This window comes from Bacteroides sp. 11BF (genome assembly GCF_019633765.1).
GTDB classification, from domain to species: domain Bacteria; phylum Bacteroidota; class Bacteroidia; order Bacteroidales; family Bacteroidaceae; genus Bacteroides; species Bacteroides hominis.
Window position 1 is genome coordinate 1 of the sequence record NZ_JAFKPJ010000023.1, and the last position, 57,671, is coordinate 57,671.

Sequence of the window (57,671 nt, forward strand, 5' to 3'; positions counted from 1 at the left end):
ATCGCCAAAGTTCTTCTGGAACTTTTTTCGCGCCATATAAAGTAGGTCACTGAAATGCTGATGGTGATGTAACTGAGCCATGCCCACCAAGTAAGATACCAGGGAGTGCTGATATGTATCTGTAATAAGATTTCTTGTGCTTTGCGCATTTTCAGCGAGTTGCCTTTTTGACGTACGTGTAGCACGTAGTCTCCAGGATCCAGATTAGTGTATTTCAGGCTTGTTTGTGAGGTGAGTGACCATTGCTTGTCAAAACCTTCTAACTGATACTCATACCAAGTATTATTCAGTATATCCACATAGTTGGAAGAAGCAAACTCAATAGTCAGGTTATTTTGAGCGGCATTTAGATTTACTTCCCGGACAAAAGGGAGCCCTTCTGTCAGTATACGACTTTTGTCATCCGGACTTATCCGTGCGTTGTTGACGGATAAACTTGAAAAATAGAGTTTAGGTTTGGGATATTCTTTGTTCAGGTCTTTCTCCAGAAAAGAACTAAGCCCTCCTGTACCTCCGATAAATATTGTATGGTCACTACACATCCATACACCACAACCATTAATGATGGATGAGAGGGACAGTCCGTTATCCAGTTCAATGGAACGGAATGATTCGGTGGTTGGATTAAATAGTGTGATACCCCGATCACTTGTGATAAGTATGTTATCTGTCGAAGTCTGTAGAAGATTATAGCAATAATTGCTAAGTAGTTGGTTCTGTTCGGGAGTATAGTTGATGCAGGTCTGAGTTTGTTCGTTATAGCAAAAAAGTCCTGAACCTAAAGTGGCGATATAAAGATATTGATTGTTACCTTTCAAAATCTTGCTGATGCCGAACTGTCCAATGGATGCAGGCAGGCTGAATGATTTAACTTCTTCGGGGTGTTTCAGGTTTATATTATATAAGTTAGTACCTGCCGACAACCAGAGAAAGCCTTTGGGGTCAATGGTGAAAGTTTGATAGTAATATCCGTCATAAAGCAAGCGGAATTCATTCGTATCGGGATTCATGGAGAAAACTCCGTTGCGTGCGGAAACGATTAGCTGGTCGTTATAGAAAGATACTTGGAAAATAACATCATTGGGCTCTTTTTTGCTTTTCGCGGAGTAATTGAGGTAGTTGTAAAAACGTCCTGTTTTGCGGTCGAGCCGGGAAAGCCCTCCCATATGCGTACCTATATATAAGCAGTCTCTTTTAGGGTCGTAACAAATACTCTTCAGATTGTTGTGGGGCAGAGAGTTGGGTCCTCCGGCAGTGTAAGTCCTGAAATGCCCCGCTTGGCGGTCTAGACATGCCAATCCACCACCATCGGTGCATATCCATAGGTGATGATCTTTGTCCTCGGTCATGGCCCCGGCAAACGGGTAGTTGAGACAGTCACTGCGATCGGGATTATAAGTGTAGTAATTGAATGTGTTGTTATCTGGGTTGAAGTAGTTGACTCCTCCATAATAACTACCTATCCAGATAGTGCCTTGTACATCTTGATAGAGCGAAAATATAGAAGAATGGCTGAGTCCTCCTGGGCGTTGTTCTTGCTTGATGAGGCTGTAGGTTTGGGTGTGTGGATCATATTTTTGTAAACCGTCGAAGGTTCCGAACCAGATGTTCCCTTGCTGATCTTCAACAAATTCACGTATTTGTTCACTGGAAATGCCTTTGGGGGATGAGGGGTCATAAGGAATACGGTTAATTTGTCCGTTTCGGTTGATATGGTATAGCCCTTGTGTACGGCAACCTACCCAAACTTCCTGACTGGAATCTTGGAAAATACGGTAAACATCTACTTTGGGGATCAGGCATTGAACCGCTCCTTTATTTTCTGTCGTATATAGGCCTTCTTTGGCACCGATATAAAATCTGTTGCCATCTGTCATCAGATAGTTGATGGATGGTATACCTGTTTTTTGTTGAAAATCTAATTGATTGTTTTGGGGATTGTATCGGAAAATAGAGTCGTGCCCGGCACACCATATCTCACCGGCATGAGATGTTAGAGCATAGACAGAGCCTTGACGCAGACGTTCGAAAGTCTCTTTACGAATATCGTATTTCAATAAAGCACGATCAACAATTAAAAACACATCTCCGTTTTGACTTCCAGTAATGGCGCTAACCTCATTCCCTATCAGAATTTTCTGATCCGGTTGATTCCCGTTCTGGATCCATGCTTTATAAACCGTCATCCTATCACTATTGTAGATGTTGACCCCTTCACGTGTACCAAACCACATTCTACCCAGTTTATCTTGATAGATAGCCATAACAGACGATTGCGAAAGACCTTCTTCTCTACCTATGTGTTTAAAATATCCGGCGTATGATAATTGAACGATGAAAATGCCGATAAAAGAAAAGGCTAATTTGTGTTTATTCATAGTTATTCCGTATTTATAAACGCAAATATATAAATAACAGATAGATTTAGTATATCAACTCTATGAAAAAAGTATATAAACAGAAATAAACCTCCCTACCATTCAACAGATAGGGAGGCTTGTGGGGGAAATCGTAGGTTTATCGGATGCTTTCCTGTATTTTCGGTTTCAGGATAGCGGTCCAGAGATCGTAGCCATTCTGATTCATGTGCAGGCCGTCCGGTTTAAAGATATCTTTTCGCAGTTCTCCGTTTGCACCGTACAAGCAAGAGGCTACGTCGATATAAGTGAGTCCGTCCGTCTTCGAAGCATACTCTTTAAGCAAAGTATTAATGATTTCATGCTTCGGAATCATCTCCTTGCGTGCGAGCGAAGGCTTATAGGAGAGAATGAATATCGGAATATCCGGATAGTCCCGTTGCAGCCGGTTGGTCAGTAAACGAAAAAAGTCGAATGTTTCTCCGACAGTCAGATCCTCGGGGGTACCTGCAAGATCATTTTCTACATAAACCACGATGCTGCGCGGGTGATATCCCCGGGCAATCACGTCGTAATTATAAAGCATGTCTCGTAAGGCGGCACCACCGTATGAACGGCGGAGAATCTTCAGTGGGGCCATGTCCCGGTAAATGTTATCCCACAAGTTGATGGAAGAACTGCCTAAAAAGAGAACGTCGCAAGAAGTATCTTTCAATGTCCGGTTTTCTGTTTGGTACCGGTCTATTTCTCCTTGGTATCGGGTTACCCATGTAACCGGATCCGTGTGGCGGACAGGAAGATATTCGCTGAAGCGCACAGAATCCTGTGGCGTTTGTACCTCTGCTGCAAGAGTGTTGCAGCAGAGGAGGACAGTACAAAAGGTGATAAATATTGATTTTATCATTTATTTCTTTACGTTAAATCCAAGTTTTTTCAATCCGTTCTGCACGTCGGGATGACTCATGAAAAGTTTCCATAGAAGTCCGGTCCGGTAGTTTTCTATCATTACGGCTATCGGCCCTTGGTCGATGGCCAGATATCGCTTCGGATACCAGTCCGCGGTTTCGCTGAAGGCATCATAGAATCCGTAAGGACCGAATACCTTATCTCCCATCTGATACAGATGACGCATCACTTGCAGTGACTGGTCCGGTGTATAGACGATGGAAGAGAGGGCGGCGGTGGGAGAGATCACTCCCCGGTCATCACGTTCCAACGGGCCGTGGGCAGCATATCCATCCACGGAATAACTGGCGGTCAGCCCCCAGCAGTCAGCCCCGTAACCTTTATAGTGTTTGGGGTTGCGGATGCAATATTCACGGTTTACCAGTGTAAGATTTCGCATTTCGTTGAAGTAGCTCGGGCAATATTCATCTTTCAAACCCACCGGATCGAGTCCGAGGAAGGAATACTGCGCCCAGAACAACGGACCGACCTCTCCACCCTGATAGCGGAGATGCAGTTCGATACCCTCTACCCGGTGTGGAGAAACAATCGCGCCATTCTGTGCCCATCCTTCATGATATACAGCAGCCGGCACTCCATGAGTAGGAGAAGCGGCGGCAAGGATATACATAATCAGGCATTCATTGTAGCCGTGTATCGGAAAGTTCATTTCCCAACCATATTCCGGACTCCAGTGCCAGTAAAGCACATTTTGCCCGTCACGGCGATACCAATTCCAGTCTACCTCCCGCCATAGTTTATCGATACGTGCCGCAAGAGCTTTCTCTTCGGTTGAACCTCCTGCATAGTATTGATGTACGGCCAGCAAACCTTGCATCAGGAAAGCTGTTTCTACCAGATCGCCTCCATTGTCTTTTTGTCCGAAAGGTTGCACACGTCCCGTTTCACCGTTCCACCAGTGTGGGTAAGCGCCTTTAAAGCGGTCCGCCTTTTCCAGGAAACGGACTATTTTCTCCATGCGGCGCAGCCCTTCTTCCCGGCTGACGTATCCACGATCGATACCCGCCAGTATGGCCATGATGCCGAAGCCGCTTCCTCCTGAAGTAACAATCTCCGGACCTCCGGCCGGATATTCGCCATCCATATGATAGCGTTCGCGTGCCAGTCCGCTATTGGGTTCGGCTGCTTCCCAGAAATAATTGAAGGTTCGTCGCTGGACGGTATCCATCAGGGCATCGTCTGTCAGGGTAGCGGCAGAAGAAGGTTTATCCTTTGGCTTGCAAGCTACAAGAAGAAAAAGAGCGAAGAGGAAGAAGAGGAGCTTGCTGTTGTGAGTGACAAGTTGGGTATTCATAATGATTTCTTGTTTGTAATGGTTTTAGTTTCACCACAGATTACACGGATTTTCACAGATTAATCATTTATCCCGTTGATATTTAAGATTAAAATTCTGTGTTAATCTGTGTAATCTGTGGTGAATCTTATTCTTTTCTATTCCCTTGTGTAGCCGATTCAACGCAACGTGAACCGTGCCGTTTTCACGTTCTGGCTGTCAGGTCCTATCATCACATCGAAATCGCCCGGTTCGGCTACGAATTGCAGGTCGGCATTGTAAAACTTCAACATTTCCGGAGCAATCGTAAAACGGACAGTACGCGACTCATTGGGCTGCAGGTAGATCTTTTCAAATCCCTTAAGCTCTTTTACCGGGCGGGTGACACTGCCTACGAGATCACGGATGTAGAGTTGCACTACTTCACTGCCGGCACGGTCTCCGGTATTCGTTACGGTGACGGAGGCTACCAACTGATTGTCCATCCCGATGGAGGGTTGACTTAAAGTGACATCACTGAAGCGGAATGTGGTATACGACAATCCATATCCGAACGGATAAAGTGCATCATTGTCTACGTCCAGATAGTTGCTGCGGAATTTCTCAAACCATTTGCCTTCTTTGAGCGGGCGACCTGTATTTTTGTGTGCATAGTAAAGCGGAATCTGGCCTACATTCTTCGGGAAAGTCATGGTGAGTTTGCCGCTTGGGTTCACTGCTCCGAACAGTACATCGCCGATAGCCAAGCCTGCCTCCGAACCTCCGAACCATACGTTTAAGATGGCGGGTACATTCTCCTGCTCCCAGTTCAGCACCAACGGACGGCCAGTGAAGAGTACGAGAACCACCGGCTTGCCTGTTTTCAGTAGAGCTTCCAGGAGTGTGTGTTGTACGTCCGGCAGGTCGAGGTTGGTACGACTGCTGCTTTCGCCACTCATTTCCGATGATTCGCCCAGCGCGGCAATGATTACGTCCGACTGTGAAGCTATTTTCAACGCTTCGTCCAGCAGTTGCTTGTCAGTACGGTTGTCGCGGTTCAGCGAACGGCCAAACAGGGTGGCTCTTTCCTCATAGGCAGCATCGCTTATCAGGTTACTGCCTTTGGCATAAAGAATCTTTGCCTGATTGCCTACCCACTCGGTCAATCCCTCTACCAGAGATGGGCTCTTGTCCAGAACTGCCGCCACACTCCACGTACCTGGCATATTCGAGCGGGTATTGGCCAAGGGACCTATCACTGCGATGGTACCGGTGGGTGAGAGAGGGAGAAGGGGAGAGGAACCGGGAGAGAGCTGTCCGTTTTTCAGTAGTACGAAACTTTCTCCGGCAATTCTCCGGGCTACGGCACGATGCTCTTTGGTAAAGATGTCACGTGCCGGACGTTTCAGATCACAATATTTATAAGGATTGTCAAATAATCCCAGTTTATATTTGGCTTCCAGAATGCGGCGGCAAGCGGTATTAACGGTTTCTACCGATACTTTGCCTTCTTCGATCGATTTTTTCAATGTGCCGGCGAAGCCTTCACTGACCATGTCCATATCTACTCCCGCATTGATGGCACGTGCCGATACGGTTTGCAGGTCGCCAATCCCGTGTTCTATCATTTCAGAGATTCCGGTGAAATCTGTCACTACAAATCCGTTAAATCCCCATGCTCCACGCAGCACATCGGTCATCAGCCATCGGTTGGCAGTTGCCGGCACACCCTCCACTTCGTTGAATGAAGCCATTACACTGCCTGCTCCGGCTTCAACACCAGCCTGATAGGGGAGCATGTAATCGTTAAACATCCGTTGGCGGCTCATGTCTACGGTATTGTAGTCCCGTCCGGCTTCGGCTGCCCCATACAAGGCAAAATGCTTGATACAAGCCATGATCTCATCGTTACGGCGCATATCCTTTCCCTGATATCCGCGTACCATGGCTTGGGCAATCTGAGCTCCGAGGAAGGGATCTTCGCCCGAACCTTCGGATACCCGTCCCCAGCGTGGATCGCGACTGATATCTACCATCGGACTGAAAGTCCACGAGATGCCGTCAGCGCTTGCTTCGATGGCTGCGATACGTGCAGATTCTTCAATGGCCGGAATATCCCAGGTACACGAAAGCCCCAATGGGATAGGAAAGATGGTTTCGTAGCCGTGAATCACGTCCATACCGAAGAGCAGAGGGATACCCAGACGGGAATTTTCTACAGCCAGACGTTGTACATCGCGAATTTTATCCACCCCTTTCAGGTTGAAGAGTCCACCTACTTCACCTCGCTTTATCTTTGTGGCTATGTCACTGCTTTTAGCTTGTCCGGTGGTAATTTCACCCGTTACCGGCAGGTTAAGCTGCCCTATTTTCTCTTCCAGGGTCATCCGTTTCAGCAGATCGTCGAGGAAACGGTCCATGTCCTGAGGAGCTTTTTGCGCTTGCAGCCCCAACGGGAGTAAAAGTGCAAGCAGAATGAGTAAAGAATATTTCTTGTTCATAACTGTATATGGTTAAGAGTTCACCACAGATTACACGGATTATCACAGAGAGGAGATCCATTGGATTGATAATCTGCACTTAATATATCTGTGATAATCTGTGTAATCTGTGGTGAAACTCTGAGATTAATAATCCGGGTTCTGTACCAATACGCCTTTCGACTTGTCTATCTCGTCCTGTGGAAGTGGCAGCAAGGCATTCTTGGGTTGATAACCCGTTTTGCCAGCAGCATGTAGCACTTGCGAAGCGATACCCCAGCGTACCAGGTCGTAGAAACGTCCCGATTCCAATCCGAGTTCTACCCGTCGTTCATGCCGGATGGCATCACGCAACACGGTTTGATCCAATGAAGTCACTTTGGGCAGAATGTCCGGGTTGTTGCCACGGGCGCGGGCACGTACCATTTCCAGATAACCCGATGCTTCGCCTGTTTTACCTAACTCATTAGCCGATTCTGCTGCCATCAGCACTACGTCGCCATAGCGGATGATACGGATGTTCACCCAGAAACCATGACGGGTAAACTCCTCACGAAGTGCCGGGTTGGTATAAGCTTTCTTGTTAAAGTAAGCCCCGTCAGCCTGTGATACCGGAGACTCTCCATAAGGCTTGTTGGTGTTTTCAGGAGTAATCGGGTCGTCATCCGAACGGCGGAAGTAGAGCAGGGTAGCGTCTTTGCGCGGGTCGCCCGGTTCGAATGCTTCACCCATCAGCTCGGTTCCCATATGCCATCCCCAGCCAAGGTCCCATTGGCCGGAGCCGCGTACACCTTGTACCTCGCAGAACTGACTGCCTATTTTATCACTTGCAGGCAGGGCGGCAGTCGATGCACATTGCAGCTCAAATACCGACTCACTGCTGTTTTCGCCATCATCGGTAAAGATAACGTCATAAGGAGTGTCCAGATTATACTGTCCGGAATTCATTACATCGGTTGAGGCAGTATACATGTTCTGCCAGTCGTTACGCATCATATACGTGCGGGCATGCAGTGCACGGGCACTTCCCCAGGTTAGACGTCCCAGGTAAGCAGACTGCCATTGACGGGGTAAAAGCCCTTCAGCCTGTGTCAGGTCTGAGTCGATCTGTTTATAGATCTCTTCGGCGGTGGTCTTCGGTACATTGGCTTCCGAGGCGTCGTTCACTTTGAAAGTGACCAACGGCACTTCGCCGAATGCACGGACCAGGTTGAAGTAACAGTAAGCACGGAAGAAAAGAGCTTCTCCCTTATTCCGGAGATCATTTTCTTCTGTCAGGTTACCTTTCTCGATGGTTTCTATCACGTCGTTGCATTGATAGATGATAGCGTAATTCTGACTCCAGTAGGCTTTGATCAGTCCGTTATTGGTATTGTACTGGAAATCATCGTACATGGCAGCCTGATCGGCACCGTCGCTCGCCGTACTTCCTTTTTCCGAATCTTCCGAGCGGAAATATTCGATGGCGAATGCCGGGATACCTGCGGTAATGTTATAGTTACGCATCATGGTGTAGATATTGAAGACTTTTCCTTCGGCAAGTGCTCCGGGATTATCATCTTCGGTGAACTGCCCTTGAGGGTGACGGTCCAGAAAATCGTTGCAACTGCTGAAGCTCAGAGCCGATACGGCTAATGCAATGGGTAGGATGTATTTATTTAGTTTCATACTCTGCTTCGTTAAAATGTTAAGTTAATACCAAATGTATAGACTGCCGGTACCGGATATGTTCCGTTATCCACTCCGAAGGCAATGGCCGATCCACCGATTTCCGGTGTATAGCCCGTGTTATGCTTCCACGTCTTCAGGTTTTGTATGTTGACATAAACCTTCAGAGCCTGCATGCGTATTTTCGCCAGCAAGGTTTTGTCGAAGTTATAAGCCAGTTGGAGGTTACGGATACGGAAGAAGCTGCCGTCTTCGATGAAGTACTCGGAGTTCTCGCTGTTGATGGCATGTTTTGTATTCAGCAGGGGTTGCGTGTTCGATGTGCCTTCTCCGTGCCAGCGGTCGAGACGTTGCTCCATATAATTGAACTGTGCCCAGTTATAATTGTCCCAGGTACGGTAAATCTGATTGCCGCCTTGTCCCATCATTTCCATGCTGACTTCCCAGTTCTTATATGAAAGGCCGAGGCTGATGCCGTATGTTACGTCCGGTGTCGGATCACCGATCATCGTGCGGTCGTCCGGTGTGATTTTTCCATCTCCGTTTACGTCGGCAAACTTAAGGTCGCCGGGTGTGACAGTTGCCAGTGTATTCGCCGGTGAAGCGTCGATCTCGGCCTGGTTTTGGTAAACGCCCGCTACTTTGTAGCCGTAGAAATAACCGATCGGATAGCCTGCCATTGTGTAGCTCTGGCTTTTGTCGCCTGCGATGATGGAGTATCCTTCCTGTACCAGACTCTTCACTTTGTTACTGATAGTGGTCAGGTTCGCGCTGACAGAATATCCCCAGTCGCCGATCTGATCTCTCCAGGAGGCCATCAATTCGATACCTTTGTTCTCAATTTCTCCAAGGTTTCCGATACCCGGTACGGTTCCCGACAATCCCGGTACGGTAGCCAGCAGGTCTTTGGTATTCTTCTTGTAATATACTCCTTCCAGATGGAAGCGGTTGCGGAACATATTGGTCTCGAATCCGGTTTCCCATGCTTCTACTTTTTCCCAGCGGAGGCGCGGGTTGGGCAGGTAAGCCAGTTGGTAACCCGGATAGATGATAGCCGGTTTGCCGAATACGGCGGCGAAAGCATTTTCCAACAACGGTTCTGCCGGATAAGCCCTATCCATATTCTGGTTACCTAATGTGCCCCACGAACCTTTCAGTTTCAACATGTCCAGCCATGTGATGTCTTTCATGAACTCCTCTTCAGTCATCAGCCATCCGGCACCTACAGAGTAGAAGTTCTGCCATTGGTTGCCCGTGTATGCGAAGGCCGATGAGCCGTCACGACGGAACGAGCCGTTGAACAAGTATTTCCCTTTATAATTATAGATGACACGGGCCAGCATGGACACGGTGGTGCGTTCCCACTGTGTACTTCCGTTGGTAGCGGTAGCCAGATCGCCAATGCTGACGAACCATTTATCGGGATTATTCGGAATCACCAGCCCGATACCCTGTCCGCGTGAAGCATCCAGTCCGCTGAGTGAATTGTAGTAGGTTGTGAAACCGGCAGTAGCGGTCAGGTTGTGTGTACCATCGGCAAAACTGTTTTGGTATGTCAGCAGATAGTCGCTCTGCACTTTGGTTTCGTTTTGTTTGTTCTGGCTCACTTCCGTCTTTCCCGTTCCAAGTGTAGCCACATTGCCGGCTACGGTTGCGTCATATACTTTAATGATTGGTTTGTAAGTCCGGCTGTCATTGGTGGCATAATCCATGGAGAACATTGCTTTGAATGTGAAATGCTTCAGGAAATCCACTTCACCGTAAATGCTGCCCGATGCACGGTAATTGATGGCGCGGGTGGTGTTGGCACGCAGATCTACGTCAACCAACGGATTGGTCATCTGTGCTTTCTGGAATTCCGGCAATGAAGTATACAGACCGTATTCTTCGTTGTAAACCGGAGCTACAGGAGTAGTGCGAATTGCGTTCAGAACCGTTTTGCTATCGGCCGGGAGCATTCGTGCTCCGTTGAACTGAAATCCCACTTTGATATCTTTGGTGATCTTATAATCATTACTTGCATTGATCGTCACTTTGCTATACTTCTCATGCTTAATGTTTCCCTGTTCGTGCNATACTTCTCATGCTTAATGTTTCCCTGTTCGTGCGAGTAGCCCACACCGAGATAGAAACTATGTTTTTCCGAAGCACCTGTGATACTGATATTATTGTTCGTGATGAATCCGGTCTGGAATATTTCGTCTTGCCAGTCCGTATTTGCGTTCCAGTTGCTGAAGTCGAATGGGGTGTTTCCCTGATTCGCCATCTGCTCGTTATAGAGTTCCTTGAACTGTGGCGCATTCACCATTTTGATTTTGTCTACTACGGTTTTCCATCCGAAAGAGGTGTTGATATTGACCAGCGTCTGTCCCTCTTTGGCGCGTTTGGTAGTTACGATGATCACGCCGTTGGCACCACGTACACCGAAGATAGCCAATGAAGAGGGGTCTTTCAATACTTCCATCGATTCGATGTCTTCCGGGTTCAGGAAGTTGATATTGTCATTGAAGAGTCCGTCTACAATATACAGCGGTTTGTAACCATTGATGGAGTTTGTGCCGCGGATACGGATTTCGGGATCGGCACCTGCCTGTCCGGAATTGACAATCTGCACACCGGCAATCTTTCCTTGTAGGGATGATAGTGGGTTAGTGGCCGGTTTGTTGGCTATTTCCGAACCCTTGATGTTGGTGATAGAACCGGTCAGGTCACGTTTCTTGGCGCTACCGTAACCGATAATTACTGTTTCGGCAAGCATTTGGGAGTCGTCTTTAAGCGTGACATTAATCACAGTCTGCTGCCCCACTTTAATCTCCTGCTTTTCATATCCTACATACGAGAATACAAGCACATCTTCAGGGGTAACAGAAATGGAGTATTTGCCATTCATATCGGTGATGGCTCCGGTAGAAGTCCCTTTTACCAGAATAGATGCGCCGATCAGGGGCTCATGGGTTGAATCTGTAACAGTACCCGTTACTGTTTTGGTTTGCGCCATGGCTACCGATGCGCTCAGCAGTAGGCACGTCAGGACAAATACACTTTTTAGCCATAAGGCTCTCTTCTGCCGAAGAGGTCGTAAAGGTTTAGTCTTCATTGCATTAAATTTTACCATTGTATAACTATTTTGATTTAACACACCTTCTGCCAGTTCTCTTTCAGATACTCGATAGCTATATCGACGGCAAAAGTACCCAATGAAACAAATAAATGTCGAAAAAGATGTGAACGGATTCAAACTCCCTGCACTTTTAACATATATCGGACTTGTAATCCGACTAATGTATTTTTATATATGGCTCCCTGAATGGATCGGTCAAAAACAATTCGCCCAGATGATAGAAACATCACCTGGGCGAAACCATTTATACTGTGAGGACTATCCTTCGGTGCGACTTGGCCATTTGCTTCAAAACCGCTCTTGGCTCAATCTCTTGTTGCAGTGGTAACGTGGGAATTTGATATAGTTCTTTTTGTGTGTTTATAAAGATGAGACGCATAAATATATAAAAAAAAGATACGTTTTGATTTTTCATAATAAATTCTCTTTTATAATTGGCCTTGAATCTAAATTCTGCTCACTTAACCAGTTAGCTCGCCGAACCGCTGTCACTCTATCCCCCCGGAGGACAGCGGTTCTCTTTTTGCTTTGCAATTATCAGACTAAGTAATGCTATTGGGTTTAACCTTAAGATAGATTATCGGTCAGGTTAGTGAGTTTTCAAATCAATATCAAGTAAGAATCGGGAAGAAACAAGGTAGTTGGTATCTTAAAACATAAACTCTTTAATGGATTGTATCTAAATGCTTTATGATGAATCTGTGCTTCTTTATCTCAGCCCTGCTACCCGGGCCCATGGGCCCGGGTAGCAGGGCTCATCAGCTCGGGCATTGGGGCTCATAGGCCCAGGTATGCGGGCTGAGATAAATAGTATACCATTTTCGGTTAAACATTAAAGGAAAACAAAATGCTCTAAACGATATTTTTACTTGAAAAGTGAACTTCTTTCTGTTGTAAATCAGTGGATTATATTCTGATGTATCCCTAAACCGACGGGTGGAAGATGGAAGATGGTGGTGGAAGATAAATGGGCTGAAAACGCTATCTTCCACCACTATATCATATTGCGTATTAAATAGATAGGCGTTGAAAGGTGGAAGATGGAAGATCGAAATGTTTTTTTGTATGAGAGGGGAAAGAAAACAAATTATGGCACCGAATTAGTCACCGATTTTATGTTTGTATTTTTCGGATCAGCGTAAAAACCGTAGCCAGCCTTTTAGGACATAGCGGATTGAAACATACAGAGAAATACACCTGTGCGGTGGATAAATTAAAAGAGGAAGCAATAAACAGTTTGCCCGAACTAAAATTTTAACCATAAAAAACTTATCTTTGTAACGATGAATTTTGAAGCATTAGTAGAACATATCAGTAAGATACAGAACACGTTGCAGGCACAAGCTGCACATGCTGTAAACCTTGCCCTTACTTCTCGTAACTGGCTTATGGGTTATTATATCGTGGAGTTTGAACAGAACGGAGAAGACCGTGCCGCATACGGTGAACAACTGCTGAAGAAGCTGGAGTAACGTTTGAAAATTAAAGGGCTGAATGAACGTAGATTTCGTGAATTTAGGCGGTTATACCTTATTTACCCACAATTAAAAGAACCTGTTACACAATACATTGCAACACAAATTCAAATTCGGCAGTCATTGACCGCCGAATTCACCGAACCAATTCGGCGGTTGACGACCGCCGAATCTGATAATGGCGTTTGGAAACTACCAATAGAACACCCACAAATCGAAACATGGATGATTCCTGCTGATAGATTATTCAACAGATTATCTTCCACCCATTTAAATACCATGTCGGGAATTGAGAACCCGGTAAAACGTGCTTTCTATGAAATGGAAACTATTCGTGGTTGTTGGTCTGTAAAGGAGTTGGAGCGACAAATAGCATCCTTATATTATGAGCGTAGCGGACTATCCAAAAACAAAGAAGCCCTCTCTTCCTTAGTCCAGCAACCTTATTACAGCCCAAAGATGTTATCAACACTCCTGTTACTTTGGAATTTTTAGGACTAAATGACCGTGCATTGGTGACGGAAAACGATTTGGAACAATCCATTCTTGATAACCTGCAACACTTCCTGTTAGAAATGGGACATGGCTTTTGCTTTGAAGCCCGGCAAAGACGTATTTTGATTGATGAAGATTATTTCTTTGCCGACCTTGTGTTCTATCATCGCATTTTGAAATGTCATGTTATTGTGGAATTGAAGATAGACAAGTTCCACTATGAGTATGCTTCACAACTGAATATGTATCTGAACTATTTCAAAGCAGAAGTGATGCAGCCAGATGATAATCCACCTATCGGCATTTTGCTTTGCACAGAAAAGGGAGATACATTGGTAAAGTATGCCACTGCCGGATTAGACCCCAATATATTTGTTCAGAAGTACATGATAGAGCTTCCAACCGAGGAAGAAATAAAGAAATTCATATCTTGTCAGAACTATTAAAAAAATATTTGCATATGATACGAGTTCGTTTTTTTTAATATAAGAGACATAGCTCTTAATGAAATACATAACTCTAAAAGAACTATATCAATAGCTGTTGCATGGTTTACTCAACGAGATTCATTTAATGCTATAATTGGAGCTATAGAAAGAGGCGTAAATATTTCGCTTATGCTTATCAACGATATTATCAATCGCAATGAATATGGTCTTGATTTTTCATTATATCTTCAAAAGAGGGGTAAATTATGTTTTGTTGATAGTATTTTCGGATAGCTTATTGTTACAAATAAAAAACCTGCTAAAACAATTGTTTTAGCAGGCTTTTTATACAACATTGAAAGTTTGTGCGGATGATAGGACTCGAACCTACACGTCGCGAGACACCAGATCCTAAGTCTGGCGCGGCTACCAATTACGCCACATCCGCTCACTAAATGCTCACTCGTTTGGAGTTTTGCGCTGCAAAGATAGATACTTTTTCTGATTTTACAAATTTATAAGCAATAAAGTTATTTACCGGGGAATCTGCGGGCGATCTCTATCAATGTAGCTTTTCCTCTCAGGGGCTCTTGTTAAGCGGGTTGTAGAATAGTTCCACATCTTTGTGGAGCAGTTCTACAGCCCTTCTTTTCATTTTTAGCTTTTCTTGAATATTTAATACTCTTATTTACTGATGTTTAGACTTTATTGATTTCATCAATACTTTTGAGGTACAATTATTGGAGTACAAGTGCAAATAGGTATTTGTAGATTTAAAATGATTAGCCAATGAGAAGTTTGAAAACAGTGTTGATTATATTGTTGTGTATCTGTGATATACATGTGCAAGCACAACAGTTGGAAATAAAAGGTTTAGTGACGTCATCGGAGGATAAACAGCCGCTTATCGGAGCTACGGTTGCCGTAAAAGGGGTACCGGGAAGGGGAGTGGTAACGGACATGGACGGTCGTTACACTCTGAAAATAGAACCATCAGATAAAATCCTTGTCATATCCTATATAGGAATGAAATCGTCTGAGGTCAAAGTGCCGAAGAATGGAGTCTTGAATGTGGTGTTGCAGCCCGAATCACTTAATCTGGATGAAGTTGTGGTGACCGGATACGGAAATTTTTCAAAGTCATCCTTTACCGGATCAGCTAACACCTTACGGGCCGACATGCTGAAAAACGTACCGGTACTTTCTGTAGAACAGAAGTTGCAAGGTATGACCACGGGGGTAAATATTACTTCCGGTTCCGGCCAGCCGGGAGCTAACCAGAGTATCCGTATCCGTGGTATGGGTTCATTCAATGCATCCAATGAACCTCTTTTTGTGATTGACGGTATACCGGTCACTTCCGGCAGTATGGGAGCCGGTACGGGGGCCGATGCCGCCTATATGAATAATGCCAAAACAAATGTAATGAGTACCCTTAATCCTGCCGATATCGAGAATATTACAGTGATAAAGGATGCCGCCGCCGCTTCTCTTTACGGTTCGCGTGCTGCGAATGGGGTGATTCTGATCACTACCAAAAAAGGGGCCGTAGGGCGGACTAAAGTTACTTTGAGCGCGAGCGGAGGCTTTTCTAATGCAGCTGTCAACTTCCGTCCCACATTGAACGGTGAACAACGCCGTGAAATGATTTATGAAGGTCTTTACAACTCTGCAGTAGACAAGGGACTCCAATCTCCCGAAGCATATGCAAACGCAAATATTGATACATATGCAGGGATACCGGAACTGGGATATACTGACTGGAGGAAAGAACTGATCCGAACCGCTCATAATCAAAACTACGAGGTGACTGCTTCCGGAGGTAACGAGCGCACTACTTTTTATGCTTCTCTCGGCTTTAACCGTCAGGAAGGTCTGGTCGAGAATTCTAATCTGGACCGTTACTCTGCCCGCCTGAACATGACACATAAAATAGGTAGCCGTGTCGAGGTAGGAGGTAACATGATGTTTACCCAGATAAGTCAGGAGATGAACGAGGAGCGCGGTTCCAATATCAATCCCTTCCTTTGTGTTGCTGTGTCTGCCACACCTTCCATGCCTGTGCGTGACGCTTCGGGCAACTATGTGGGGTCTTATTTAGGCACCAATGTGAATCCGCTTCGTGACATCCGTACTGACTATAACCGCAGTCGTATGACACGTATGTTCTCCACCGGTTATGCTTCGGTAGATATTATCAAAGGATTGAAACTGAAAGAGACCCTGAGCTATGACTATACTGTACAGAAAGATTCCCGCTATTTGAATCCGCTTAGCGGGGCAGGTCCCAAGAGCGGAAGTGATGCTCAGACCTCAAAGGGATTTACCGAATATGGTAAGCTATTGTCGTCTACTTCACTCAACTATACCCATACATTTGCCGCTAAACATCACCTTGACATTTTGGCTGCCTATGAATTGGAAAGCTATCAGAGTGATAAAGCTATGGGAGAGAAGGCTAAACTCCCCTCGGATGTGTTGCTTGAGCCGGATAATGCCGCTGTGCTGAAGAGCTTTGTTTCTTCTACACAGGCATACAGAATGATTTCTTACCTGTCCCGTTTGAACTATGATTACGATAATCGTTATTACATTGCAGGTAGTTATCGCCGCGATGGCAGTTCACGTCTTGCTCCGGAAAGCCGGTGGGGAGACTTCTGGTCTGTTTCCGGTATGTGGCATCTGAGCAGTGAACCTTTTATGGAGGCTGTGAAGCCGGTATTGAATGATGTAAAAATCCGTGCTTCTTATGGTGTCAATGGTAATCAGCCGGGAGCTTTTTATGGATATATGGGGCTATACAGTTATGGGCAGAACTATATGGGGGCAGCAGGTTCATACGAGTCTGCCCAAGCCAATCCCAAACTGAAATGGGAAAAGAACTATAATCTGAATATTGGGCTTAGCCTGACTTTTATTGACCGTATCTTTGTGAATCTCGAATACTACAACCGCGATACAAAGGACTTGCTTTATAATCGCCCTATCAGTTCCACTACCGGTTTTCTGAATTATCTTGCAAACATCGGTCAGCTTAACAACAAAGGGGTGGAGTTCGAACTGCGCACGATTAACTTTGCCGGTCCTGACTTCAACTGGACATCGGTGTTGAATTTAACACATAACCGTAATAAAATCGTGGCACTGGACGGAGATATAAAGCAATCTGTCGAGGGCTCCTGGTTTATTCATAAAATAGGTCTTCCTTACAATAGTTTCTACGTGAAAGAGTTTGCCGGAGTAGACCCGTCGACCGGGAAAGCTCTTTATTATCTCAATACACAAGATGAACAGGGGAATTATAATAGAGAGATGACTGACGATGCTTCTAAAGCGCAAGCTATTCCGTATAAATCTGCTGATCCTAAGATATCGGGAGGGTTCACTAACATCATTTCTTATAAGTGGTTTGATCTGGGACTTACCTTTACCTATTCGTTGGGAGGATATTCTTTTGACAAGGCAGGTACTCTGATAGAAACCGACGGCAGCAAAGAAAAGTCATACAACCTGCCTGTATATGCTTTGGACCGTTGGCAGAAGCCGGGAGATAGAACTGATGTGCCCCGTTTTGTATTGGAACAGGGAGCCGGTCCACAAAATTCATCCCGCTATATTCACAGTACCGATCACATCCGCCTCAAGAACCTGACACTCGGTTTCACTCTTCCTGGCAGATGGGTACAAAAGGCACTGATAGAGAATGCACGTGTCTACTTCTCAGGAAGTAATCTGCTGACATGGGCCAAATGGAAACAGTATGATCCTGAAGTACCGGTTAATGGTGAGGTGTTCTGTGAGGCTCCTCCCATGCGTACCTTCAATTTTGGGGTTGAGATAACTTTCTAAATCATTCATCATTATTAATATTCAGATATATGAAACGTACACTTATATACATGTTTGCCGCTATGTCGCTTGTGGGTTCTTCTTGTTCCGGCGACTGGCTGAATTTAAATCCATCTACCTCTGTGACTACTCCGCAAGCCATCCGTACACTTGAGGAAGCACAAATAGCTTTGAACGGCATTTATCGCATTGCCGCTTCACATAGTTATTATGGTGATAATTATCTCTATTATGCCGATTGCCGTGGTGAAGATGTTCAAGCACGTGTCAGCAAGGGAGCCGGAAAACGTGTATCACCTTATTATGAGTTCAATGTCACGGCAGATGATGCCTTGAATATTACCCGTGTATGGAATCAGCCTTATAGTGTCATTCATCAGGCAAATAGTCTGCTGGAAAGAATAGAATCCGGTGCGGTGGTTACCGATGATGCTGTGGCTCTCAACTGTATCAAAGCTGAAGCGCTTGCTTTGCGTGGATTGGCTTTGTTTGATCTCACCCGTCTGTTTGCTATGCCCTATACCTTGAACAATGGTACTTCTTTGGGAGTACCTATTGAGATTAAAACAACTTTGCCTACTCACCAGCCTGCCCGCAATACGGTGGCCGAATGCTATCAGCAGGTGATAGACGATATGACAGGTGCACTGAAACTCTCGGCACTTTCCGCTGATAAGAAAAACGGTTATCTTAATGTGTGGAGTGTCAAAGCATTACTTTCACGGGTATATCTTTATATGAATGATAATGAAAAGGCTCTCGCATTGGCCAAGGAAGTGATGAATAACGGTGGATTGTATCAGTTGTTCACACACGATGAATATCCTACAGTATGGGGAAAAGACTTCAGTTCTGAGTCACTGTTTGAGTTTTACTACACTCTTTCCGAGCCTGATGGCGGAACGGGAGGTGAAGGCGCTCCGATGGTTTATGCCGATAATGTGAAGGATTGGAACAACCTTGTACTGACCAAAGCATTCCTCGATCTGTTGGGAGAAGATCCGGATGATGTGCGTCATTCATTGAATCGTTTGCCGGAGAAACCGGAAGAGGACCTATTGCCCGAAGGTTCCAAGGGTCATCCTAAATATCTGAATAAATATCCGGGTAAGACGGGGGATAATCCGCAGGATAATGACATTTGTATAATCCGCCTCTCCGAAGTTTACCTGAATGCTGCCGAAGCTGCCTTTAAGTTGGGGGGAGCAGAAAATCTGAAATTTTCTTTGGATTGTCTTAATGCCATCGTGAGCCGTGCTAATCCGGTGAAGTGCGTGAAAGAATCGGAGTTGAGCCTGGAGCGTATCTTGAAAGAGCGCCGTAAGGAATTGGTAGGAGAGGGACATGCGTTCTTTGATGCCATGCGAAATGGTTTGTCTGTAAATCGTACCGGTGGTTGGCATTTGCCTTCTGTAGCGGCTGCTGCGGTTATTGCCCCGTCTGATCCGCGGGTAGCATTACCTATTCCGCAGGCGGAGATAGATGCTAATCCGAATATGGTGCAGAATCCGCGTTAATGCTTTCTGGGAGGTGAGATATACCGGTTTCCCGGATGACAAGGCTCGAACCGGCATGTTATGAGACACCAGACAGTTATTTACTGAGGAATCTGCGGGCGATCTCTATGAGTGTATCTTTTCCTCTCATTTCGTCTTCTTGCAGCATATCTACCTGAATGTCCGGTTCAATACCGAACTCAATATGTTTCATCTGTGCATCGAAGTGGGGACTGGCGGAGAAACGTACGCTCCACCCGTTGGGCAATTCGGAGGTAAAGGGCATACCCGATCCTCCTCCGGTTTTATCTCCGATGATGGTGACATTGGGCAGGCAACGCATATGGTTGACAAAATCGTTGGTTGCGCTGAAAGAACGGCGATTGGTCAACACGACTGCTTTCTTTTGCCAGCGTACCCCATTGGCTGGTTCCAGATAGATGGCATAGGGTTTAGAGAAGTCGTTGTGTCCGGTTCCTGTCTTATGGCAGATGTATCCTGTCAGAACCTTTTCGTTAGTGAATCGGGAAGCGATGCGGGCGGAATTTGTTGCGTTTCCACCACCATTATCGCGCACATCGATAATTAGCCCATTGCATATGGCCAGATAGGAGAGCACTTCGTCCAAGTTGCCGTTGCCAATCGGGTCGGCAAAGCTTTCATACCGCATATAGCCGATGTTGTCTTTCAGTATCTTATATTTGAGGCCTGCTGCCGTACGATAGTCCGTACTGGCACGGCCCAGATAGGAATCTTCAACCAAGTCTGCACGGAAGTTACGGGGATAATCCTGATACCAGGCGTCGTAATAAGACACGTTGTGAGCCGAAGCCAGATTGACATGCCCGTCCTGCAATTCATAAAGCATTTCACTCAGAACTTCGAACAGCCCTTCGTTGCTCATATTCGGGGTAATACGTTTTTGATATTGGGTATAGATATCATCCCAGTCGATTTGTTTGTAATCGAGAAAGCAATATTGCCGGTCGATGATTTTCCATAACTGCTCAAAGTTTCCTTGTGGATCGTTGGCATACTCTTCTTCCCGGATACAGGAAGAGAGGAGAGCCAGAAAGAAAATCAGGCAGAAGCTTTGTTGCAGGATATTATGGATAGGAGGATTCTTCATGATTCACTTCTGTTTTAATAGGCTCTGACGGCAGGTGGCAGGGGAGTTCCGTTCTTATTTCGGATACGGAACAGATCGTGTACAAATCCCACCATGAAAACTTGTGAATAAGTATGTGTCTTGATTCCGTTCAGTTTGGATTGTTGGAGATCACACAAATAGCTAAGGCGCATTTTGGTATATCTGATTGGAAAGTCGACTGATATCATCTGTCGTAACGCCGGCTGATTATGCAGAGAAGTAAAACGGACTACGCCACTGGCGTGTCCGAGTGTGAATATTTCGTAGTAAGATTGCCCGTAATGGGGAGAGAACATGACCCCTATTACCGGAAGATTAACCTGGTAACGTAATGCCAACGGATAATTTTTTATTTTTGTATGCCAGATGGCCATGCCCGAAGCGTCCAGGTTGATGTAAGCACGTGCTGAGGCCGGATTGTTGGTATTGCGCAGATTGTAGACAAAGCCGCCGTTGAAATCTCCCATTCCTCCGGCAAGCAGCTTAAAGTTGTCTGTTATGCGGAACTGATAGTGCAGTCCATAGTTCCAATTCACTAATCCGGCAAATGTATTGTTGTTATCTACCCGGTTGTGAGTATATGCCAGGTTTGCCTGAAAAAAGTTCTGTACCGAGACATTGCCATCGCCCCAGGCGGTCATACGCATTGTTTCGCGTGAGATACGAAATTCGATACCTTTATATTCCTGCGGAGAAAGATAGGTGTCGAATACATTGGTGTATCCCACACCGTACATGGTGGCACGTGTCACATAGCGGGTAGCTTGAAGTGAGTCTGTGCCATTACCATTTCCGTTCCCTCCAAAAGAAGGGAGAGCGATTGCTATCATTAATAATAGCAATATACTTGTATTTACTTTCATACGCAGTTTTATCTTGGACTTGTGCTAAAACAGCTTCATCTGTCCGGTCATTTCATCGAGTATGTCGTTTTCTGTTTTACCATTGTCCGGGTCCAGATTTTCCGGTTCTTCATCTGTGTTTTCATCATCCGTGGTTTGTGGCGGATCCGGGAAACGGGTTGGTTCCAGTTCGTTGATGGTCTCTACTGTATAAGTAGTGAGACGTTTCCCTTTGGCCTTAAAACCTTTGACGGCAATGAACTCTTCGGCATCAATGACAACTGGTTCGCGGAAACTGTCGTGACCTCCGAAGATGATCTCCAATCTTGGGTAATACTCATCCGTCAGTAAAATCAGGCGGTTATGTTTGTTCTCACCCAGATAGTTCTGCTTGCGGGCAGTGGCTTCGAAGCAGAAACGTTTCAGGTACGGATAGTTCTGTTGGTCGGCATCATAAAGCGCAGCCGTCCATATCTTGTTGGCATCGAACTTCTCGACGATACTCACATTATCTTCGTAGTGATTGCTGAGATCGAAGTTTGAGGTATAGAACTCTCCGGTGTTCAGCACAACAAGGATGCTGTCGTCGCTCTGGAACTCACCCAAGTATTCACCCCGGCCGTCGTAATTGAGGCGGAGCACATCGCGGTCGAACCATACTTTACGTCCGCCCAGTGTAGAGCCTCCCCGTTGTTTCAATACAATTTTGTGTACCGGCAGGCGTGTCAGAATGACACCCAGACTTTGTCGGCTGCGAATGGTCACTTCACTGAAATCACGCTCGAAGATGATGCGGCGTACACGTGGATTAGGTTTCAAGGTGACCTTGATGATTTCAGCTTCACCATTGGGATTGGCACTGAAATAAGAAATGCGTGAATCGGGTTTACCTTGTGTCACGTCGTATTCACGGTCGCGTACGATGGAAGTGACTGCAAACCGTTTGATATAGTGTGTTCCTTCTGCACCGTCGCGGTAGGCTACGTTGTAGATGGTGCGTTTGTCATTCTTCTTAAATACATTGACGTAGATTACGTTTTTGCCCACAAACTTCTTGTCGGCTACGGGAGTGACCATGTAACGCCCGTCCCGGTAGAAGATGATCACATCATCGATGTCCGAACAGCATGCCACGAATTCGTCTTTCTTTAATGACGTTCCGATGAAACCTTCTTCACGGTTGATATAGAGCTTTTCGTTGGCTTCCACCACTTTGGCGGCTTCAATGGTGTCGAAGTTGCGCAACTCAGTGCGTCGGGGGAAGTTTTTCCCATATTTATCTTTAAGCATCCGGTACCATTGGATGGTGTACTCCACGATGTTGGCCAGATGATTGTTGATCTCGGCAATGTCTTCGTTCATGCGGGCAATAGCCTCTTCCGCCTTGTCGGAATTGAACTTCAGGATACGTCCCATCTTGATTTCCATCAGGCGGAGGATGTCTTCTTTCGTCACTTCACGTATGAATTGCGAATAGAAAGGAGTCAACCGTTCGTCGATGTGTGCGCAGGCGGCATCCATATCTTTAGACTGTTCGAACTCTTTATCTTTATAAATGCGCTCTTCAATGAATATCTTTTCAAGAGAAGCGAAATGCAGGCTTTCCTGTAGTTCGTCTTTTTTTATTTCCAGTTCCTGGCGGAGCAGAGATAGCGTGTTGTCGGCAGATTTTCTCAGGACGTGGCTGATGGTGAGGAAGTGAGGCTTCTGATCATCAATCACACAACAGTTGGGCGAGATGCTTACTTCGCAATCCGTAAAAGCATAGAGGGCATCGATTGTTTTGTCCGATGAAGTGCCCGGAGCCAGATGGACAAGGATCTCTACGTTGGCTGCTGTGTTGTCGTCTACCTTGCGTATCTTTATTTTTCCTTTGTCTACGGCTTTCAGGATGGAGTCGATGACCGAAGTCGTAGTCCTGCCATAAGGAATTTCGGTAATGGCGAGTGTTTTATTGTCTACTTTATTGATTTTAGACCGTATCTTTACTGCTCCACCGCGTTCACCGTCGTTGTATTTCGACACGTCAATAGAACCTCCGGTCTGGAAGTCGGGATATAGTTTGAACTCTTCGTTTCGCAGGTAACTGATGGAAGCGTCGCAAAGTTCGTTGAAGTTATGTGGTAAGATCTTGGATGAAAGTCCTACGGCGATACCTTCCACTCCTTGTGCCAGCAAAAGTGGGAACTTCACCGGCAAGGTGATAGGTTCTTTGTTTCGTCCGTCATACGACAGTTTCCATTCGGTTGTTTTAGGGTTGAACACTACATCGAGTGCAAACTTTGACAGGCGTGCTTCGATATAACGGGGAGCGGCCGCACCGTCACCGGTGAGGATATTACCCCAGTTACCCTGGCAGTCGACCAATAAGTCTTTCTGTCCCAACTGTACCAATGCGTCACCAATAGATGCATCGCCATGGGGGTGAAACTGCATCGTATGTCCTACAATGTTAGCCACCTTGTTATACCGTCCATCATCCATGCGTTTCATGGAGTGCAGGATGCGGCGTTGCACCGGTTTCAGTCCGTCATTGATATGGGGCACGGCTCGCTCGAGGATAACGTATGAAGCATAGTCCAGAAACCAGTTCTGGTACATTCCTGTAAGTTGATGTTTAATGCTTTCGTTATGTGAGTCCGCCGGCTTATAGTCAGAATGTCCTTCCGTAATCTCGTTGTTCTCTTCGCTCATAAAATCAAATTTCCCTCTGGTTTTAACAACAAATTATCTTTTTTACATCATTATTGGGTGATGTGCAGGCAAAAATACGAATTTAATTGAAAAAAATCATTTACTTTGCAGATTATTTCTGAGTCTGGCTTACAGGCAGATGTATGAAATGTAAATTGTAAATGACTAAATTGAAAATAAGACGATGGCACAAGAAGATGTTTTTAAGAAGTTAGTATCACATTGCAAAGAATACGGTTTTGTGTTCCCCTCAAGCGATATCTACGACGGATTGGGCGCAGTGTATGACTACGGACAGATGGGTGTTGAACTGAAAAACAATATTAAAAAATACTGGTGGGACAGCATGGTGCTGCTGCACGAAAACATTGTCGGCATTGACTCTGCAATTTTTATGCACCCTACCATCTGGAAGGCTTCCGGACATGTGGATGCATTCAATGATCCGTTGATTGACAACAAAGACTCTAAAAAACGCTATCGTGCCGATGTACTGATCGAGGATCAACTGGCTAAGTACGACGATAAAATTAATAAGGAAGTAGCCAAGGCTGCCAAGAGATTTGGCGAAGCTTTCGACGAAGCCCAATTCCGCAGCACCAATGGCCGTGTTCTTGAACATCAGGCAAAGCGTGATGCATTGCACGAACGTTTTGCAAAAGCACTGAATGATAACAATCTGGAAGAACTTCGCCAGATCATTATCGACGAAGAAATAGCATGTCCTATTTCCGGAACCAAGAACTGGACGGAAGTCCGCCAGTTTAATCTGATGTTTTCTACCGATATGGGGTCTACTGCCGATGGAGCCATGAAAATTTATCTTCGTCCGGAAACTGCGCAAGGTATTTTCGTAAACTACCTGAATGTACAGAAGACCGGTCGTATGAAAGTTCCTTTTGGTATTGCACAGATCGGTAAAGCTTTCCGTAACGAAATTGTAGCCCGTCAGTTTATCTTCCGCATGCGTGAGTTCGAACAGATGGAGATGCAGTTCTTCGTTCGTCCGGGCAGCGAATTGGAATATTTCAAGAAATGGAAAGAAATTCGTTTGAAGTGGCACAAGGCACTTGGTTTTGGCGATGATCATTATCGTTTCCACGATCACGATAAATTGGCTCACTACGCGAATGCCGCCACCGATATTGAGTTCCTGATGCCATTCGGTTTCAAAGAAGTAGAAGGTATTCACTCTCGTACTAATTTCGATCTTTCCCAGCACGAGAAGTTCTCCGGAAAGAGCATTAAATATTTTGATCCCGAGTTGAATGAATCGTACACTCCGTACGTAATCGAAACTTCGATCGGTGTCGACCGTATGTTCCTCAGCATTATGTCTGCCGCTTATTGTGAAGAACAGCTGGAGAACGGTGAAAGTCGTATCGTATTGAAATTGCCTGCTGCATTGGCACCCGTGAAGTTGGCTGTAATGCCGTTGGTAAAGAAAGACGGACTGCCTGAAAAGGCTCGTGAGATCATTGACAATCTTAAGTTCCACTTCCATTGTCAGTATGATGAAAAAGACAGTATCGGTAAACGCTACCGTCGTCAGGATGCCATCGGTACCCCGTACTGTGTGACTGTTGACCATCAGACATTGGAAGACAATTGTGTGACACTGCGTAACCGAGACACTATGGAGCAGGAACGTGTGGCAATCTCTGAATTGAATAATATCATTGCCGACCGGGTAAGTATTACCTCGTTGTTGAAAACAATCCAATAATTCTTTAGCGAATGAACAAAAAAATCTATTTATTACCGTTGCTGTTACTGGCCCTTATCTTTGTTTCTTGTGAAGAGACGAAAGAAGCTACAAAGTTTGATAATTGGAGGGCACGTAATGAAGGATATATTGATTCTTTGAAGACGGTATTTGATGACAAGAAGGATCCCGAGCTGAAAGCTTTTGCACCGGAAATAAATCCTAAGTTGCGAATTTACTATAAAGATAAAACACCTGCTGATAGACAATTGGGCGATAAACCTCTTTATACGGATTCTGTCGAAGTATTCTATCGTGGTTATTATATTTTTGGGGAATCTTTTGATGGTAATTTTACTGGTAGTCAGCCGAATCTTGACTTTGATGTACCTTTGAAGTGTTATGTAGATCCATTTAAGAGTACTACACAAACTTCAAAGTATATATCTGTCATTAGTGGTTGGGGAGAGACTCTACAACGGATGCGTGTAGGACAACACTGGACTATATATTTGCCTTATGAAATGGGGTATGGTGAAAAAGGGGATAGAGATATTCCAGGATATTCGACTTTGATTTTCGATATACAATTACAGCGAATTATGCATGAGTAGTGTTTGCTGATTTGTTTTAAATGGATACAGGCTACGAAGATAAAACTATTTTCGTAGCCTGTATTTGTTTTTTGATATTCATGTTTTGATTTCTGTTGAAATGGATCTAATTAATTATATAAACTCAGTTGTAGATATAAATAAGCTACTTAAATTTATTGATACCCTTTGTTTTGAACAAAAATCATTAAGTATTTTGTGAGAGTGAAATGTTGATCTGTCTTTTTACGAATATAACAAACAGATATTACTAATTTGTCAATTGAGTGGATTATTTAAAAGTATGGTACTGTCCATGTAATATTGTGTGTGCTTTTCTAAAGTGTTTATTTTTAGTGATTTATAAGCTCTATTTTATATAAATTTGTCCATGCCATATTTGGGCTTATTCCAATAAATCAACTTATCTTTGTTAAACTATAATCTAAGAGAGTAAATGGAAAAGTTGAAAATGAAATTGAAAAGAATGAGTTTGATTATTATAGGAACCTTTTCTATGTTTCTTATAAGCTCTTGTCTTGAAATAGAGAAGCCATCCAGCAATGGTGAAATCGTAGCTGAAGTTGGGCAAGAGAAAATATATGAGAATGAGCTAAATATGATTATTAAACAGGAATTGTTTGATGAATTAAATCGAATATATGATATAAAGAAGAAGGCTTTATCGCAATTGATTGATGTTAAATTATTGCAAAAGGAGGCGAATAAATTGAACATGTCTTATCAACAATATATTGATTCTTATTATGAAATGAAAGTAGCACAATATGGTAAAGATTCGATTTTAAAAAAATATCGGTTAGCTTCTTATTTTCATTTGCATAATAAAAAAATGTATCAGGTAGAGATGAATTCCTCAGATGGTAAATATTCTAAAGATTATTATTTAAGAGGTGCTATAATTGACCATTTGCTGGATTCATTAAAGAAAGTGAATAATATAAGACAATATATATACCCTCCTAAAAGTCCTCTAATACGATTGGATAGTTTATGTACATATTATCGTGGTAATTTGAGTTCGCATGTGACTGTTATTACAATATCTGATTTTGACTGTGATGCATGTATAGCAGCACATTCATTATACGATTCAATTTATGTAAATTATAAAGATAAAGTTCGATTTGGATATATTCATTATTCTGCGGTACCTACTTTGGCGCAGATAGCTAGTAATGCAGCAAATAATCAGGGTAAGTTTTGGGCTTTCCACGATTCCTTATATAATAATAAAGGATATATTGATTCTGCTACGATTTATAGGATAGCGAATAATATACATCTTGATATCTCTAAATTTAATAATGATATAGTATCAGGCCATGGCATGAGGCAAATTGATGATACAATGAAACAGTTGGTTCTTGCTGGGGTATATGCGACTCCAACAATTATAATTAACGGACGTTTGATCGTGGATTCCCATTCTAAAGATGAGATAACTTATCTTATTGATAAGGAATTGAATAGATAATTTATTCTATTATAATTTTAAAAAAAAGTATTATGAAGAAGCTGTTATTGTTTTTATGTGTATTCAATGGACTGATGTCTTGTTCTACTAGTGAAGATTTGCTGCCTGATCAATCAAGTGAGTTAGCAAATATAGTTAACTCCTATGAGATGGCTTTAAAAGGTTATTCACTTGATGAGATGAGAAGTGAAAAAAATGAAGATACCCCAAGTGGTGGTATTGAGACTATTGCTGAACCATGGCTGATAAAAGCACTGCAAGATTCTTTAGCCAAAGAGGTGTATAATTACAGTAAGACCTGCACGGGAACGAGAGCAACTGGTACATCGGCACCCAAAGTCGGAGTATTTAAAATGACAAGTTGTGGAAGTTATCCTGAGTTCTCATTTGATATGGATTGTGAAGATGGGGGGCATTCTAGTATTACAGGTAATGTAGGAGCTACAAAACTGGATAAACATCGTAATTTGAATTTCTTTTTTTGTTTAGTTGAGCCTGGGAACTATGGTGGAGGAACTTTACTCTTATATGATTATAAATACGATCCAAGTGAAGGAGATGTTGATGTGGTGAAAAGATTTCATGATACTGAAGATGGAAAAAGTGCAAATAAAATAACAAATAATGGTGGATTAACTTCGACAGGACTTACTCAAATAGGTTATAATGTTACGTTATATTGGAGATTCAGTGATCGTCCTAGAAGGAATCCATATATTTCATATGGGGTAATTAGAAATGATAACACTCCACTTCCGCTTCCTATGCCTGGTGCAAGTATATTTGTTGATGATGAAGACAAGAAAAATGCAAACGAGGCTATATTATGGTCTTATAGAGTGAAACCGAATCATCCGGGACTTCCTCCGATAGTAACCACTTCTACCCGCAAATTGAATACTGGAGAAACATTCAGAGGAATTACTGCAGATAAGAATACCACTTATCGATTGACTACTTATTGATTTTATATATGTAAATTTGCCCTTATATTTTGTGTTTTATTGAGGTGAAATGCAAAATGTAAGGGTCTTTTTTTATATAAGTGTGTATTAATTATGGAATATATCAACGATTTAATCCGACGGAAGGACCGCCTTTTATCGGAAGACGAAGCAATGAGTTTACTTGAAAATGGAGAATACGGAGTGTTATCTATTTCTTCACCTGAAGAAGGTGTTTATGGCATTCCCATTAATTATGTATGGGATAAACAACAGTCTATCTATTTTCATTGTGCTCCCGAAGGGCGTAAGCTTTGTATACTTCAAGACTGTAATCAGGCATCGTTTTGCATGGTAGGACGCACGCGCGTTGTTTCCAATCAATTTAGTACCGAGTATGAAAGTATCGTGATTAACGGGACTATGATTTGTCAGTTAGAAGAAACTGAGAAGCGAAAGGCATTGGAACTTCTGCTTGATAAATATTCTCCGGAAGATAAAAAGGTGGGGTTGAAGTATATGGAAAAGTCTTTTCACCGTACCCACGTCTTGAAACTTGTTATTAAAACAATATCCGGTAAGTGTAAGAAAATGAATCAGCCCTGTCCGGATTATTAAGAAGCCCTTGCCTTATCTCTCCTTTGTTTATCTTTTGTTTTTTTAGCATGGGTTATTTTTCTTTCGCAAATGTAATCTGGATTACATTCTTTTTAAATGGAAATCCCTTTCTTTGCATAAATACATAGCATACATACTATGAAGGTAAAAGAATATATCCAATGGTTACTCCCTTCGCGTAAGTGGAGAGTACTTGCGATCATTATAACAGGTGTGATTGTAGGTGGAGGGGCTCTGACCCTTTATATGCTTCGGGCACATACCTATCTGACCGATGATCCGGCTGCTTGTGTTAATTGCCATATTATGGGACCGTATTATGCGACGTGGTTTCATAGTTCGCATAGCAGGAATGCTACATGCAATGACTGTCATGTTCCACACGAAAATGCAGTGAAGAAATGGGTATTCAAGGGAATGGACGGTATGCGTCATGTTGCCGTATTCCTCACCCATGGAGAAAAAGATGTGGTTCGTGCCAATGGTGAAAGCTCGGAGGTGATTATGAATAATTGTATTCGTTGTCATACACAACTGAACACTGAATTTGTAAGTACAGGACGGATAGATTATATGATGTCTCAGGTAGGTGAAGGGAAAGCTTGTTGGGACTGTCATCGGGACGTACCGCATGGAGGAAGTAACAGTGTCGCATCCACTCCTAATGCGTTAGTCCCTTATCCGGATTCTCCTACACCGGAATGGTTGAAAAAAATGATCGAATAATATAGAAAATCAAGATAACAGAATTATGGAAAAGAAACTGAAATCATGGCAAGGATGGTTGTTGTTCTGCGGAGCGATGGTAGTCGTTTTTGTGCTTGGGCTTGTTGTCTCGGCGCTGATGGAACGCCGGGCAGAGACGGTAAGCGTTTTCAATAACAAACGGGTGGAAATTACCGGAATAGAACCACGAAACGAAGTGTTTGGGGATAACTACCCACGTGAGTATGAAACATGGAAAGAAACGGCTAAGACCGATTTCAAGAGTGAATTTAACGGTAACGAAGCGGTAGATGTACTTGCACAACGTCCCGAGATGGTGGTGCTTTGGGCCGGCTATGCATTCTCAAAAGATTATTCGACTCCGAGGGGACATATGCATGCTATTGAGGACATTACACATTCACTCCGTACCGGTGCGCCGATGGATGATAAAAGCGGGCCGCAACCTTCTACCTGCTGGACTTGTAAGAGTCCGGACGTTCCTCGCATGATGGAAGCTATTGGAGTGGATTCGTTCTATAATAATAAGTGGGGAGCTTTCGGTAGTGAGATCGTCAATCCTATAGGTTGCGCCGATTGTCATGAACCGACGAATATGAAACTTCATATTAGCCGTCCGGCTTTGCGCGAGGCATTTGCCCGTCAGGGGAAAGATATCGATAAAGCGACTCCGCAGGAAATGCGTTCGTTGGTATGCGCACAATGCCACGTGGAATATTATTTCAAGGGAGATGGCAAATACCTGACTTTCCCTTGGGATAAAGGATTTTCGGTAGAAGATATGGAAGCCTACTATGACGAGGCCGACTTTGCCGATTATACACATGCACTGAGCAAAGCCCGTATACTGAAAGCACAACATCCGGACTACGAGATTTCTCAGATGGGAATTCATGCCCAACGCGGAGTGTCGTGCGCCGATTGTCATATGCCCTACAAAAGCGAGGGAGGCATGAAATTCAGCGATCACCACATTCAGAGTCCGTTAGCTATGATCGACCGGACTTGTCAGGTTTGTCATCGTGAGAGCGAAGAGACCTTGCGGAATAATGTATATGACCGTCAGCGTAAAGCGAATGAAATTCGTGGCCGTCTGGAACAGGAGTTGGCTAAAGCGCATATTGAAGCTAAATTCGCCTGGGATAAAGGTGCGACGGATACTCAGATGGCAGAGGCGTTGAAGTTGATTCGCCAGGCCCAGTGGAGATGGGATTTCGGCGTGGCTTCACACGGTGGTGCGTTCCATGCTCCGCAAGAGATACAGCGCATTCTGGGACACGGACTTGATAAAGCTTTGCAGGCCCGTCTTGCCATCTCAAAAGTGTTGGCTCAGCATGGCTATACAGCCGATGTGCCGATGCCTGATATTTCGACTAAAGAGAAAGCGCAGCAGTATATCGGTCTCGATATGCAGAAAGAGCGTGAAGCGAAAGATAAATTCCTGAAAACAGTAGTACCCGAATGGTTGGAGAAAGCGAAGGCTAACGGTCGTCTGGCTAAACTGTAAACTATGTGGCAGAAACCTTGGGGATATAAAGAAGGGTTCGCCATCTGTGGCGGACTTTTTCTGACAGGCATTTTCCTGCAAATGACGTTGGGGAAGTGCACACTTTCCATTCTTTCTTACCCTGTGAATGTGTGTGTAGGGTTGTTATATGTCGTTATCTTGTTATCGGCCTACACCTTTTCACAAAAGAGTTATTTTATCCGGTGGATGGGGAGCTGTCAGGCTGCCGTTTCATCCATGGTGTCAGTGGCCGTGCTCACTGTAGTGATGGGACTGATCCGCCAGGTGAAGTCCGATATACCTTTGTCCGGTATTGAAAACTGGCTGGGATTTTCGCAAATGTTGTCCGCCTGTTCGTTTGTGCTGTTGTTCCTCTGGATGGTCACTTTGTTGGGGTTGACCACCATTCGGCGGATTCATCATTTCCATTGGCGGGACGTTCCTTTTGTGCTGAACCATCTGGGACTTTTCCTTGCACTGACCGGAGCTGTATTGGGAAATGCCGATATGGAGCGTCTGCATATGACTACAAAGATAGGACAAGCCGAATGGCGGGCTTCCGATGAAAATCAGAAAATGCGGGAGCTGCCTTTGGCTATCGAGCTTCAGAACTTTACGATTGATGAATATCCCCCGAAATTGATGTTGATTGACAATGAAACAGGTAAAGCACTGCCGGTCGGGAAGCCGGAAAACCTGCTGATTGAAGATGATTTTCATGCCGGGCATTTGCTCGATTGGGAAATTCACATAGAGAAGAAACTCCCTTTGGCAGCCAGTGTAGCGACTCAGGATACTTTGAACTTTGTGGACTTTCCTTCAATGGGAGCTGCTTATGCTGTCTATCTGACGGCAGTGAATGATAAAACAGGCAGGAAACATGAAGGATGGGTGAGTTGTGGCAGTTTTATGTTTCCTTATAAGGCTATCCGTCTCGACGATCAGACCAGTTTGATAATGCCCGAGCGTGAACCTCGCCGTTTTGCATCCGAGGTGAAAGTTTATACAGAGTCGGGACGCCGTGATTCGGCCACGATTGAGGTAAATAAACCTTTTGAGTTGGAGGGATGGAAAATATATCAGTTAAGTTATGACGAGTCGAAAGGTCGCTGGAGCGATATAAGCGTGTTTGAACTGGTTCGTGATCCGTGGTTACCGGTGGTTTATACCGGTATCTGGATGATGATAGCCGGAGCTGTCTGCCTGTTCGCCCTGTCACAGAAAAGAAAGGAGGACAACGTATGAGTTGGGATCATTTTGTGATATTTGCCATGGCAGCTCTTCTGTGTTGGGCTATCGGTGCCGTTGCCACATGGAAAGAGAAAGGGCAGTTTGTTGTTTATGCAGCCACGTTGGCAGGACTGGCCGTCTTTTTTGCTTTTATCCTTGGGATGTGGATTTCATTGGAACGGCCTCCGATGCGTACAATGGGCGAAACCCGATTGTGGTATTCTTTCTTTTTACCTTTGGCGGGCATCATCACTTATAGCCGCTGGCGATATAAGTGGATTCTGAGTTTCAGCTTTGTTCTTTCGCTTGTGTTCATCTGTATCAACCTGTTTAAACCCGAGATACATAATAAAACCTTGATGCCTGCTTTGCAAAGTCCTTGGTTTGCACCGCATGTCATTGTATATATGTTTGCTTATGCTATGTTGGGCGCAGCGGCCGTTATGGCGGTATACCTGCTTTGGATCAAGAAAAAAGCTACCGAAGAACGTGAGATGGAACTGTGTGATAATTTGGTCAATGTAGGACTATCCTTCATGACATTGGGAATGTTGTTCGGAGCTTTGTGGGCTAAAGAGGCCTGGGGGCATTACTGGAGTTGGGATCCGAAGGAAACCTGGGCGGCAGCCACGTGGATAGGCTATCTCTGTTATATCCACTACCGGATGAACAGGCGGCAAAAAGTACGTATGGCACTTGTCGGACTCCTCATCTGTTTTGCATTGCTGCAAATGTGTTGGTATGGTATTAATTATCTGCCATCGGCACAGGGAACCAGCGTACATACGTATAATTTGAATTGATAAATCGCTAACTACTAATTACTAATTGAGTTATGAGAATCACGAATCTAATCTGGGCAGCAATGCTTTTTGCACCGCTGTCCGCCTTTGCACAGCAACAAAAGGAGAATCAGTTTACAATTGATGCACAAATACGTACTCGTGGTGAATACCGCAATGGAGTGTTGAACCCCCGTCCCGAAGGCGCAAGTCCGACTTTCTTTATCAACGAGCGGGCACGGCTATCCTTAGGTTATCAGCGCGATCGCCTGCAAATGAAACTTGCTGCACAGCATGTAGGGGTGTGGGGGCAGGATCCGCAGATCGATAAAAACGGACGGTTTATTTTGCACGAAGCTTGGGCACGGCTTGATTTTTCAAAAGGCCTGTTTGCGCAGTTGGGGCGTCAGCCACTCTCGTATGATGATGAGCGTCTGCTTGGCGGACTGGACTGGAATGTGGCAGGCCGCTTCCACGATGCATTGAAGTTGGGGTATGAAAGCAAGATGCACAAGTTGCATTTGATACTGGCTTTTAATCAGAATAATGAAGATCGCTCCTATGGTGGCACTTATTATGCTCCCGGTGGACAGCCTTATAAAACTATGCAAACGGTATGGTATAATGGCCGGTGGGCTAAAGATTTCACTGCTTCACTGCTTTTTATGAATACCGGATTTGAAACAGGGACGGAAGAAAAGGGTAAAACTGCTAATATGCAGACGATGGGTACTTATCTGGTGTATACACCCGGGGCATGGTTGCTGAATGGTAGCGTCTATTACCAGTCGGGTAAAAACAAAGCCGACAAGAAGGTATCTGCTTATATGTTCAGCTTGAAAGCCGGGTATAAGATTGATCCAAAGTGGAGTGTAAGCTTCGGCACGGACTACCTGAGCGGAGATCCCGACAGTAAGAAGGTAACTACTTTCGATCCGCTTTACGGGACACATCATAAATTCTATGGAGGAATGGATTATTTTTATGCATCGGCTTATAACAAAGGTTTGTGGGACAAAATACTCAGTGTTGATTTCAAGCCGACCCAAAAGATAGGGTTCTCACTGAATTATCACCATTTTTCTACGACTTATGACGTAACGGCCATAGACGGTAAAGAAGGACGCAGTCTGGGATCGGAGTTCGATTTGCAGGTAGATTATGTTTTGATGAAAGATGTAAAACTGACAGCCGGTTATTCGACCATGCTTGGAACTAAATATATGGACATTGTAAAAGGTGGCAGCCATAAGAGCTGGCAGGACTGGGGATGGCTGACACTGAACATCAATCCGCGTATTTTATTTACCAAGTGGTAGGATTGGTACGGGAGAAAATGCTATCTTTGCTAAAAAGACAAGCATTGTGGTAAAAGTAGAGTTTACAGACGAATATCAAAAAATCTTGTGGCAGATATCTTTATTTAAGGATATGGATGTCAGTTTGCAACGTCGGCTGCCTTTGGAACTGGAACTTTCGGTGTACGAGGTTGCCAGGAAAGAGGTCGTATTGAAGCAGGACACCTATTGCAATCATTTGTATGTATTGCTGAAGGGAGAACTGGAGGTCAATATCGTTGATGTGGCAGGAAATCTGGTGAAGGTAGAAGATATCCGTGCTCCCCGTGCTTTTGCCACACCCCATCTGTTTGGCGATAAGAATCTCTTGCCTGCTACGTTTACTGCCAGCGAAGATTCTGTTTTGCTGATGGCTACCCGTACTTCCGTTTTTAAGTTGATCAGTTCCGTACCCGATTTACTGCACCGTTTCCTGTGTGTCACAGGCAATTGTAACAAGTGTACGGTCACTCGTCTGAGGATTCTTTCTTACAAGATGCTGCGCAGCCGTTTGGTTTATTACTTCATGGAGCATAAGACTTCTCCGAATACGGCTATATTGGAGCATAATCAGGTCCAGTTGGCAGAATATCTGGGGGTAACCCGCCCTGCACTTTCGAAAGAAATAAATAAGATGATGAAGGAGGGCCTGATTTCAATCAATAAGAAAGTGGTGACGCTGGAAGATATGGCGGCACTTAAAGAATATATTTGAAAGGGCTGTGCCAAGAGTCTTTTCACCACAGATCACACAGATTATCAATATTGATAATCAATGGCTTAAAATTTACTCTGTACCTTCTGTGGTGAGTTTCGACACACCCTTCTCAATGCTTTGCTCCAAATCTTGTAGCCTTCCTCCGTCAGATGGAGTCCGTCCGTAGTCAGTTCTTTCCGCATCACATTGCTACCTTTCTCCGTAAATAGAGGGAAAAGGTTGATAAAAGGTATTTTCCTGTCTTTGGCAAGTGCTTCCAACTTACTGTTGATTTCGGGTATCAGGTCGGTTTTACCGGTCATTGTTTTGTATCGTCCGAACGATTCGTTAATGGGTAAAAGACTCTGCAGATAGAGTTCGGTGGATGGTGATCCGGTTCGTATTTTGTCTATGACCAGAGTAACCAGTTCTACCACACTATCGGCACTCAGGTTGTGTGACACATCGTTTATTCCTGCCATCAGGAAAATCTTTCGGGGAGTGCCGGGCAATATCTGGAAAAGACGTTGGTAAATTCCCATTGCTTCGTCACCAATGATTCCGCGGTTTCTTATATTCTTTTTATTCAGGCGTATGCTCCAGTCTCCGCCGTTTTCGGTGAGGCTATTGCCCACCATTACGATATCCTTCGGTCCGATGGGAGCATCTGCTTCAAATTCCAGGAAACGTTTGTAATAATGATCCGTATATACTTGTGCGGGCGGGCAGATAGAAGCGGCTACTGCATTGGCAACCAGCGAACGGAGGCGGACTACACTGTGTCCGTCTTCAGGATGCACGGCGTTGATGAGCAGGATGACGGCCGTGTCGTTATCTGGGTCAATCAGGATGGAAGTACCCGTATATCCTGTATGCCCGAAGGTGTTCGGCCCGAAGAGATCGCCATGATTTGAGGCATAAGCTGAGAAGACATCCCATCCCGGAGTGCGTCCCAGTCCGGCTACTTCGCGGGGAACGGTACGCATGGTTTTTACCCCCAGTGGGCTGAGAATACGGCGACCATTATATTCGCCCCCATTCAGCAAGGCAGCTGCGAGAACGGCAATATCATTGGCGTCCGAGAAGACCCCTGCATTGCCGGAGATTCCTCCGTTCAGGATGCGCGCCAACGGATCGTGCACCTGTCCGCAGAGTACACTTCCGTCTTTTTGCTTCTCGGTAGGTGCAATCAAATCCATCCAGGGGTAATCTACGGTATTTATCCACTTTCCGTCTTTCTGCTGTACGGTGGGCAGATAATCGGTGTGCTGCATGCCCAGGACATTGAAGATATTCTCTTTGGCAAAGTCCCGCAGGTTTTGTCCGGTAATGACTTCGATGACATGTTGCAAGGTGATATAGTTGAGGCAACTATACTGAAAATTCGTTTGAGGCTTGAAGTCACGTTTGCAAGTGGAAATATACTTCATGAGCCCTTCCGGATTGGGTGAACCGTACTCTTTCTGTAACTCGGCTACCGGTGCGTAAGGTGGAAGGCCCGAAGTGTGAGTCATAAGGTCTACAATGCGGATGTCCTGTTTCTCTCCGTTCTCTCCCTGCCATTCCCGGAAGTCAGGCAAGTAGAGGTTGACGCGATCGAGTAGGCGCAGTTGTCCGCGTTCAATCAGAATCATGGCAGAAACAGCAGTCGACATCGGCTTGCTGCAAGAAGCCATATCGAAGACGGTATTTATCTCCATCGGTTCTATATTGGGATAGATCCGCCGGTTACCATAAGCCTTGAGATAGGCCATTTTGCCATGACGGACCACGGCGAGTACGGCCCCCGGTATTTCTTTGTTAAGGATCGCCTTCTGAATAGCCTCGTCGGCATGCAACAGACGGTGAGAATCCATGCCTACTTGCTCGGGGGCAACGCGTGGCAGAGGTTGTGCGACAGCTTGCAGACTGCAGAACAGAAGCGCCAAAGCGGTGAGCAGAGATTTCGTCCCTTTTCTCTCCTGCAGAGAGATGAGGGAGAAGTGAACTTTGTTTTTCGTATTCATGGTATTGTAAGTTTAGGAGGGTTCGGTTTTGTTATCCGGCTTTATATGCATCTACCGCTTTTTTCACGGAACCGTGCATCAGCAACAGTGCTTTAGCCTTGTCATATTCTAACCCGAGTTCTTCGACAATCATGCGTGTGCCGCGGTCCACCAACTTCTGGTTGCTAAGCTGCATATTGACCATCTTGTTGCCTTTCACGCGTCCCAGTTGAATCATAACCGAGGTTGTGATCATGTTCAGAATCATCTTCTGTCCTGTTCCTGATTTCATGCGCGAACTGCCTGTTACATATTCGGGGCCTACAATCATTTCGATAGGTACATCGGCTTCTGCGGCCATCGGCGAGTTCGGGTTGCTGGTGATGCAACCGGTGAGGATGCCGTGCTCGCGTGCCGCATGCATGGCTCCGATCACATAGGGAGTCGTACCTGAGGCTGCAATACCGATGACGGTATCTTTACTGTTGATGTTATGTTCCGTCAGTTCTTCCCACCCCCGGGTGGTATTGTCTTCGGCATTCTCTACCGGATTACGCAAGGCGGTATCTCCGCCTGCAATCAGCCCGATGATCAATGTGGGAGGCATCCCGAAAGTGGGAGGGATCTCTGAAGCATCGAGAACCCCGAGGCGTCCGCTGGTTCCGGCCCCCATGTAGAAGATGCGTCCCCCCTGTTTCATGCGGGGGACAATCTGTGTGACTAACTTTTCAATTTGAGGAATAGCTTTCTGTACGGCAAGAGCCACCTTTTGGTCTTCGGTATTGATATCTTCCAGTATTTCGCGGACCGACTTCTTCTCAAGATCACTGTAGAGCGAGGGTTGCTCGGAAATCTTGACGAAGGATGTTTTATCTGATTTTTCTATATTACTATTCATGTTTTTGTTCTATAATTCGTATACGTTACTCGTGAAATTTAATCAGTCCTTCCATCGGACTCTTGATAATCGTTCCCAGGTGAATCTCCATTGCCTTACACGCCTCCGACAGTAATTCTTTGTAGTAGAACGCTACTGAACCGATGAAATGGACCCGGGCATGCTGGTAGTCGTATTGCATTACATTGCGTTTCAGGAACTTTTTAAAGCTGTTCAGAACCAGTTCGCGTATGGCCGGTTCATCGAGGTGTTCGACCAGGAATGGAGAGAAACTTGCCAGGAAACGATTTGGAAACGGTTGGCGATATACCCGGTCGATAATTTCGGCAGGTGTCAGGTTGTATTGTTCCAGGAACTTTTCTTTAAGTCCCGGAGTCATTTGATTCTTAAGGATATCGCCTACCAGCAGCTTACCCAAAACCGCCCCACTGCCTTCGTCACCCAGAATAAATCCTAATGGCGATACATTGCTGACTATGTTTTTACCGTCATAATAACAAGAGTTCGATCCTGTGCCCATGATGCAGGCGATGCCCGGTTGATGGCCACACAGTCCCCTGGCGGCAGCAAGCATGTCCGTACTGACCTCAATCTCTCCGCTTACTTGCAGATGCGCAGCTATGGCTTTGCGCACCGTTTCTATTTTGTCGGGGAAAGCGCAACCGGCTCCATAGAAGTGAACAGTCTCGAACTTGTTTGTCTTTAATTGAGGAATCAGGGCGGTTGCTATTTCATTACTGATTTCCTCTTCAGACTGAAAGAAAGGGTTAGTGCCTTTCGTAAAAATCTGCTGGACTAACTGTCCATGCTCTACTACACACCAATCGGTCTTAGTAGAACCACTGTCTGCTATTAGTATCATATCTTTATATATATTTTTTTCTTATACAGGATGTATCCGATACACCAGTTCAGCCCTACGAATAAGATGGCGAATGCTAAAGAACCGGGATAATCGCCGAGCAGGGGTTGGAGGATGATCTTATACACAAATCCGTGAAGGCTGATGGTATGGCCGTCATAAGGTATCAGTATGTTGCCCAACAGAATAGAGAGAACGGCTCCGGTCACATAGATGAATAGTGGGTTGACTCCGAACGATTCGAAGAACCGGCTCCATCGTGTATAACCTTTCACGTCGATAATCCATACGAGGAGTGCCAGGAAACTGGATGCCAGTCCGCAAGTGACAATCGCGAATGTCGGTGACCAGATCTTCTTGCTGATTGGACAGCCGTAGCTGAGTAGGAAACCCGCAAAGGTGAGGATAGTGCCAACCAGGAACAGGCGTTCTATTTTTTCATTGATGTCTTTTACTTCCATCAGCAGTTTGCCTACGCAGAAGCCTATCAGCACATGGGCTATCGAAGGTATGGTGCTTAATACACCTTCCGGATCGATGCCGTTGTCTTTGTACATATGTGCCTCGCCCAATACGGCACGGTCCACCACCGCCAGGATGTTGGTACTGTTGTATTCAAATCCGTTTCCGGTGATCAGGATGATGAAGTAACTGATTAGCAAGGCGGCTATCAGGTATGGGATGTATTTATGCTTCATGATTAAAGCGATGATAGCCGTTGCGCCGTAGCAGAGGGCCAATCGCTGCATGACACCCAGGATGCGAATGTGACCGAAAGTCCAGACTGATTCCCCCAGACGGGAGAAGAATGGAATATCTTCGCCGGATAGTGAATTCCAAGTGTGGCAAAACATGGAGAACCATGCGATTCCCAAACCGATGGCAAAGATCACAATGGTTCTTTTAAGTATTTTCAAGGCCGCAGAATGACTGAATTCGAAGTTATACTTTCTTAATGATATATAGGTGGAAATGCCCATGATGAACATGAAGAAAGGAAAGACTAGGTCGGTCGGAGTCAGACCGATCCATGCCGCATGTCCGAGGGGAGCATATACGTAGCTCCAGCTGCCGGGATTGTTGACCATAATCATTCCTGCGATAGTGATACCCCGCAACACATCGAGGGCAAGTAGACGTTTGTTGGCTGTTTGATTCATTGCATTCTTATTTAAGTGTTAAGTTATTCTTTTGTTTCACGTGGACGAGTGCACTGATCCACCAGATAGGCAATCGATACATAGGGGATGCCGGTGTTAGTGGCTAAACCGATTTCACAGGTGCGGCTGTTTGAATAGCCGATACTGATTCCTGCTTTCTCCAGTTGCGGACGCAGTTTGCGTAAAGCATAAGTGTTGAGTTCCGGCCGGGTGAATCCTTTATCTCCGGCAAAGCCGCAACAACCCACCTCTTCCGGAACAAGCACTTGCGTTGAACATAGTCCGGCCAGTGAAATCAGTGTATTCGACAATCCCATTTTACGCATGGAACATGTGATGTGTACGGCTACGGGACGGTTTGTGGGAGTGAATTCCAGTTTATCCCGCAGGAACGTATAGATAAATTCAGCCGGTTCGTATAGCTTCATCTTTTGGATAGTGGCACGCATACGGTGCAGACAAGGGCTCTGGTCGCAAAGTACCGGATAACGTCCCTGTTCGCTGGCCTCCCATAAGGCGGCTTCCAGTTCAGCCGATTTGCTGTCGGCTATATCCAGCATACCTTTGCTTTCCCAAATGGTTCCGCAACAGAGTTTCTCCATCTTGGGCGGGAAGATGACTTCGTATCCCGCTTTCTGAAGCAGAGAGAGCATTTTGTTAACCAAAGGTTGCTCTACGGGAGAATTTTTTGCCAATCCCATAGTTTGGTTGATGCAACTGGGGAAGTAGACCACCTTGTTCTTTGCATCCGGTGCCTTGTTGTTGTCCTTCTTGTGTATCTTATAGCTCATAGGCATGGCCGGTGTCCATTGCGGAAGTCCCCATACGTTGTGCATCTTTCGAGTAATGGAAGTCATCCTGGAAGTTCCCAGCAGGCTGTGTGTCGTATTGGCAAGTGACAGTACCGGTCGCAGAGCATTTTTTATTCCTGCGAAATGATTGGCGGCAAATTTTCCCGCCTTATAACCGGTGCTGTTGGACGGTAGCTCTGCCTGACGCAGGAGGTGGGTCAGGTCACCGGTATTGATACCCATCGGACAAGACGTGGCACACAGGCCGTCACCGGCACAGGTCTGATTACCCGGATACCGGTATAACTTGGATAGTGTTTCCAGTAACTGCGGATTTTCCCCGCTTTTTTTCAGGCGTGAAATTTCCCTCTGTATGACAATGCGCTGGCGTGAGGAGAGCGTGAATCCGCACGAGAGACAGTTCACTTCGCAGAATCCGCATTCGATACACCGGTCTATCTGGCGTGTCACTTCGGAGCCTTCTCCTATTGCCAATGGTGAGAGAGGCTTGAAATGTTTGATATGGCATTGAGGGTCGTCGTTGAAGATAACACCCGGATTAAATAATCCTTTGGGGTCAAAGAGTTGTTTTACCGCCTTCATGATAGCGAAAGCTTCTTCTCCCCATTCCTGCTTTACGAATGGAGCCATGTTTCGTCCTGTGCCGTGTTCTGCCTTTAATGAGCCGTCATATTTGTCCACTACCAGTTCTTTTATGTCGTTCATCAGGGCTTCATACCGTTTTATTTCAACTTCATTACTGAATGACTGGTTGATAATGAAGTGGTAATTGCCTTCTAACGCATGACCGTAAATGCAGGCGTCATCGTATCCGTGCCGGGCAATGAGCTGTTGCAGTTCGGCTGTCGCCTCGGGGAGGTCTTCAATGTGGAAGGCCACATCCTCAATCAGACAGGTTGTTCCCGGAGGACGGGTTCCTCCTACAGAGGGGAAAATGCCCGAACGGATTGCCCAATATTTGGAATATTCCTCGGGACGGTCGGTAAAGTGGACCGGGATGTAGGTTTTAAATGCCTTTAGTGTATCTTCGATGACAGTGATGTTGTGGTTGAGCTCTTCCTGTGTGCGTGCTTTGGTTTCGGTCAATACGGCTGTTAGCCCTTCTCCCGTCAGATCATTCACAGAAGCCAGGGATTTCCAGTCGAGCAGTTCCGCACCTTTTACAATCCACTCCCCATCTGTGTTGACGAGTTTTTTCATGGCTACCACTGCACGGCATGCTTCTTTGATGTCGCTGAAATAGAGCATGGCGCTTGCCTTGTGCGGATAGTCGTATTCCGTTTTCATAGTCACACCGGAAAGGAAAGCTAATGTGCCCTCCGAGCCTACCATCAGGTGGGCAATAATATCGAACGGATCATCGTATACGAGGAAGGGAAGAATATTCAACCCTGTTACGTTCTTGATTGAGTATTTATAACGGATACGTGTACTCAGTTCTTTGTTGCTACGTATCTGGTCACGTAGCTCGCAGATGCGGCGGAGGAAATCGGGATGATCTTCTTCAAAGTTTTCTCGGGATTCCTGGCTGGCGGTATTAAGATAATATCCGTCAGGGAGTATGATACGTACCGACAGCAGCATCTTATCACTGTTGGCATGTGTTCCGCAGTTCATGCCCGAAGCATTGTTCATTACGATTCCACCTACCATGGCGCTTTTTATGGAAGCCGGATCGGGAGCAAATTTACGTCCGTAAGGTGCGAGGATCTCGTTTACTCGTTGTCCGATGATACCGGGCTCCAGATAAATCTGTTCGTGATCGGGTGAGAGTTCGTAGTGATCCCAGCCTTTGCCGGCTATAATCAGAACAGAGTCACTGATGGACTGTCCCGAAAGACTGGTTCCGGCAGCGCGGAAAGTTACCGGTATATTATATCTGTCGGCCAGATAGATCATTTCGAATACTTCATCGTCGTCGATCGAGTTAACTACAATTAGAGGAATCAGTCGGTAGAAACCCGCATCTGTCCCCCATGCCAGGCGATGGAGCTCGTCGGTAAATATTCTATCCTGTGGGATAAATCGGCTGATGTCTCGCAGGAATTCGTCATAGTTTCTTTCCGTTTTCATTGTTTCTTTGTTTGTCGGGCACTCCTCGGTCCCAGTTTTTATTTATACAAATAATACTTCTTCGACAGCCGGCGGAAGTCGTCAACGTCTTTGTACCAATAATCGCGGACGTCTTCCCAGCGGTTGCGCCGACTGAAACGTTCGCGTACTTCTTTGGAGCCGCTGACGAGATCGAACATACGGAAACGTCCTTTATCGGCATGGTCGAATACGGCCCGGCCCGGATAGAGTACAGCTATTTCCTGCATCACGTAAAACTGTATCTCGCTTAGTGCAGCTTTATTAAAGTCCACAATATGTACTTGTACGCCTTGCAGATGTTCCCCTTTGCCTACCGAATAGAAGGGTTTGAGGTGCATCGGACGGAATATCACTCCCGGCAGGTTCAGACGGTTCAGGTTATCAGCCAATCTGTCTGCCTCTATCCAAGGAGCGGCAAACATCTGGAACGGAATGGTATAACCCACACCAATCGACATATAGCCCAGTTCGCCGAGTATCCCCGAAACGGGATAGAAGAAAGCGGAATGCGGATGCGGGATGTGTGGGGACGAAGGAATCCATTGGAGTCCTGTCTGTACATAATCCATTTTTCGCTTCCACCCCTTCATTTTCACAACATGCAGGTTGCATGGCCTGCCCAACATTTGTTCTCCATTGAGCATCAGTGCAAGCTCGCCACAAGTAAGTCCGTAAAGGTACGGAATTTTAAATTGGCTGACAAAAGATATGTATCCATCTTCTACGAGATTCCCTTCTATTTTTAATCCGCCTATCGGATTGGGGCGGTCAAGGACAATAAACTCTTTACCATTTTCGGCGGCAGCTTCCATAGCCACTCCCATGGTGCTGATATAGGTGAACGAGCGGCAGCCGATGTCCTGTATGTCATATACCAATACATCAATGTCTTTTAGCATTTCGGGGCTCGGCTTACGCGTTTTGCCATAGAGTGAATAAACGGGTAGTCCGGTAGTGGGGTCGTTCGTGTTATCCACTTTGTCGCCGGCATGCACATCACCCCGTACACCATGCTCCGGTCCGTACAGAGCCACTAAGTTGACATTGGGCGCTTCATGAAGAATGTCGATAGTGGACCGCAACTGATTGTCTACACCGGTCGGGTTGGTGATCAGTCCTACACGTTTCCCTTCAAGACATTTGAAGTTTTGTTCTTTTAGGACTTCAATACCTGTTTTGATACGGATTCCCGGAGGTTTTACACCTGGTTCCATCCCTTGGGAAAGGGGAGTATTGGAAACAAGGATAAAAAGAATGAGCAAAAGTCTCAATATACTTCTTTTATGTGTCATAATCTTATCTTTTTTAGTTATCCTACAATGTCTGGAGTAACTTTATTTCTTCTCCTCGGCAATATTCTCTTTTTTCTTCCCATAATCGGGGTCTATCTTGATGAAGGCACATACGGCAATTGTGGCGGCACAACAAGCCATTACCCAGATAAAGAAGTTTTCGTATCCGATCAGTTCCTGTAACCAGCCGGCGGCCATGCCCGGCAGCATCATGCCTAATGCCATGAAAGCAGTGCAGATGGCATAGTGCGCCGTCTTATGTTCTCCGTCAGAGTAGTAAATCAAGTAAAGCATATAGGCTGTGAATCCGAACCCGTAACCAAACTGTTCGATAAATACGCACAGGTTGATGATCACAAAGTTCTGTGGCTGGAAGTAACCCAGATATACAAAGGTGAGGCAGGTCAGCGACAGGCTCCATGCCATTGGCCACAACCATTTTTGCAGTCCTCCTTTGGCTGCACAAATACCGCCGACGATGCCTCCTAATGTCAGTCCGATGATGCCGATGGTTCCGTAAACCAATCCTACTTCGGCGGTAGTCAGTCCTAATCCGCCTTTCTCGACAGGATCGAGCAGGAATGGGTTGATGAGCTTCACTAACTGTGCTTCAGGGAAGCGATAGAATAGCATAAAGAGGATGGCTACTCCAGCCTGTTTTTTGCGGAAAAAAGAGGCAAAGGTTTCTATGAATCCATTGAAAATGGCGCTTGCGCTGTTCTCACCTACTACTGCTTTGTCACTGTCAGGTTTCGGTAATACGCATTTGTGGTAGAGGCAAAAAGCAAGGAACAGTCCTGCAAGGATAAAGAAGGTGATGCTCCATCCGTATTTAATATTGCCTGTCCATATTTCCAGGCCGCCGGCAAGCATCACCAACAAACCTTGTCCGGCAATTGTGGCAATGCGGTAGAAGGTACTGCGTATCCCTACATAAAGTGCCTGGTCTTGGACGTTCAGTGCCAGCATATAAAATCCGTCGGCAGCAATATCATGCGTAGCCGAACTGAAGGCCACCAGCCAGAAGATGGCAAGGGTAGTCTGGAAAAAATTTGGCATGGGTATGGTGAAAGCGATTCCTGCCAGTCCGGCACCAACCAGCAACTGCATGCTGATTACCCACCAGCGCTTGGTTTTCAATAAGTCGACGAACGGGCTCCAAAAGGGTTTGATGACCCAGGGCAGATAGAGCCAGGAGGTGTAGAGTGCAATATCCGTGTTGGAGATACCCAGATTCTTGTACATAATTACCGAAATAGTCATTACGGCTACATAAGGTAATCCTTGTGCAAAGTACAGGGTCGGAATCCATGCCCATGGTGATATGGTCTTGTTTTTCATGATAAGAGTGTGTGTTTAATAAAGTTTATCTATCGTTGCACCGATGTAGTAATGCAATAAAATAGTATCGTATGGGTAACCTTGCTCGCCCATGACGGCTGCTCCTATTTGGCAAAGTCCTACTCCGTGCCCCCATCCGGCACCGGTGAGGATAAACCGTCCCGGTACGTCATCCACGATATCTGCCTTGTCGATGACGAAAGCGGAACTGTAAAGGTGAGATGTAGAGAGTGTACGGCGTATTTCCAGTTCCTTACCGATAGTCATGGTCCGTTTGCTCCCTCTGATTTTTAACTTGACAAGCCGTCCGGAGGTTCCCCGTTCCACCGGAATCAGGTCGAGTATCTGTCCATAATCAATGCCCGAACGTTTCAGGATAAGCTCGGAAAGTTCGTCTTGTTTATACTCTATTTTCCAACGATAGAAGTCGGTGGTTTCCTGATCGTAGTTATTTAAAACCTGAGACAATATTTTCTTGTCTTTTGTGTTACAGAAAGCTTCGGGGGAGGTTCGAATCCATTGGTCGGCTTCGGACTCTACCCGTAGATCGGGCAGTCCGGATCCTGTTTTGCTGTCTCTTTGCTTGGAAAGATACGGATGCTTGATACCTTCCCAACAATATTGGAACTCTTCGAAAGCACCGCCGCAACATTTTGAGAAACGGGCGTCACAAATGTTTCCTTCCCACATAAGTATTTGTCCGCGGGTGGCAGCGATGGCTTGCCTCACCATTTCGGTTGAGGCACGGGTGATGCCTTGGTAGCGCTGGCAATGGTCGTCGGCGCAAACGTCGAAGTGGGTGTGATCTTCACGGTCGTACCATCTGATAAGCTCCTGGTCGGTCTGTGTGAAAGCTGAATAGAGGCTTTGAGATGCCGTAATTGCTTTGTTCTTATGAATTTGGGCCAATAACCAGCTTCTTGAGATCACTGCATGGGCCTTCAGCAGTTCGAGGCTTGCCGTTGCACTCATCTCCGATGAGATGACACTGGTCAGGTAGTCTTCTACATGAATTACATTGATCCCTGTCAGCTTTTCGTTCTCGACAATGATTTTCAATGCTCCCATAAAGCGTTGGTCTTCTTTCCGTTCCCAATGGAAGTTAATGCCGATGGTGACATTCAGTAATTCGAAAGCATCACTTTCTTCGTGCATGGGTTCAAACAGCAATTCGTCATAAAGGTGTCCTTGCCAGCGGATTTGTCCGTCAACATAGGTCACGACCTGTCTGCCGGCAATCTCTTTTCCTTTGATATGGTAAGAGTTCAGCAGTATGAATTCGATTTGAGGTTCGGACAAAATGCCGACCTGTACTTTAGGTTCTTTCATGATCGTTGTTTTATGCGTTCTATCAATGCACGGAAGTCTGCCGGTTTCAAGCATACCTCACTGAGAATGTCGGCAATATCATTTGCTGTGATTTTCTCAAAGTCCTTCTCCAATGGGGTGATGAAAACGCCACCCATATCTACTGACGCCGGGCTGATCAGTATATTGGTATCCCCTTGGGCCATATAACATGCAGGGCGGTGTCTGGCGCGGGGAAAGATACAGACAATCTGTTTGCCTCGTTCTTTCCATGCCAATACATTTATCATCGGCTCCTCTTCGCCGGATTTGAGATTCATGGCTCCGTATACGGCGTTGAACAGTGTGACGGCTGCCTCTTTACTTTCCGATTCAATTAAGAGTGTTGTACGGGGAGAGTCGTCCAGTGCCCATAGAGTGGCAGCTTCATTGGTAATTATTTTCTCTGCCCTTTTCTCCTTCCATTCTTGTTCGATGGGAAGGAAGCCTTTGCTACCGGCCTGAAAATGCATATGGTCGGGGGCTGATGCGCCACATTGGGGGCCGTTGTAGAAGACAATATAATCTTCCGCACAATCAGCCAGATCGAGCATATCAGCAAAACGGTACAAGATGCGCTGATCGACGTGCTGTAGTTCGGGAACTGTCAGGTGGCTGGGGAATATGGGAAACGGATTGACCAATATCTGATAATGGTCTCCGAAAGGAATCCCCTTTTGCATTGGCGGAAGATGGTCCGGACACAGGAAACACTTACGTTCCTGAATCGACTTGCTGTCTACTTTGGCTGCCGATGAAACAATGCGTGCCGGGTTGAATTGCACTTTGTAAAGACAGCCATTCACTTCTACCTCTTTTACACGTACACGCTTCAACGCATCGTAATTCTTTTGCGCCATTTCCCACGAGGTGAGCTGCTCATTCAGCAGGTTCTGTAATTCCTTGTTCATCTTTGTTTTTTGTTTAATGCGATCCGTGCCTGCAATTCCCAGGTACGGATGCGATCTTTGTAAAGGTTGTGTCCATTCATCTTCACAATGTCGAGTGAGGCGTCCGAGTTATCGTCCCATCGGCGGCAGAGGTAGACAACTTCGTATATACGGCCGATCTGGTAGCGGCGTGAGAAATTCAGTCCCAATGCGTAATCTTCACCATAGCTGGTATTGGGCACTTTCACTTCGCGGAGCATCGGTGTATAGAATGCACGGGGAGCACCCAGACCATTAATACGGAGCGCATTGTTGCGTCCGTTTTCCGGGGTCCACTCTTTATGGTCAATGACGCCCGGCGGAATCATGTTCATATCGAAGTCTGTCATCATGTAGGTGCCTACTACCATGGCACAGTTCTGTTCGTAGAAGGCATTGACCATCAGTTGCAGCGCTCTCTCGTGAGCATATACATCGTCACTGTCCAGTTGCACGGCAAACTTGCCGCACAGGGGGTGGTACACGCCCAGGTTCCAGCACCCGCCGATACCCAGGTCGTTACGCTCGGGAATGAGGTGAATCAGGCGGTCATCCTCTTTATATTCGTCGATGGCTTCGGTAGTGCCGTCGGTAGAATGATTGTCGATAACGATCAGATTGAACTTGAATTCTGTTTTTTGGCTGAGCACCGAACGGATGGCATCGCGTATGGTGCGGATGCGGTTACGTACCGGGATTATCACGGAAGCTTCGTATTCAAAGTTATCGGCACTGAACTCTATCTTTTCAAACTCCGGTTTCAGATAACCGCCTATCTCTTTCAGGTGTTCGGTGCAAGTTGCTTCCATTTCGATCTGCCGTTCACGATTCTTCGGGTCTACATAATCGAATATCTTTTCACCACTCTTGCGGGTATCATTCTCTATTTCCGAGTAGAGATATTCGTTGATGTGTACCAGCGGATATTTCTGCGATAGTTTGAGGCGCAGGTCATAGAGACCGGCGAAGTCGTAACTGGTTTTCATCCTCTTGACAGTCTCTTTCAGCGCTGAGGCCTTGAATAGGAGTACAGAGCCGAAGTCAAAATCGTCACGGAGGCTTCCGAACTGATAGTCGATGACAGGGGCATTGCTCTGCTTACCTTCCGTCACCTGATAGTGGTCGGCATATACCATGCCGGCTCCCGAGTCTTTGGCGATATGAATCATCCGTTCGAGTGCGAACATGCCCAACTCGAGTGTGGTATGTTTGGTATAGAGTAATGCATAGTCTGCATCGGAACGCTCAGCAATGGCGTACATGGCAGCACTGTCAGTGAGTTTGTCCACATAGAGCAGTTCGCATCCCGGCAGTGGATCGATGTCGGGAGAGGTGGCGAGGAGGTAGATTTTCTTCACTAAATCTGTAGCCTGTAATCCTTGAACTGTTTTTTCTGCTTGTGCCACTCCCGCATAGGGGATGAAGCAATTGATTGTTGATTCCATAAGCGATTGACGGTCTCTCCCAAAATCTCTCCTACATTGGAGGGGAGGAGGGATACTGCCGATTATTATTGTTATTATTTCATTTTTTTCTCTCTTTATTGTCTTCCGGCCTGTCACTAAGGCAGGTAGTCTCTTTTTTATTCATCCGATAGATGCATAATTCCGATAACCGGAATAAAGCGTTCGTCTCTTTTCACGATCACTCCATTCACTCCGCATGATCACTCCATTTACATACCGGAGTAAAGAGCTTTACATGCCGGGGTAAAAGGTTTTACACGCCGGGGTAAAAGCCGTTACACGCCGAGGTAAATGCTTTTACATCCGTTCGAAAAAGCCGGTAAATGTAAAGCGTTGATAAATAGAGTCATTTATTAAACTACGCATTTACCGGATGAATCTCTCTATTCTCCTCATTACGGGAGGGGAGAACAGTTGAGTCTTCCCACTTCGCCGCCGGTAGCTGTAAACAGTACCTGGTGGCGACTGACGGGAATCACGGTATTAATCAGTGAATTACCGATCTTATGTTTCCACAGTACCTGCCCGGTGCTTGCTTCCAGTGCAAAGATAAGTCCTTCTTTGGTACTACTGAACACTACGCCGTCTTTTTCCATCTGCATGGATGGGGCATGTTCATAGCCGAAACCGACATTAGAGGCCCAGAGCTTTTTCGGGACGTCTCCGATGGTGGAGTAACAGACTACGCTGTCATTCATTGTTTTGCTATAGATCCTTTTTTTGTCGGCGGATAATCCGATGGTTTCGCGTACCATCGACTGGAAGGTACGCCATACAGTTTCTCCTGTCTCCAGGTTGATGGCAGTCATGGCACGTTGCGGGTCGGTGATGAATACTTTTCCGTGTGCAGCTACCGGCCATACGGCAGCGGGTGAGAAGTGCATGCGGGTGAGTCCTCCGCTCCATTTCCAGAGTTCCTTGCCGTTAGTCTTGTCAAGGGCATAGAGCGTATTGTCCCATGCACCGAATATGACTTTGTTTCCTTCTATCAGAGGTTTTGTCTCAACATAGCCCTTGATGCCGGCATAGCTCCACAACACCTTTCCGCTTTTGATGTGGATGGCACGGAAGGTGGAGTCGCTGGCACCGATATAAGCAACTCCTTTTTCAATGGTTACGGCTCCCAATACCGGTTCTCCTGCGGTCACCCGCCAACGTTCTTTACCGGTTCGGGCATCCAGACCGTAAATGTTATGGTCGGCAGAGCCAAAGACGACGACTCCGTCGGCTACATCGGGAGTGCCTACAATACGTTTTCCGGATTGGAAATTCCACAATTTCTGTCCGCTTTTCAAGGTATAGCAGGTCAGAAAACCCAAGTCGTCACCGACATAGACTTTGTCTTTCCAGACAGCAGGTGAGCAGTAAATACCGGCTCCGGTCTGCACTAACCAGTCTGCTTTCACTTGTGGATATTCTTCGTTCACCGCGAAACTGGGATATTTCACTGCTTTTCCGGAACGGTCGTAATAAGGTTTAGTGAGTGACAAGGCAGCCCATCGTTTCATCGGTTCACCGATACGCTGTTCGTAAGTGATAATAGAATCCGGAGTGACATCAAATATGCCATAACCGCCTATGCCATCTTTGTCCCGCAGGTTCGAGCGGGTGAGAATGCCCGGAATCCCGTCGTACGAGAGGAGACGGTTACGGTGATAGTGCCCTCCGATAAAGGTGCGGATATTGTAGGGACGCACGGCATCGGTGACATCATACCAGTTGTCAACATCTCCATCCAGCATGGGGTAGTGGGTGACCAGAATCACAGGCTTGTCTTTCCCTGCTTTGTTCATTTCCTGTTTCATCCATGTGATGTCTTGCGGCACTACATGCCCGTAGGCCATGCGCATTAGCGGACCGGAATTGAATCCAAGGAACAGGAAGCCTTTGTGTTCAAATTCAAATCGCTCTCCTCCGAAAATATCGCTGAATGCGGTGCATCCGGAGTCGCTCCATTTGGTTTCGTGATTACCCAGTATGACATAGTATTTCACCTTCAACTGGTCGAGTATGGACTTTACAAGCAACATGGTGGCACGGTCACCTTCTTCGGTGAGGTCTCCGGTGACTAATACAAAGTCTATTCCCGGCGTGGTGTTAATCTGTTCGACAGAACGCTTCAAATCTTCTGCCGGTTTCGGGTTGTTGGGACTGAGGTGTATGTCCGTCAGTTGTGCAAAGCGGAAAGAACCTGTTGCCTGTGCCTGCACGGCGGCAGGCAACAGGAAAAACAAAATGATTACGAATATAGAAAGCCTTCTATTCATAGATGATGATTTTATTTGTTATTACTACACTTTTCAGTTTCTTGTCAGTGGAACGGTTGCTGCCTTGATGAGGGTATGCACCCTATACGTGCAGTTACTCCACCTGTGTTATCATTGTCCAAAGAAAGCCAGTATGGCTTTCATTAACTGTTCTCTCTCTTCGGAGGTACGTACCGATTCGAACGGGAATCCCAATATACAGGTCTTATAATCTCCTTTATAGGCTATACCGGCACTCAGGTTGTTTTCCGAATATCGCAATACGGTGAATGCTCCCCGGACGGCCGGTTCGATGGCATCGGGCGACTCTACGACATACGATTCCGGATTCAACTCCTGATGGTATGTGTAATTTCCCTTGATTGCAGGGAATGGGGAAGCAACGCCTTTCACTTTTCCGTTACGGGCAGCTTGTCCTGTGCGCCATTTGTATTTCAATACTTCCATCGCGAACTTCTTGTCTTTTTCGTCCGCTTTCGCTAAACGATTATCCCATAGGTCCGATGCTACATAGGCTCCCGATACGAAGAAATTACCCCCTGTCCGGCAATAATCTGAGATGGCATTCTGCATTTCTTCGCTAAAAGTCTTAAACTCCAATGGTTTTATTCCTTCCCGTCCCATCTTGCTCTGACATTGTTTACCCAAAATCAGGTCTACGTATTTGTAGTCGTTCATCCGCAGGACAGGAATGCCCCCTGACGCAGCATCCGTCTGGTTGGCGATACTATCTCTCCCGTTCTTCTTCTTGAGTGAAGAGCAGGGAGTGAGACCACACGATACAAATGAATATCCTGCTTTCAGAATCGCCTCTCCATGTACAGCCGGATAGTCGAATGAGTTTCCGGCAATTACCATTGTCTCGTGCGTACCATAGCTGTCGCCGAATCCGGAGGCGTCGTCGTCCATCCATGGGATCTGTCGACGAAACTCTTTCATCGGACCAATATAGCTGATGTCTGTCTGGTAAGGTACTCCATGGTCCAGTTCGTCAAGGAATCCGGCCAGGGTGTCTGCATCTGCCGTAAAGTCTGCTGGACCACTGACTCGGCTAAACCCGTTCACTACCAGTACTGTTCCCTTTTCGTTGAAGGCTTTCCCGATAGAAAGAATTTCGGACGGGAAACTTTCACCTCCCTTGTTGAGGGCGGTTACTTTGAAACTGCAAACTACGCCTGAAGGGATGTTTGTCTGGTAATCCGGAGTGTTTACGATCACGCCATTATCAAAGTCTCCTTCTCCAATGCGGGTATATACGATGTATTGGTCTGCTTTTGCGGTAGGTTCCAGCGGATCGTCTACCGGTTGCCATGAAAGCATTATCCGGTTGCCCTCTATGAAGCGCAGGCTTATAGAATCGACGGGCAAAGGCTGTACCACATAATCCATTTTATATTGGGAACAGAGGAATTGCAGCATTCCTTTGTAGATGGCACGGCTGACGGTGAAACGAAAACGAGGATCCAGTCCGTAACGCATGTCGGCAAAGTTCTGGTGAGACAGGAGTTCAAGCAACATGGTTGGTACTCGTGGCACACGGGCCTCATAATAGGACTGGTTCCACATTCCCCGGCGGGTCCATTCCGGTTCATGCAAAGTGCGGATGTCTTTCACGATGTTGGACTGTATCAGGTCGCACAAGTCCCGGGAGGCATACCGTGAAGTGCCATTTGCATATATCCCGTCATAGGCAGAGGTTTGGAAAATACCTAATGTGCCGATAATGGTGTCACCATAGGTGGTGCCGGCATCTGAATGGAAGGCGAAAGCCATGTCTATGGGAATATTCAGTCCTTTTTCAGTGGGGTTGGCAGCCGAACCTCCGGCGAGATAGTTCACCCAAATTCCACGTGATTTATAGTCATCGGTATAATCGTTCTTACCGCGACTGTCTGAGTAAACGCTATCCGGTATGCCCGCCCATTGCATCCAGTAGCGTGCTGCTTCGCAGAAACGAGGGTAGTTACTGATCTCATAGGGATAATCTACACCCCCTTCTTCAGAGATACTGCGGGCGATGTTTCCATAACCACCGCCTATTTTTACAGCATCGGCTGTCACCAGACGGCCCGCTTTGGAGGATTGGTTGCTGAGGACGACTTTGTGATCGGTTTTGCCTGCACTGAAACTAAAAGTGCCTAAGTAGATCCAGGTTCCTCCTCCCATCTGCTGGTTTACTTTGAACTGTGATGTGCCGCCTTGGTGATAGACGGTGTATAGGGCATCGTCTGTACTGTTGTCCACCGTTTTATAGGAGACATAAACAGCATATCGGCCTGACCGGGGAATTTCGGGGATCCATTCGGCAATGCTTGCAGTTCCTTTCTTAATCGTTTCTGTCTGGCGGTAACTGCCTTCGCAAAAGGGATTCTCAAAGTCTTTGTACGTTGCCCTCAGGTGGGCGAATCCTGTTTCGGCTCCGTTGCTCCATGCCTTACTGCCGTTTTGTTCTGTATAAATTGAGTGTCCGTCTCTGCATCCATCGTTGTCGACAATAATTTCAGTTGTCTGCCAGTCTCTTTCACGAGGAAGAAGGACAGTCGCTCCGGCATTTTCTAACATCGGAACAAGGAAAGGGAGTACATAGCTTTGAGTGTAGAGATCTTCTACGGTCTGAAAAATACGTGCACGCTGCCACTCCCAACGGGTTAGCTTCGGTTCGTAATAAAAGCCGTGACTTTGCCATAAAGCGATGTGCCGGTTCTGTAATCCGTTTGTGAGGGCATACGGAGCAGATAACCGGGTAATCAGGGGGTTGTCTACTTTGTGGCTGAATGTCAGAGTTTTCATCTTGCCCTTTTTACTTCGAAGTGCCAGGGGGATCAGTTCTTCGATGGCATGGTGGTCTGTCCGGATCTGTAATTTCCGTTTGCTCAACTCTGGGGGGAGCAGTGCTTTTACGCTCTGATAGATTTCGGCTACGTTGTTTTCGCGGAAAGGAATGTATGAACAGTTCATGTTAGCGAAAAATATCAGTTCGTTTTTTTTCATACTGATAGAATCGATACGGATTTTCCCGATAGAAACTTCTTTCCGGGCAGTTTCATTCAGGAGCTCACCTACTTGGGAGCGTAGGTCTTTGGGCAGGTCTTGCGCTGCTGCGGCTTGTGGGAATAAGCCGGCTGCAAGCAGCAGAATCAGGGAAGTGCGGATTGGTTTCATTGTGATGTTAAGTTAATTGGTTTTCTTAATCAGGAGGCATAGTCCTATAAAAGTGAACAAAGCATTAAATATCAGTAGTTCGTAACTGAATTGATAACCATTGAACCAGGTCTCCGAGTTCTTTTGCAAAATGAAACAGAGGATGGGTGAGAGGATGGCTACCAGGGGGATATATCGGTCACGTACTTGTTTTTTAGTAAAAATGCCAAAGGCGAACAGGCCTAAAATAGGGCCATATGTATAGCTGGCAAGGATGTAGACAGCATCAATAACGCTGGTATTATTCAGTAGATTGAATACGAAGATGACAATTCCCATGACGACCGCCATGCCGATATGTACTCGTTTACGTATCTTTTGTACAGTCTTTTCTGTTTTCCCTTTGCTTCCCAGTATGTCTACGGTGAACGAGGTAGTCAGTGCTGTCAGGGCTGATCCTGCTGCGGAATAAGCTGCTGAAATCAACCCAATGATGAACAAGATGCCCACAATGGCTGGAAAATATCCACCTGTAGCGATCATAGGGAAAAGCTCGTCACTTTTTGCCGGATTTGCGATGCCCTGGCGTGACGTGAAGATGTAGAGCAGTACTCCCAGCATCAGAAATAAGAGGATGATGAAAAATTGGGAGATGCCGCTGGTAATCATATTCTTTTGTGAGTCTTTGAAGTTTTTGCAGCTTAGGTTACGCTGCATCATGTCTTGGTCGAGTCCTGTCATGGCTATCATTGTAAACACACCGGCAAGAAACTGCTTGAAGAAGTAACGTTTGTCATTTACGTCGTCAAAAAAGAACATACGTGACAGGGAACTGTCGGAGATACTGGAAATCATCTCTGTGAAACTGAGCCGCAGATCGGTGGCAATGTAGTAAATACATAATACGACGGATACTACCAGACAGAATGTTTTCAGTGAATCAGTCCAAATCAATGATTTCACTCCTCCACGGAATGTGTAGAGCCAGACCAATGTTACTGTGAGAATGACATTCAGGATGAAAGGCATGTGAAAAGGTCCGAAAACCAGAAATTGTAATGTGAGGCATACGAGGAATAACCGTACAGCTGCTCCCAGCATTTTGGAGATGAAGAAAAACCATGCTCCTGTCTTATAAGAAGAGGTTCCGAAACGGCTCTCCAAGTACTCATAAATGGATACCAAATTCATCCGGTAGAACAAGGGTATCAAAACAAAGGCTATAATGATTTGTCCGGTTACAAAACCAAGTACCATTTGCAAGTATGAGAAATTACTGACTCCAACCATGCCGGGAACCGATACAAAGGTGACTCCGGATATGCTGGAACCAATCATGGCAAAGGCTACCACATACCAAGCCGATTTGCGGTTACCCACAAAGAATCCTTCGTTATCAGCTTTTCTTCCTGCAATGTATGAAATGGTAAACAATATCAGGAAATAAGCAGCAATAGTGATTAATACCGCTATAGGTGTCATGCTTTTCAGATTAATGAATATAATATTTCCGGTTAAGAGTTAATCAATTGTCTGGATAGAGTAGATAAGGCTTTCGCTGTACTTTGAATTTCTCGACATCCTCTTTCCATCTTGCTTTTATTTCGTCGGCATTTTTGCCCTCTTCTATCATTTTACGTACATAGTCCGTACCGATCAGCAACTCAAAAAATGGTCTGAAGAAATGGTCCCCCATATTTAGATTACGATAGGCATCGATTATGTAGGTTAGGTTTACTCCTTTTTTCCATATATCTTCGTCGCTGAGATTGCTTAGATTTACTCCATGACACAATTTATTGAGTTGTGGTGGGTTCTTTGCTCCTGGGACACTTCGAGGAGTAAAACTGTAGTTGTATCCGGTCATATTAGGATGCCCGTAAACTTGGAAAGGTAGACTGGTCCCACGTCCCAGACTTACCGGGGTCGCTTCAAAGAAGCAGGTAGAAGGATATAGGTAGATCGCTTTCATATTCGGCAGGTTAGGTGAAGGAGGAATGGGCAGGCGATACATCGTCTGGTGAGTGTAGTTCTTACAAGGAATGACTGTCACATCACAAGTCCGTGAGGAGGGCAACCAACCCTCACCGTTGACCATCAGGGCTAACTCACCCAGTGTCATTCCATGTACAATGGGAATAGGTAATCCGCCTACTCCTGATTTATA

Annotated in this window: 35 protein-coding genes, 1 tRNA gene and 2 pseudogenes (1 of these 38 running past the window's edge); 14 read left to right on the forward strand and 24 right to left on the reverse strand. The window is 45.7% G+C overall.

Annotation, left to right across the window (positions count from 1 at the left end):
- From JZY04_RS18590 to JZY04_RS18615, 6 genes and pseudogenes are all read right to left on the reverse strand, one after another.
- The coding region (locus tag JZY04_RS18590) for a two-component regulator propeller domain-containing protein (RefSeq protein ID WP_122142951.1) at positions 1–2,378 on the reverse strand (2,378 nt) is incomplete at its 3' end.
- 139 nt (positions 2,379–2,517) lie between these two features.
- Positions 2,518–3,261: an SGNH/GDSL hydrolase family protein gene (locus JZY04_RS18595; protein ID WP_122142950.1), complete on the reverse strand. Its 744-nt coding sequence runs from the start codon at positions 3,259–3,261 to the stop codon at positions 2,518–2,520.
- A complete protein-coding gene (locus tag JZY04_RS18600) occupies positions 3,262–4,617 on the reverse strand; it encodes a glucoamylase family protein (RefSeq protein WP_122142949.1) in 1,356 nt (451 codons plus the stop codon).
- 158 nt (positions 4,618–4,775) lie between these two features.
- Complete coding sequence (gene bglX, locus JZY04_RS18605; RefSeq protein ID WP_032540356.1) at positions 4,776–7,076, reverse strand: beta-glucosidase BglX; 2,301 nt, start codon at positions 7,074–7,076, stop codon at positions 4,776–4,778.
- Positions 7,077–7,202: 126 nt separating this feature from the next.
- Entirely contained in the window at positions 7,203–8,723 is a 1,521-nt protein-coding gene (locus tag JZY04_RS18610; RefSeq protein ID WP_005779130.1) for a RagB/SusD family nutrient uptake outer membrane protein, read from the reverse strand.
- Positions 8,724–8,734: 11 nt separating this feature from the next.
- A pseudogene (locus JZY04_RS18615) lies at positions 8,735–11,838 on the reverse strand (SusC/RagA family TonB-linked outer membrane protein).
- A 1,289-nt stretch (positions 11,839–13,127) separates the two neighbouring features.
- Here JZY04_RS18615 and JZY04_RS18620 point away from each other — a divergent pair.
- Positions 13,128–14,260, forward strand: a pseudogene (locus JZY04_RS18620) (YhcG family protein).
- A 348-nt stretch (positions 14,261–14,608) separates the two neighbouring features.
- On the opposite strand, the gene JZY04_RS18625 reads toward JZY04_RS18620, so the two are convergent.
- Positions 14,609–14,690, reverse strand: a tRNA-Leu gene (locus JZY04_RS18625).
- A 341-nt stretch (positions 14,691–15,031) separates the two neighbouring features.
- On the opposite strand from JZY04_RS18625, the gene JZY04_RS18630 reads away from it, so the two are divergent.
- Positions 15,032–18,091, forward strand: coding sequence for a TonB-dependent receptor (locus tag JZY04_RS18630; protein WP_122142947.1), 3,060 nt, complete (start codon positions 15,032–15,034; stop codon positions 18,089–18,091).
- Positions 18,092–18,120: 29 nt separating this feature from the next.
- A complete protein-coding gene (locus tag JZY04_RS18635) occupies positions 18,121–19,608 on the forward strand; it encodes a RagB/SusD family nutrient uptake outer membrane protein (RefSeq protein ID WP_122142946.1) in 1,488 nt (495 codons plus the stop codon).
- Between the two features lie 76 nt (positions 19,609–19,684).
- Here the strand turns inward: JZY04_RS18635 and JZY04_RS18640 are convergent, their stop codons facing one another.
- Genes JZY04_RS18640 through JZY04_RS18650 form a run of 3 tightly spaced genes read right to left on the reverse strand, consistent with a single transcriptional unit; the run spans position 19,685 to position 24,273 of the window.
- Positions 19,685–20,716 carry a S41 family peptidase gene (locus tag JZY04_RS18640; RefSeq protein ID WP_122142945.1) on the reverse strand — a complete coding sequence of 344 codons (1,032 nt, stop codon included), beginning with the start codon at positions 20,714–20,716 and terminating at the stop codon, positions 19,685–19,687.
- A 14-nt stretch (positions 20,717–20,730) separates the two neighbouring features.
- Positions 20,731–21,567, reverse strand: a complete 837-nt coding sequence (locus JZY04_RS18645; RefSeq protein ID WP_233485007.1) for a DUF3316 domain-containing protein — start codon at positions 21,565–21,567, stop codon at positions 20,731–20,733.
- A gap of 57 nt (positions 21,568–21,624) precedes the next feature.
- Entirely contained in the window at positions 21,625–24,273 is a 2,649-nt protein-coding gene (locus JZY04_RS18650; protein WP_122142943.1) for a DNA gyrase/topoisomerase IV subunit A, read from the reverse strand.
- A 184-nt stretch (positions 24,274–24,457) separates the two neighbouring features.
- Between JZY04_RS18650 and JZY04_RS18655 the strand changes: the two genes are divergently transcribed.
- From JZY04_RS18655 to JZY04_RS18705, 11 genes are all read left to right on the forward strand, one after another.
- The gene (locus JZY04_RS18655; protein WP_005779103.1) at positions 24,458–25,999 is read left to right on the forward strand and encodes a glycine--tRNA ligase; all 1,542 of its coding nucleotides are present in this window, start codon (positions 24,458–24,460) and stop codon (positions 25,997–25,999) included.
- An 11-nt stretch (positions 26,000–26,010) separates the two neighbouring features.
- Positions 26,011–26,592, forward strand: a complete 582-nt coding sequence (locus JZY04_RS18660) for an FKBP-type peptidyl-prolyl cis-trans isomerase (RefSeq protein ID WP_122142942.1) — start codon at positions 26,011–26,013, stop codon at positions 26,590–26,592.
- Between the two features lie 436 nt (positions 26,593–27,028).
- Positions 27,029–28,069: a thioredoxin domain-containing protein gene (locus tag JZY04_RS18665; RefSeq protein ID WP_229066952.1), complete on the forward strand. Its 1,041-nt coding sequence runs from the start codon at positions 27,029–27,031 to the stop codon at positions 28,067–28,069.
- A 32-nt stretch (positions 28,070–28,101) separates the two neighbouring features.
- Positions 28,102–29,034, forward strand: a complete 933-nt coding sequence (locus tag JZY04_RS18670; RefSeq protein WP_122142941.1) for a hypothetical protein — start codon at positions 28,102–28,104, stop codon at positions 29,032–29,034.
- A gap of 93 nt (positions 29,035–29,127) precedes the next feature.
- Positions 29,128–29,631, forward strand: a complete 504-nt coding sequence (locus tag JZY04_RS18675) for a pyridoxamine 5'-phosphate oxidase family protein (RefSeq protein WP_220575473.1) — start codon at positions 29,128–29,130, stop codon at positions 29,629–29,631.
- Between the two features lie 138 nt (positions 29,632–29,769).
- Positions 29,770–30,357: a cytochrome c nitrite reductase small subunit gene (gene nrfH / locus JZY04_RS18680; RefSeq protein WP_005779097.1), complete on the forward strand. Its 588-nt coding sequence runs from the start codon at positions 29,770–29,772 to the stop codon at positions 30,355–30,357.
- Positions 30,358–30,382: 25 nt separating this feature from the next.
- Positions 30,383–31,864, forward strand: coding sequence for an ammonia-forming cytochrome c nitrite reductase (gene nrfA, locus JZY04_RS18685; protein ID WP_005811939.1), 1,482 nt, complete (start codon positions 30,383–30,385; stop codon positions 31,862–31,864).
- Positions 31,865–31,867: 3 nt separating this feature from the next.
- Positions 31,868–33,109 carry a cytochrome c biogenesis protein ResB gene (locus JZY04_RS18690; RefSeq protein ID WP_122142940.1) on the forward strand — a complete coding sequence of 414 codons (1,242 nt, stop codon included), beginning with the start codon at positions 31,868–31,870 and terminating at the stop codon, positions 33,107–33,109.
- A complete protein-coding gene (gene ccsA / locus JZY04_RS18695; RefSeq protein ID WP_122142939.1) occupies positions 33,106–33,897 on the forward strand; it encodes a cytochrome c biogenesis protein CcsA in 792 nt (263 codons plus the stop codon). The genes JZY04_RS18690 and ccsA overlap by 4 nt, the downstream gene beginning before the upstream one ends.
- A 32-nt stretch (positions 33,898–33,929) precedes the next feature.
- Positions 33,930–35,195, forward strand: coding sequence for an alginate export family protein (locus JZY04_RS18700; RefSeq protein WP_122142938.1), 1,266 nt, complete (start codon positions 33,930–33,932; stop codon positions 35,193–35,195).
- A gap of 46 nt (positions 35,196–35,241) precedes the next feature.
- Positions 35,242–35,928 (forward strand): Crp/Fnr family transcriptional regulator, encoded by a 687-nt coding sequence (locus JZY04_RS18705; RefSeq protein WP_005822874.1) that lies wholly within the window; start codon positions 35,242–35,244, stop codon positions 35,926–35,928.
- Positions 35,929–35,993: 65 nt separating this feature from the next.
- Here the strand turns inward: JZY04_RS18705 and JZY04_RS18710 are convergent, their stop codons facing one another.
- The 14 genes from JZY04_RS18710 to JZY04_RS18775 form a co-directional block, all read right to left on the reverse strand.
- On the reverse strand, positions 35,994–37,916 hold the full coding sequence (locus tag JZY04_RS18710; RefSeq protein WP_122142937.1) for a serine hydrolase: 1,923 nt from the start codon (positions 37,914–37,916) through the stop codon (positions 35,994–35,996).
- Between the two features lie 31 nt (positions 37,917–37,947).
- Entirely contained in the window at positions 37,948–38,793 is an 846-nt protein-coding gene (murQ, locus tag JZY04_RS18715) for an N-acetylmuramic acid 6-phosphate etherase (protein WP_005811927.1), read from the reverse strand.
- Positions 38,794–38,818: 25 nt separating this feature from the next.
- Positions 38,819–39,655 carry a BadF/BadG/BcrA/BcrD ATPase family protein gene (locus JZY04_RS18720; RefSeq protein WP_005779081.1) on the reverse strand — a complete coding sequence of 279 codons (837 nt, stop codon included), beginning with the start codon at positions 39,653–39,655 and terminating at the stop codon, positions 38,819–38,821.
- Positions 39,652–40,815 (reverse strand): acyltransferase family protein, encoded by a 1,164-nt coding sequence (locus JZY04_RS18725; protein WP_122142936.1) that lies wholly within the window; start codon positions 40,813–40,815, stop codon positions 39,652–39,654. Before JZY04_RS18725 ends, JZY04_RS18720 begins: the two co-directional genes overlap by 4 nt.
- A gap of 23 nt (positions 40,816–40,838) precedes the next feature.
- Positions 40,839–43,700, reverse strand: a complete 2,862-nt coding sequence (locus tag JZY04_RS18730) for an FAD-binding and (Fe-S)-binding domain-containing protein (protein WP_122142935.1) — start codon at positions 43,698–43,700, stop codon at positions 40,839–40,841.
- 38 nt (positions 43,701–43,738) lie between these two features.
- Positions 43,739–45,013 carry an exo-beta-N-acetylmuramidase NamZ domain-containing protein gene (locus tag JZY04_RS18735; protein ID WP_005811918.1) on the reverse strand — a complete coding sequence of 425 codons (1,275 nt, stop codon included), beginning with the start codon at positions 45,011–45,013 and terminating at the stop codon, positions 43,739–43,741.
- 42 nt (positions 45,014–45,055) lie between these two features.
- Positions 45,056–46,354: an MFS transporter gene (locus JZY04_RS18740; protein WP_122142934.1), complete on the reverse strand. Its 1,299-nt coding sequence runs from the start codon at positions 46,352–46,354 to the stop codon at positions 45,056–45,058.
- 15 nt (positions 46,355–46,369) lie between these two features.
- The gene (locus JZY04_RS18745; protein ID WP_122142933.1) at positions 46,370–47,683 is read right to left on the reverse strand and encodes a SpoIID/LytB domain-containing protein; all 1,314 of its coding nucleotides are present in this window, start codon (positions 47,681–47,683) and stop codon (positions 46,370–46,372) included.
- Positions 47,680–48,612 carry a DUF4922 domain-containing protein gene (locus JZY04_RS18750; protein WP_122142932.1) on the reverse strand — a complete coding sequence of 311 codons (933 nt, stop codon included), beginning with the start codon at positions 48,610–48,612 and terminating at the stop codon, positions 47,680–47,682. The genes JZY04_RS18745 and JZY04_RS18750 overlap by 4 nt, the downstream gene beginning before the upstream one ends.
- Positions 48,609–50,075, reverse strand: a complete 1,467-nt coding sequence (locus JZY04_RS18755) for a glycosyltransferase family A protein (protein WP_005811909.1) — start codon at positions 50,073–50,075, stop codon at positions 48,609–48,611. The genes JZY04_RS18750 and JZY04_RS18755 overlap by 4 nt, the downstream gene beginning before the upstream one ends.
- Before the next feature lie 416 nt (positions 50,076–50,491).
- Complete coding sequence (locus JZY04_RS18760; protein ID WP_122142931.1) at positions 50,492–52,363, reverse strand: PQQ-binding-like beta-propeller repeat protein; 1,872 nt, start codon at positions 52,361–52,363, stop codon at positions 50,492–50,494.
- A 111-nt stretch (positions 52,364–52,474) separates the two neighbouring features.
- Positions 52,475–55,525 (reverse strand): xanthan lyase, encoded by a 3,051-nt coding sequence (locus tag JZY04_RS18765; protein ID WP_122142930.1) that lies wholly within the window; start codon positions 55,523–55,525, stop codon positions 52,475–52,477.
- Positions 55,526–55,537: 12 nt separating this feature from the next.
- Entirely contained in the window at positions 55,538–56,986 is a 1,449-nt protein-coding gene (locus JZY04_RS18770; RefSeq protein ID WP_122142929.1) for a sodium:solute symporter, read from the reverse strand.
- A 43-nt stretch (positions 56,987–57,029) separates the two neighbouring features.
- On the reverse strand, positions 57,030–57,671 hold the 3' portion of the coding sequence (locus JZY04_RS18775) for an exo-beta-N-acetylmuramidase NamZ domain-containing protein (protein ID WP_122142928.1). 528 nt of this gene lie beyond the right edge of the window; only the last 642 of its 1,170 coding nucleotides appear in the window; its start codon lies off the right edge, out of view; the stop codon is at positions 57,030–57,032.

Coding starts and splice junctions, on each gene's coding strand:
- JZY04_RS18595 (WP_122142950.1), bottom strand. CDS start 3,261: ATGATAAAATCAATATTTATCACCTTTTGTACTGTCCTCCTCTGCTGC.
- JZY04_RS18600 (WP_122142949.1), bottom strand. CDS start 4,617: ATGAATACCCAACTTGTCACTCACAACAGCAAGCTCCTCTTCTTCCTC.
- bglX (WP_032540356.1), bottom strand. CDS start 7,076: ATGAACAAGAAATATTCTTTACTCATTCTGCTTGCACTTTTACTCCCG.
- JZY04_RS18610 (WP_005779130.1), bottom strand. CDS start 8,723: ATGAAACTAAATAAATACATCCTACCCATTGCATTAGCCGTATCGGCT.
- JZY04_RS18630 (WP_122142947.1), top strand. CDS start 15,032: ATGAGAAGTTTGAAAACAGTGTTGATTATATTGTTGTGTATCTGTGAT.
- JZY04_RS18635 (WP_122142946.1), top strand. CDS start 18,121: ATGAAACGTACACTTATATACATGTTTGCCGCTATGTCGCTTGTGGGT.
- JZY04_RS18640 (WP_122142945.1), bottom strand. CDS start 20,716: ATGAAGAATCCTCCTATCCATAATATCCTGCAACAAAGCTTCTGCCTG.
- JZY04_RS18645 (WP_233485007.1), bottom strand. CDS start 21,567: ATGATAGCAATCGCTCTCCCTTCTTTTGGAGGGAACGGAAATGGTAAT.
- JZY04_RS18650 (WP_122142943.1), bottom strand. CDS start 24,273: ATGAGCGAAGAGAACAACGAGATTACGGAAGGACATTCTGACTATAAG.
- JZY04_RS18655 (WP_005779103.1), top strand. CDS start 24,458: ATGGCACAAGAAGATGTTTTTAAGAAGTTAGTATCACATTGCAAAGAA.
- JZY04_RS18660 (WP_122142942.1), top strand. CDS start 26,011: ATGAACAAAAAAATCTATTTATTACCGTTGCTGTTACTGGCCCTTATC.
- JZY04_RS18665 (WP_229066952.1), top strand. CDS start 27,029: ATGGAAAAGTTGAAAATGAAATTGAAAAGAATGAGTTTGATTATTATA.
- JZY04_RS18670 (WP_122142941.1), top strand. CDS start 28,102: ATGAAGAAGCTGTTATTGTTTTTATGTGTATTCAATGGACTGATGTCT.
- JZY04_RS18675 (WP_220575473.1), top strand. CDS start 29,128: ATGGAATATATCAACGATTTAATCCGACGGAAGGACCGCCTTTTATCG.
- nrfH (WP_005779097.1), top strand. CDS start 29,770: ATGAAGGTAAAAGAATATATCCAATGGTTACTCCCTTCGCGTAAGTGG.
- nrfA (WP_005811939.1), top strand. CDS start 30,383: ATGGAAAAGAAACTGAAATCATGGCAAGGATGGTTGTTGTTCTGCGGA.
- JZY04_RS18690 (WP_122142940.1), top strand. CDS start 31,868: ATGTGGCAGAAACCTTGGGGATATAAAGAAGGGTTCGCCATCTGTGGC.
- ccsA (WP_122142939.1), top strand. CDS start 33,106: ATGAGTTGGGATCATTTTGTGATATTTGCCATGGCAGCTCTTCTGTGT.
- JZY04_RS18700 (WP_122142938.1), top strand. CDS start 33,930: ATGAGAATCACGAATCTAATCTGGGCAGCAATGCTTTTTGCACCGCTG.
- JZY04_RS18710 (WP_122142937.1), bottom strand. CDS start 37,916: ATGAATACGAAAAACAAAGTTCACTTCTCCCTCATCTCTCTGCAGGAG.
- murQ (WP_005811927.1), bottom strand. CDS start 38,793: ATGAATAGTAATATAGAAAAATCAGATAAAACATCCTTCGTCAAGATT.
- JZY04_RS18720 (WP_005779081.1), bottom strand. CDS start 39,655: ATGATACTAATAGCAGACAGTGGTTCTACTAAGACCGATTGGTGTGTA.
- JZY04_RS18725 (WP_122142936.1), bottom strand. CDS start 40,815: ATGAATCAAACAGCCAACAAACGTCTACTTGCCCTCGATGTGTTGCGG.
- JZY04_RS18730 (WP_122142935.1), bottom strand. CDS start 43,700: ATGAAAACGGAAAGAAACTATGACGAATTCCTGCGAGACATCAGCCGA.
- JZY04_RS18735 (WP_005811918.1), bottom strand. CDS start 45,013: ATGACACATAAAAGAAGTATATTGAGACTTTTGCTCATTCTTTTTATC.
- JZY04_RS18740 (WP_122142934.1), bottom strand. CDS start 46,354: ATGAAAAACAAGACCATATCACCATGGGCATGGATTCCGACCCTGTAC.
- JZY04_RS18745 (WP_122142933.1), bottom strand. CDS start 47,683: ATGAAAGAACCTAAAGTACAGGTCGGCATTTTGTCCGAACCTCAAATC.
- JZY04_RS18750 (WP_122142932.1), bottom strand. CDS start 48,612: ATGAACAAGGAATTACAGAACCTGCTGAATGAGCAGCTCACCTCGTGG.
- JZY04_RS18755 (WP_005811909.1), bottom strand. CDS start 50,075: ATGGAATCAACAATCAATTGCTTCATCCCCTATGCGGGAGTGGCACAA.
- JZY04_RS18760 (WP_122142931.1), bottom strand. CDS start 52,363: ATGAATAGAAGGCTTTCTATATTCGTAATCATTTTGTTTTTCCTGTTG.
- JZY04_RS18765 (WP_122142930.1), bottom strand. CDS start 55,525: ATGAAACCAATCCGCACTTCCCTGATTCTGCTGCTTGCAGCCGGCTTA.
- JZY04_RS18770 (WP_122142929.1), bottom strand. CDS start 56,986: ATGACACCTATAGCGGTATTAATCACTATTGCTGCTTATTTCCTGATA.